Raw genomic sequence first — 55,395 nt, 5'->3', positions numbered from 1 at the left:
GATGGCGTGGAGATACCTAATATTAATCATTTCAGTACACAAGGAGCTTCGGGAGGACCGATGGGAATTATTGATGCTGATTTTATTCGGGAAGTCAATTTTTATACCGGAGCATTTCCTACTAGTCGAGGAAATGCATTGAGTTCTGTACTCGATTTCAAATTGTTAGATGGAGATGCACGAAAATGTAGTGTAAAGGCTACAGTTGGAGCTTCAGAGGTTTCGTTGACTTCAAATGGACATATAGGTGATAAGACAACCTATTTGGTATCTGTTCGCCAGTCATATCTTCAGTTGTTATTCTCTATTCTCGATATGCCGTTTTTGCCCCGGTATACTGATGCTCAGTTCAAGATAAAAACTCGTTTTTCTCGGTATCATGAGTTGACGTTATTGGGATTGGGCGCGATAGATGATATGAGACTCAATAAAGATACTGACCCTGCAGATGAAGGAAAACAATATATATTGAATTATCTGCCTGTAATAAAACAGAATACGTATACATTAGGTGCTGTTTATAAACATTATGGCGGTCGGCATATACAAACGGTTGTCCTCAGCCATAGTTTTATGAATAATAAAAATACGAAATATTTGGATAATGATGAAAGCCGTCCAGAGAATCTGATATTGAGATATCGTTCAGATGAAGTAGAAAGCCATTTCCGTTTCGAAAATTTATCGACATTGAGATTGTTTAAAATTAATGCTGGTGTGAATCTCGATTATGCAATGTATCGTAATCGTACTTTGCAAAAAGCTTTTGCTCATAATCAGGCGACCGAGTATAACTATCGTACGGATATGGGGGTGTTTAAATGGGGGGTGTTTGGTACGGTTTCGTATGAAATGGATAATGGCCGGTTCTCTACCTCTTTGGGAATGAGATTGGATGCAAATAATTATTCTTCGCGAATGAATAATCCGTTGAAGCAATTTTCTCCGCGTTTATCGTTATCTTATAATTTGTGGGGAGACGTGTGGGTCAATGGAAGTATCGGCCGTTATTATCAATTACCAGCCTATACCACGATGGGATATAAAGAAAATAATGTCTTGGTAAATAAATATAATGGGTTGACGTACATTCGTTCTGATCAGGCAGTTGCCGGTTTGGAGTATCGTTTGGGTAGAGATGCCAGAGTCACTGTAGAAGGCTTTTATAAGAAATATGACCATGCACCCTTATCTCTTACCGATAGTATTCCTTTGGCTTGTAAAGGGACGGATTACGGGGCCTCGGGAAATGAAGCTGCAGCTTCGGTTTCGCAGGGTAGAGCATTCGGTATCGAAACGATGGTTCGATGGTTTGGCAGTAAACGTTTTAATATGTTGGCTTCTTATACTTTCTTCCGAAGTCAATTTAAAAGTCCGCTAACCGATCGTTACATTTCTTCTGCTTGGGATAACCGGCATTTGTTGACTTTATCAGGAACTTATAAATTGCCTAAGCATTGGGATGTAGGCTTGAAATTTCGTCTGATGGGAGGTGTGCCCTATACTCCTTATGACGAATATACATCATCGTTGGTAGATGCGTGGGATGCTACATCACGACCTTATTACGACTATGAGCGATATAATACCGGTAGATTGAAGACCTTTACGCAAGTTGACTTTCGTTTAGATAAGGTTTTCTATTTTAAGGGTGTAATGTTGGGGTTTTATATTGACTTACAAAACGTTTTAAATACAAAATATGATAATCCTCCAGTTTTGGTAAGTACGGGAAAAGAGTATACCGATGAGAATGGAGCCAAGCGTTATGAAATGAAATATATTGCCCAGCAAAGTGGTATTATATTACCAACGTTGGGTATTACAGTAGAGTTTTAGTCTATGTCTGTTCCAACTTTTATTTGGAAAGCATTTTATAAATAAGGTCTTTAGAAAGTATGGTAAATAATTTTATACTTAAAAGAAAGTTAATTATTTGAGATAGGGATAAAGTGCCCGTAAAGTTTTCTATTTTTGTTGGTTAAGAAATGTTTTTATATCAAAATCAGATGTATGTGATGAGAAAAAAGGCAATTATAATTTCCGGTTTGATCTGTTGTTCCTTGGTATGGAATGCTTTTTCACAGGTTTCATACCAGTCAAATTTACCAGAGAGTTGGTTTGAAAGAGGAAAACAGATGTTTGAAACCCGTAATTATGTGGGATGTATAGATCAGCTGACACATTTTAAAACTTTATCAAAAGATGTTTATTTGATACAGGAAGCTGATTTTATGCTTGCTGCTTCTGCTTACTATCGGAAAGATCCTCAGGCAGTACAAATGTTACAAAATTTTGTACGGAGGTATCCGGGTGCTGGCCAGATAGCTGAGGTAGAGTTTATGTCCGGGAACTATTATTTCTTTTCAAAAAAATATAGACAAGCCCTGAAATATTATAAAAAATTAAAGATAGAAGACCTTGTTCCTTCCGAACAAGAAAAATTCTTGTTTAGAACAGGTGTTTCTTATTTGAAAAATGGTCAGATAGTAGAGGCTAAACCTTGTTTTGTGGCATTATTAGCGGTTGGAAAAGATTATAAAGATGCTGCACAATTTTATGTGGCATATATACAATATACGGAGGGAAAATATGATGATGCACTCAAAGGATTTTTGCACGTGCAGGATTTTCCTGAATTTAGAACGCCCGCTTCGTATTATATAGCACAAATTCGTTTTTTTAATGGCCAGTATTTACAGGTAATACAGACGGGAGAAAACTTATTGTCAGAGAATCCGGATAATGAATTTAATACGGAATTATATCGTCTGTTGGGTGAAAGTTATTCTCATCAGGGAGATAATAGTAAGACAATTAATTATTTGACTAAATATGTAAATAGCACGAACTCTCCGTTGAGAAGCAGCTTATATACATTGGGTGTTGCTCAATACCGGGAGGGAAAGTATGCCGATGCTATAAAACAGTTGAGCCGGGTCACGGATAAGGAAGATGTATTGGCGCAAAGTGCTTATTTGTATTTGGGACAGAGTTATATTAAAATTGGAGATAAAAAAAATGCAGCTATATCCTTTGATATTGCTTCTCAGTATAATTTTGATCGACAGATACAGGAAACGGCTTTGTACAATTATGCTTTGACTATCCATGAGACTTCATTGTCTCCTTTTGGGGAATCAGTTACTGTTTTCGAAAAGTTTCTGAATATGTTTCCGGCATCGAGATATGCTGATCAGATAAATGATTATCTGGTGGAAGTATATTTCAATACTCGTAATTATCAAGCGGCTTTGACATCCATTAATAAAATAAAACAGCCTGATAATAAAATATTGAAAGCGAAACAGCGCATATATTTTCAGTTGGGAATAGAATATTTTACTAACTCGCAGATAGATAAGGCAATACAGAATTTTACTCAAGCTATTGTTTTGGGTAATTATGATCTTGAAATGAAAGCCCAGTCTTGTTTCTGGAGAGGAGAATGTCGTTATAGAAAAGGAGAATATGATAAAGCAGCTTCGGATTATCGGGCTTATCTCTCGACTACCGGACAAAAAGATAAAGATATATATGCTCTGGCACGGTATGATTTGGCATATGCTAATTTTAAACAACACAAATTTACTCAGGCATTGGATGAATTTCTCCGGTATGTATCCATACCTTCCGCTTCAGGAAATAAAGAAGTGCTGGCTGATGCATATAATCGTATAGGCGATTGTCATTATTATACACGAGAGTTTACTCAAGCTGAAGATGATTATTCTCAGGCGGTTTCTTTAGACCCTGCCGCTGGTGATTATGCTCTGTTCCAAAAGGCATTTATGGCCGGTTTGCAAAAAAAATATGAACAGAAGATTTCCGGTATGGATCGTTTGATGTCTGATTATCCTCGTTCTGAATATGTGGATGATGCTATTTTTGAAAAAGGATTGACATACCTGCAATTAAAAAACTCTGATGCTGCGATACAATCCTTTAATCAGGTAATTAGAGAGTTTCCTCAAAGTCCTATTGCTCGTAAATCCGGGATACAGTTGGGTATGATTTATTTCAATAATAACCAACTCGAACAGTCGATAATGGCGTATAAGACGGTTGTGTCGAATTATCCTGGTAGTGAAGAAGCCCGCATTGCAGTTGATGATTTGAAGTCTGTTTATTTGGAAAAGAATGACATCGGTTCTTATGCTTCATTTGTACAGTCGTTGAATGGGGCTGTTCCTTATCAGGTTTCTGAAATAGACTCGTTGACATATTTAGCTGCAGAACGGTCATTTATGAAAAAGCAGGATAAGTCATCATCAGAAAGTTTGATTAAGTATCTTCAAAGTTTTCCTGAGGGCGCATTTACTACGCAAGCCCATTATTATTTAGGTTTATATTATTTTGATAATAAGCAATATGAATATGCTTGGAAGGAGCTGACGGCAGTGCGTCAGCATAATGATAACCCGTTTGAAGAAGATGCTGTAGCAAAGATGGCTGAGATTAAATACCTAACTCAGGAGTACGCGGAAGCTCTTGATTTATATAAGACTTTAGAAGGAAAAGCAACATCAGGAGATAATCGGTTGGCTGCCAGACTGGGGGCAATGAGGAGTGCACAATACATTAAAAACTACACGGAAATTATTGTTGCTGCTGATAATTTGCTTTCAGACACGAAGTTGTCACCTGAGTTAGTTAATGAAGCACGTTTTGCACGGGCAATGGCGCATTTGCAGAATGGACAGGCTATAAATGCCGTTCCGGATTTGCAGTTATTATCAAAAGACCCTCGTACCGTTTATGGTGCGGAAGCATCTTATCGGCTGGCCCAATATTATTTTGATAATGGAGATTTGAAGAATGCCGAGCATCTTATCAATGAGATGATAGAAACCGGTACGCCTCATCAGTATTGGCTGGCTCGGGAGTTTATTTTATTAGCGGATATAAATATCGGCCGGAAAGACAATTTTCAGGCAAAACAGTATCTGTTAAGTTTGAAAAATAATTACAATGCAAATGATGATATTGCAGAAATGATAGAACAGCGGTTAAAACAAATCGGTCAGTAGGAAAAAATATAGTTATGAAAAAAAGAAAATTATATACGGTCGCGTTATTGTTTATATCTATTGCGGCTTTTGCACAGAAAGAGGAAAACAATGCTCTGAATCGGGAAATGATAATTGAGAAAGACTTTACGCCTATTGTTCGGGATGCTTCTAAAATAAATATATTGCCGGGAGTAGAAACTCCCAGTATTCGGAAAACAAGCATTCTTTATTCTGATTGGACTGTGCCCGTAACTACTCCCTCTGTGTTACAGATATTACCGGCTGCTGTATATGATACAGGTTCTCCCTTTTATCGTAAAAGGGGATATGCCGATTTATCTTTAGGAAATTATTTGAATGCATCGGCTTCAGTAGGTTATCGTATTTTAGATAATGAAAAAAATAGGCTGAATTTTTGGTATCAGCACCTTTCGACTCATGGGAAGGTTAAATATTTAGATACCGATGATAAGGTAAAACAAAAAAGGAATGACAATCTTTTACATGTGGGATATAAACATCGTTTCAACAACTTGATTTGGACACTGAATGGAGATTACCGTTTTAATGCATTTAATTATTATGGGAGGGAATACCTTCCTTTCTTGGGAGATGTTGTTGATGCTCCGATTGTCGATAAAAATGAAATGCAACAAATACAGCAGTTCAGTATAAGTACGGGATTCGGATCTCCAAGAGAACAAGATAGAGAGTTGTATTATTTATTGTCGGTCGGGTATCACAGATATTCTAACCGCTTAGGGTTGTATTATGGAGAAAAAGGAAATAATGAAAATCATATTGATACACGTTTCAAGTTATTGGCTCCGGTGACGGCAAATCAACGTATCGGAATAGATGGAAGTATGGATAATCTGATATTTGATAATCGTAATTCAGCTGATTATAGAAATCTGGACCAGGATAATTTTACGATGATTACTTTGAATCCATATTATAGTTTGGATAAGGACCGGTTAAAATTTCGATTGGGAGCTGTTGCCAATGTTTCTTTCAATGATGGAACAATCGTTCGTTTTGCCCCGGATATTCGTATCGATTGGGAATTTACCGAGCATTTTTTCTTGTATAGTAGTATCTTGGGGGGGAAGGAGTTGAATACTTTTACCTCTTTGTCGAAAGGTAATATATATGTCGACCCGTCTACTTTGCCATATAATTCATATACTCCGGCAGATTGGACTATCGGTCTTAAGTCAAATGTTTTGAATTGTTTTACTTTTGATTTGTTTGGAGGAGTTAAATATACACAAGATGCGCTGTTTGATTATCGTTATTTGGGCATGAAATTCGATGTAGAGAGTGGAGACATTATAAAAACAGTAGATTGGATGACCCGTCCGGTTGTCAATTATGCTAATTTAGATGCTTTTGCGTGGAATGCCGGTGCACGGGTAAAATATAAGTTTGATGATATATTGAATGCCTCTTTAGAATGGAAGCATGAGATTCGGAAGGCCGATATATATGGTGGGAAAAAAAATGTTGTGAAAACGAATCGTCCGACAGATGCATTGAATGCACAAGTTGAAGTGAAAGTTTTACCTCAATTGGCGCTCCATGCCAATTATTTTATGGGATTAGGTCGAGGAACGATACTTTCATTCAATACTTTTGCCGGTACGGGTTTAGAATTGTTGCCATATGTTCCTACGGTAAATGAAACAGGAAAGCTGAGTGATATTCATGATTTGGGAGTAGGAGCGGTTTATCAAATAAATGATGCTGTACATCTGCGTGTGCGATTTGATAATATTCTTAATCGTAAATATGATATTTATTATGGTATGCCGGCTCAGGGATTCCATTTTATGGCTGGTGTTGGAGTCAATTTTTAAAAGGGCACAGTTAGTTTTTGCGTGTTATTTTTATTAAACTATCTTTTAGATTCTCATCTTTCTTTAAGTTCAGTTTGCTTCGTATATGGCTACGTGTACTGGTAACATTGGAAATTGATTTCCCCGTTATGGCACTTATTTCGGGGATATTCTTATCGGCCAATATCAATTCACAAATTTCCAATTCTGAAGGTGTAAGAGATTGTGTATATTTTTTTAGTCGGGAAGTATCACGTTCTTTTTGCCGCATCATTATTTTGATGTTATTTTCTATTTTTTCTCGGGCTTCTTTTCCGAAGAGTTGTAATAGTTCATCGGTTTGAGAAAGGGATAGTTCTTTCTCCTTCATTATTTTTATAAATTGTAAGAGCTGTTCTTTGTTCATATTCAGTAGAGCAAGTACGGTCTCTTGTTCCATTTTGTATTGTATGTTTTCTTTTTGCATTGCCGATACGCCTTTGGCCATACGTTTACTCATGATGGAGACGACAATAAATGCGATGAATAAAGGTGGGCCGAGCTTAATAAGAATGCTGTTGTTACTTATGTATATACAATAGAGATACGTAATTGTGGTAATTGCCGTAATAATAAAGGGCAAAAATCTGATGTAGGTAACTATCGTAACTATTAGCAACATTCCGATCAATGTGATATTTGCAAATATCAAGGATATAGCAAAAGTCGTATTGTTATATGCCATGATAATAATCTCTGTCGATATTTCTAATTGTATCAGCAGAGATAAAGTAGTAATGGCCCACGTTGTTGAAATTTTTTTGAAATAAAATAGACCCAATAAAATGAATATGCTCAGGGCATGTAACCCATTTAATAGAGTGAATAAGTCTTTTTCGTTTTCAAGACCGATACCCGTTATGAAAAATAGTATGATTCCAATCAAATATCCGATAGATATATAAAGAAAAGTATATTTGCGCTGAACTTCTATAATTGATTCTTTTCCTTTTGTATATGTGTCTTTTTGCATAGTCTTCTGAATAGAGTATTTATATGCAAAAATATTAAAATATTTTTATATTAAAAAAAGTAAATTTGTATATTATAGATTATTAGATTTCTTTATTGATATATTTCAGTATTTGTATTTTCGCTTATTGACATAATTCAGTATAAATATTTCTTTTAACCATTATTTAAATCTTGTGAACTTATTGATTTTGCTTAATTTTACACAGTTTTATTGTTGAAATATCGTCTTTATCAAGTAGAGCCAGCTTCCTTTTTGTATTCATGTCATTTATATATAAATAATTTAATTGAACTAAATATATAATTAAAAAAAAACTATATATATAATCGTATTTTGGGGGCAGTATTTATTTTTGTTTGGAATCATTAATATAATATAATGGTCGATAGAAACATGTGTGGGGCTGAAAGACTACGTCTTTTTTCGAGTAAGGAATTGAAGGCGGGGGAATCTTTGTCATTTGTGGATAAAGATTCTCTCCTATTCTTTGTTTTGTCTGGGGAGGTGGTTGTCGTTGCACATAATGCCGATTGTAAGCGTATTAGGTGTAACCAGTTCGCGTTTATTTGTCCTAAATATATATATGCCGGGAAAGTTATTGAAGATGCTCGAATATTGACGATAGATATATTTCCATCTTTGCAGGTTCATGGACTTTATCCTTTGGATTCATTACGAGGGGAGTGTTCTCATATTAAATATCGCTTCCAGATATATGAAATGGGGCATGTTTTTGAGCTGTTTTTGAACTATGTATATTCTTGTCTTGAATATGACATTGTCTGTAATTCTTTTGATGAGTGGAAATTGGGAGAGTTGTTTTTGCTTTTGCAAAAGTGCTATACTCAGATGGAACTGGCAAGTTTATTTTATCCTATAGTAAGTAAGACTTTTGATTTTAAAACTTTTGTTTTATCAAATTATAGGCGTGTAAAATCGGTAAATGAGTTTGCTGCTTTGGCTCATTGTAGTTTATCCACATTCAAAAGACGTTTTATAGAGGAAATGCATGAAGTTCCGGGAAAATGGCTTACAGACAAAAAGATGGTTGATATTTTAGATGAACTAAAAAACGAGAATAAATCTTTTGTAGAATTATCCGAGGATTTTCATTTTTCATCGAGGGCCCATTTTTCGACATTTTGTAAGAAGCATTTTGGAAAAACACCGCAAATGTTACGAGCTGAACTTAGAGCCAATTATAAATATATAAAATAGTATTTTATTTTTCAGAAACAGCAAACTAAAAACTAAATATTAATTCCATTTATATGAAGAGATGTATACTGCTTATTTTTATTATTTGCCATGGTATATTGCAAATAAGTGCACAAAATAGTGTAAATGCTTCCGGAGGGAGTGTATCCGTTTCGTCCGGTTTTGTTAGTTTTTCGGTAGGGCAACCATTTTTTGTATCCCATATAACTTCGGGAGGATCGATTATTCCTGGGATACAGCAAGTATATGAGATTTCTACGGTAGGAGCCGATCTTTTTCCTGTGGTTTCGTTGAATGTCTACCCTAATCCTGTTATTGATTATCTAATCTTGTCTTTAGGAGTTGTATATGATATGGCGGACTATACGGCTATGCTTATCGATATAAAGGGCAACCTTTTACAAAATTATAGAATAACAGAGTCTGAGACTCGCATACAGATGTCATCTTTGCCTGCCGGAAATTATTTTCTGCGGGTTGAAAAAGATGGACGAGTTTTGAAAACATTTAAAATCCTGAAAAAATAAAATTAACATAAACCAATTTAAATGCACGAATGAAAACATCTAAGAAAATCTTGGCTGTATTCTTATGGCTTGCCATCGCTTTTTCGGTAAGGGCGCAAGCTCCCGATTTGATGAGTTATCAGGCTGTCATTAGGAATACATCTAACAATCTGGTTGTCAATAAGACAGTTGGTGTGAAAATCAGTATTCTGAAGGGCGGAGTAAACGGAACGCCGGTCTATGTAGAGATGCATACAGTACAGACTAATGTCAATGGTATGGTTAGTCTGTATATTGGAAACGGGCAGGTATCTCAGGGAGTTTTTTCTGCTATAGACTGGTCTTCGGGGTTGTTTTTTATTAAAACGGAAACCGACCCGAATGGCGGTAGCAATTATGTAATCAGCGGGACCAGTCAGTTGTTGAGTGTCCCTTATGCTTTGTATGCAAAAAGCGCGGGTAACAGTTTTGACGGGGATTATAATAAGTTGACCAATGCTCCGGTTTTGTCGCAAGTAGCAACGACGGGAAGTTATAATGACCTTACGGACTTGCCGGAGAAGCAACAATTGAGTATAAATGGTAATACGATATCTTTGACCGAAGGAGGGTCTGTTCAGCTGCCGGTTAGTTTTGATGGAGATTTTAATAATCTTGTGAATCTTCCCGAATTTAAAACGGTGGCGACGACCGGAAGGTATTCTGACTTGACGGGAATTCCCGAAAAACAAACGCTAAGTATAAAAGATGGGAGTTTGGTAATCTCCGGAGGGGAATATCTTGCCATAGACCCTGAATTTTTTAAATTGCCGGAAGGATTTAGCGGGAAATACTCCGACTTGTCGGGTGTCCCGGGCAAGCAGAAGCTCGCAATAAAAGATGGTAAACTCGTGTTGGAGGGGAAAGAAGACGAATTCGGATTATTGGAGTTGGATGCTGAATTTTCGGCATTGCCGGAAGGTTTCAGTGGTAAGTATGATGAATTGCTCAACAAACCTGTTAAGCAAAAATTAAGTATAAAAGAAAATAAGTTGGTGCTTGAAGGCGGAAATGGGGAGAATGCCGAGACGCTTTTGGAGTTGGGAGAATCGGTGGAATTACCGTCGAATTCGTTTAGCGGAGACTATAACGATTTGCAGAATAAACCTACGGGAAATAGCGAGGGCGATATTTTGTATTGGGCAAATAATTCATGGACGATTTTGCCTATCGGACAAGAGGGACAGGTGCTGAGTGTCGCTAATGGAAAACTGACATGGATAGAACCTTCTTATGCCAATACTTCGGCTTCGACGTATAAAGTCGGGGATATCTATTATAATAGAAGCGGAATGCCTGAGGGGGTGGTTATCGAAGTCTCTTCGGTGGGTCGTTACGGTAAAATCATTTCTTTGAAAGAAATTGAGAATAGAGCTTGGAGTACAGTATATGAATCGGCAAATGTTACGAATGATACCGATGGAGCGGAGAATATGAGCACGATAAAGAGGCTTTCGGATTGGAGAACGAAATATCCGGCATTTGCAAGTGTAGCAGATGAGGGAGAACAGTGGTATCTGCCCGCTAAAAATGAATGGGCGACTGTTTTTGAGAATAAAAATCAGATAAACAGTCAGTTGTCGATGGCAGGAGGACAGCCTCTGAACGGTAATTTTTATTGGTCTTCTACTGAGAGTCTTCGGGAGAACGATGATAATGAACGGGCGTATGCGACCGGAATCGCAATGAACAGTTATACGATAACTCCGAGCGGAAAAGATCCGATACAGGTTCTTGCCGGAGACGTCTTCGAAGATGATAAAAAAGCTGAAGGTCGGGTACGGGGAATACGCAGGTTGTCTTGGTCGGAAACGACCAGCAAACCGATAGCCGGAGAGACTTATGCGGTCGGAGACCTTTATTATAAAGAGGGCGATAAGGAAAGTCCGATAGGTGTGGTGTATGCAGTGACTGATGGAGGGCGGCACGGCAAGGTCATATCGCTTGATGAAACAGACTTGGTATGGAGTACCGAGAATGTGTCGGTGGGTGCTACCGACAATGATGATGGAAGCGTGAATTCTGCCGCAATTGCAAAAATAGAAGAAAATAAAACGAAATATCCTGCCAATGCATGGTGTGTCGCCAAGGGGCAGGGATGGTATATGCCTTCAATAAATGAAATGACCGCTGTTAACGGGGTTTTGTTTTTGTTGAATGTGACATTACAGGAAAAGGGAACTCCGATAGAAGCCGATGGCCGGTATTGGAGCTCTACGGAAGTCGATGCGGATAACAGTTATGTTTTTGTCAATTCGTCACTACCATCTACTTCTAATGTTGCGAAGTCGACATCGGCAAAAGTAAGAGCTGTGTATGTGTTTTGAAATCGAGATTAATTTTAAAGTGAAATAGGATGAGTATTTATTTAGACAAAATGAAGAAAAAAACGGGCTCTGTCTGTGATTTCAGGGGTCGCCCGGTGGGAAAGATCTTTATATTAGTGCTTCTTTTCCTGAGTTTCGGAATACAGTATGTATCGGCGGCACATAATTGGCCGAACGAAGTAGGAGATGGTATTACTACGAGTTGGCATCCGGATGGGGGGTACATTTATTTGAAAATACCGGTTTGGGATGATGGTGGTTCGGATATTTTAACCTATAATGCCGGATTTTCACCAAAATCGGGTTGGCTCGATTTGCAGTTGGGAACATCTACTTATCGTATTTATTGTGATGATGGTAATGGTAAAGGAGATAATCCATCATTGTCTCGTTCTAATGGGGATGAAAAAGCTGAAAAGGTAGGTACTCCAAGAAGTGGCGATGTTCGGTATATAGAGATTAAGTGGTATATAAAAAACTCTCAATTAAATAGAGAGGTGAGCATGTCTTTTAACGGATCGTGGTGGAATGATGGCGTTACGGCTGATCAGGATATTAACGGTTATACGGTAAAAGTTACTACTACGGCAGAAATGCCAAAGTTAACGCTTACCTCTCCTGAATTCTCGCAAAGTGGAGACAAACCACAAGTATCTATAAAATGGAACAGAAGCGGAGGTACGAGCTCAATACAAGGAAAAGGTGATATAAAATTGAGAAAAGATTCATCTACCGGAGAAGTTATTGCAACGCAGTCGGCATCAAGCTCTTCGGGAACTTTTATACTGAATGCTTCAGATATAGATTTAAGCAAGGAAAATAAATATGTGGTTACGCAGGAATTTTCAGTGCAAAATATTTCTCTTTCGTCTACCAGTAATACGGTGACATTGGATGCTTATCCTCAGGCTTCGAAAATAGAGGCTTCTTTTGACGAGTCGAGCCGGCAGATAAATGTTACCTGGTCGGTGCCCGGGACTGCCAGTTCGAATTATGTAAAAGATAATTTTATTTTGGAATATACATATACGTTGAATGGTAAGCCGTCGGAGACGGAAAAAGCGCTTATACCCTATGAATTTGGCAAGACGTCTTATTCGTATGCTATAGATGTACCCGAAAATTCGACGGGTCAGTATAGTTTTTTCCTAATTCGCGAAAAGACAAAAGATAAAGAGGCATGGAACACGACGTATGGGAAAAGTATAGAAAAACTGGAAGTAAACACGATACACCTGACCGTGACCGATGCGCATACGGTACTGTTGGAAAACGGTAAGGCTTTGATTTATTGGAGCACTTCAGGGCAGAATTGGAGTAGCGGCAGTAAGTTCGTTCTTACCCGGCAAAATATCACTTTAAATACGGTTGAGGATATAGAAATGCCGAAGGGAGAGATGTTTAATAAACCGTTGGAGAGTGAATTTACTTCACCGGAGGAATATGGCCGTTATCAAGAATACTTTGCCGGAGATGACCGGGGGGCATATATCGACGATATGTTGCAACTTTGTAATGAGTACCGGTATAAGCTTCAGGTAAAACCGAATACAAATACATATAGTCCTTTGTCGGCCGTTTATACGCCCGAAACGTTTATTCCGAGAGATCAGGGTGATTTAAAATCGGAGATGAGTGCGTCGAAAGGTTATTTTACCGACCGGGTAGAAATTTCGTGGTCGACAGAAGGCCCGGCTTTCGATAACTTCTCAGTTCGTCGTAGATTGTATAATCCAAATTATCAAGATGATAGTTCGTTTGAACAGATAGCTTCTGTATCCGGTGCTGCTACACAGTCGTTCTATTCGGTAGAGGATAAAAATTGTGTACCGGGTGTTATCTATGAATATAAAGTAGTGGGATTATCGAAATGTGCCAATGAAACGATAGAGAGTCTCACTCAGCCACAGGCTATCGGTTTCAGATCTCCGACCGGACAAATCATCGGACGGGTGACATTTGAAGACGGTCAGGCTGTCGAAGGAGTAGACGTACAAGTGAGCAGCCGGGAAGACATCGGCGGGCAGAGCGTGGAATTTGAAGGTACAGCGGATTCTTATTTAGAAACTGATAATATATTGGCTCAGACCGGACTTCCGTATACGATTCAAGCTTATGTGAAGCCGGATATGGATAATGCGACTGGTATTATTTTGAAAAAAGGGAATTATGAAGTCGGTCTTGAGTCTGGAATTCCCTATTTTAAAGTTTCTCAAGATACTAAAGTTGCTACAGTAAAAGCTGATGAGAAGTTAGGAATCGGAAGATTTTCTCATATATCAGCAGTCTATCGACAAGAAAATGGTAAAGATAGTTTGTACTTGTATCTTTGTCGGGCAAATAAAGCCGGAATAGATACGATGTTGGTATATAAATCCGATGCAACCTCTTTATCAGTTTCTGTTCAGGAGGGCAAGGCAGAAATCGGAAAAGGTTTTGCTGGATATATCGATGAAGTACGTGTATGGGATACAGCATTGACAGAGGAGGAAATTTCAGATAATTATAATCGGTTATTGGCAGGCAATGAAAATAAGCTGCAGGCATATTGGCGTTTTAACGAATCTGTTGTTTCTGAGTTTTATGATTTGTCTTATCACGGTACTCAGTACAATGAAAACCATGGAAAGATATATGATGCCCGACTCAATGCAGATGTCGTGCCTGAGCCTGAACAACTGTCTTTCAGGGGAGTTACCGATAAGAGCGGTAATTACCGGATTATAGGTATCCCGTATTCGGGAGATGGTACGGAATATACATTGACACCCTATTATGGGACGCACCAGTTCTCACCGGGAGAAAAAACCATTGTAATCGGACAGTCTTCATCGATGTTCAATATCGACTTTACCGATCAGTCTTCTTTTGATTTGTCTGGTATTGTTTATTATAATAATAGTACGATTCCGGTAGAAGGCGTGATGTTCTATATTGACGGAAAAGTTGCATCGAAGAGTAATGGAGAGATAATTACCAGTGATGAAAAAGGTGTATTCGCAATACAGGTTCCGGTCGGTCAGCATGAAGTGAAAGCTGCCAAACAAAACCATACATTTGTAAATGAAGGTAAATTGCAAAATTCTTATGGAGCCGGTCTTGACTATCAAGATAATATGGCGGATGTCCGTTTTTGGGATGCTACTCGAGTACGTCTTATCGGCCGTATTGCCGGAGGTGCTGTTCAAGATACCATACCTCTTGGACATTCCTTGTCAAAAAATAATCTGGGGGAGAAAATTGCTCTTACTTTGAAATTGAATGATGACAGTAAAGGCAAGATTTTTTATTACAAAGATGATAATACAGAGGAGGAACGTACTGAAGAAGAGGTTACTGTAACACATCTTCATCCCGAACATGTAAATACGGTAAAATCGGATGCTACTTCTATTGTAATTACCCCCGATTTGGAGACTGGAGAGTTTGTTGCCGACCTTATTCCTGAACAATATAAAATTGCCAATATCTCGGTTACAGGATATTCTGATCTAAAAGATGAAAATCTGCTCGACCTTACCAGTGCATTCAATGAGCAAGAGGTTATTTATGCTCCTGAGACGGAAGGTGATGAAATTGTTAAGGAAGATACCGTGAAATATAATGAGATATATAAATATATACATCGAGTACAGCCTACTGTGACTCTTAGCCAGGTAAACGGACAAGGTAAGACTTATTTCGGTAGTCCCAATTATAAGGTTATGAATCTGGCTGGAGATATGGAATTGATATCTCTGTATGATGAGGACTCAGGAAAGTACTTGATGGGCAAACCTGTGTTTGAGAAGGGAAAGACGTATAAAATCAAAGTGGATGCTTATGAGGAATATCCATTCTACCGGGAACCGGCAAGTGGTAGTGGAGATCCGGTAGCATCGTCTTATGATAAGGTCCCAGTTAGGGGTGGTAGTGTCAATATCTCTAATGGTTTTGCTGGAATAACGAAGCAAGCCTATGTGCTTGATAGCGAAGGTTCTGTTACGGTTTCTTGCCAGACTGTAGAGCCAAGTTTGACTAATATCGAGAAAAAGATTGAAGCTAGTTTTGATTATAATAGCAATGTTATTACTGCTACGCCTATTGAAGGATACCATATCGGAGGTGTGATGGCCGGAGGTAAAAGCTTTATTACACAAGGCCCTACTGAGGCATTGATGGTATTACGAGACCCTCCCGGTTCGTTGAGTTATGCTTATGCAGAAGAAGGTACAGTTATTTCTAACAGGTCTACTGTTACTTCAGGAAAAGTAAGTGATACGAATATGCAGGATGATGTATTATTAGGTTTCGAATTGACTACCAGTGTTGGTGTAGGTGTAGAGACGGAAACAATAACGGAGAGCGAGAATTCTTTGGGGGTTGTTGTTTCCACGAAAGCCGATGAGTCCGAGTCGAATTCAACAGTTGAGTCTACCGCATTAAGTACGAGATTCCAGACCAGTGATGACCCTATGTATGTTGGTCGAAATGGAGACTTGATTGTAGCACACTCTACCAATATCAGTTACGGTATAGAAAATCTGTTGAGTATCCGCCCTATAGGACCTAATGCCGGTACTGACATAAAAGTTACTGAAGGTGATTATTGTATATCGTCTAAAGAGGCCCTTTCGGTAGGTAAAAAATTCGGTACGCTTTTGGTATATCCGCAAGCATTTATTGAGGGTACATTGATGTCGAATATTATCAATATAAGAGATAATATTTTACTTGATAAAGGAACTACTGATACATATGCTAAGCAGCTTGCCAATGAAAAGAACGAACCGGTGTATATCTCGAAAATCGATCGGGAGAGTGAAGATTTTGGAAAGACCAATACGGATGCTTCTACGTTTGATGGAGATAGTTATAAAGTTATTTTCCCGGATGGGTATGATACATCAATGGCAAAAGATACAATTGCAGCTTTGAATATTTCAATTGATTCTTGGATACAAATATTGGCCGATAACGAACAGGATAAGATTGAAGCTGTTGCATATAAGAATTTCTCTTTCCAAGCTGGTGCCGGGGTGGAACATTCCGAAGAGTTTATAGTATCAAAAGAAAAGGTTAAATCATCTGTATTTACTGTTGGTGCCGGAGTAGCGACAGAATTAGGAATGAAAGTAAACGGTTTCGGTGTTAAAATGACATTGAATGAGATGACTGAGGAATCATCTGGAAACGAAGAAGGTTCTACAGAAGAACAAGTCAAAAAAATAGGTTTTGTTTTGGCTGAAGAGGGTGATGATGATTACCTTAGTGTAGATGTTCGCAAAGAACAAGGGGTATCTTCCGGTACAAATTTCGTATATTATGTGCAGGGCGGAGCTACGGCTTGTCCATATGAAGGTGAAGAGTGGACTCAATATTATGAGCCTGGACAACATAAGTTGAGTGAAGGAACATTACGTATCGAAGTACCTAAAATAGAGGCAAATGTAACGACTGTTTCGAATGTTCCGTCTGATAAAGCTGCGGTATTTAAATTATTGTTGAGTAATGATTCTGAGGCTCAGGAAGATGTAATTTATACATTAAAGATGGATGATGCATCTAATAAGACAGGAGCAAAGTTTACTATCGATGGTGTACCTTTGAGTACCGGGCGGGATTTTATTGTTCCTTTTGGAGAAATTTTGGAAAAAACACTTGAGGTACGGATGGGCGAGGTATATGATTATGAGGGTCTGAATCTAATTTTGGCTTCTCAATGTCAGTATGATCCGACAAACGGACTTTTTGAAGATATAGCTGATTCTGTTTCTTTATCTGTTCATTTTATTCCTGCCAGTACTGAAGTGAATATTAAGTCTCCGGGGAATAATTGGGTCTTGAATTTAAATTCTCCTCAATTGACTGATGGAACTTATTATTTACCGATAACAGTGGATGGTTTTGATGTGAATTTCCGTAATTTCCACCATATTGCTGTACAGTTCAAACCATCCTCGTCTTCTGATTCTGATTGGCAGAATATCAAAACATTCTATGCTGATGAAGAGTTGTACAATCAAGCACAGGAATCATCGAAAGCGATGATAGAGGGCTCTACCGTAACATGTAATTTTGTAGGTACACTTGACCAGAATTATGATATCCGTGCGGTAAGTTATTGTTCTTTAGGTAATGATTTTGTGACTGCGGAATCTCAAGTGGTAAGTGGAGTTCGGGATTTGGTTTTGCCTAAATTGTTTGGAAACCCAAAACCGGCCAGTGGAATTTTAGGTATTGAAGATGAAATTCGTGTAGACTTCAACGAAGCTCTTGCTGAAGGATATTTTACGAATGCCAACTTTGAAGTGACCGCTGTGAAAAACGGTTCGAATGGAGACCATAATGTATCTGTAGACCTGAATGGGGAGACTGATTATTTGACGACAGAGTTCGATAAAAATATGTCGGGTAAGAGTATGACGATGGAGTTGTGGGTAAAACCTGATGACTTGAATCGTGCAGGGACCCTGTTTACTCAAGGGAATACTCCTGAGATATTTGAAGTAAGCTTTACTGCCGATAAACGTATCGAAGTACAATTAGGTACGGTAAAATATCAATCGGACGCTTTGTCCATGTCTGCCGGACAATGGGCGCATGTTGCCGTTGTATATGATAATGCCGGAAGTAACTTGAAAGCATATTATAATTATGAGTTGGTGATAAATCAAGATAATGTACCGGCTTATAACGGTATTGGAAAAATAGAGTATGGCCGTAATGTGAATGGAACGAACTATTTTGCCGGATGTATGCATGAAGCGCGTTTCTGGGACGAAGCATATACAATTGCAGATATTAAGTCGAGAAGCCTTTCTATATTGTCGGGCATGGAATCTTCATTGGTTGCCTATTTCCCGATGGATGAGGGCAAAGGTACATTGGTAGAAGATAAAGCCCGTGGCAACAATGCAACGATGTATGGTAATTGGAGTACACCTGATGGTAAAGCCGTACAATTTGGCGGTACTACGGGGATGGTTGTTGTCAATAGTTCGGAAATTCCCGTGAAAGATGACAAAGACTTTACGTTGGAATTCTGGTTCCGTACAGATGCATCGACTAAGGCAGATGCCGCATTGGTTAATAATGGAAAAGCTGACGGTAATGAGCGTGGCGAAAAAGGAAATAAGTTCTTTGTAGGATTTGAGAATAGCCAGCTTATATTCCGGACAAATGGTTATAAAGAAGTTGTAAATGGTTCGTATATGGATCAGAAGTGGCATCATTTTGCTGTTTCTGTAAACAGGAACTCTGGTAATGCTCAAATCTTTATGGATGGAGAGTTGAAAAACTATTTCAGGAGTGACAGTGTCGGAGCGATATCGGGAACAGAAATTTATTTGGGTGGATGTTCTTGGGGAGATGCACAAATACCGGATGTAAATCATAAAGATTATTTCTTTTCGGGACAAATCGACGAGTTCCGGATGTGGAACAGTGCTTTGACTCAGTCGATTATCAGCCGTAATACCAATAGGAAGATGGACGGTGATGAAATGGGACTTATAGCTTACTATCCGTTTGAGAAATATATTGTGAATACAGCCAATATTCAGGAGCTTATTTATACTCTTGAAGATCAGACTGACGGGAAACATACAGCCGTAGCAGAAGGGAATGTTGCTGAAACGAATGAAAGAGCTCCACTGAAATCAAAGGGACCGGAACAAAGTGTGAAATATAGCTTTGTAACGAGTGGCAGTGCTATTATTATCAATTTGGAAGAAGCTCCTGAAGTATTGGAGAAAACGATTGTAAATGTGGCATTGAGAGATGTTCGTGACTTGAATGGTAATATTGATCCTACTGTTTACCGTTGGAGTGCGTATATAGACCGTAACCAGTTGAAATGGGGAGAAAGTGAAGTCTCTATCGATAAGATGCAGTATGAAGAATATGAATTCGTTGTTCCTTTGAACAACATAGGTGGTAGTGTCAAGAACTTTACTATCGAAGGTTTACCAAGCTGGCTCATTGCAGACCCGATGAGTGGAGAAATAGACCCGAAAGGAACCCAGAAAATTACGTTCACTATAGATGAAGGAACCAATGTCGGTACATATGAAGAGGTTATTTATGCTCGAGGGGAAAATAATGTTACCGAACCATTGCCTCTTTCTTTGAAAGTAAATGGAGAAAAACCGGAATGGAGTGTAAATCCGGCCGATTATAGATATAATATGTCGGTATTTGGTAAAATGCGTTTCAATACAGTGTTCTCTACCGATAAGGAAGACATGCTGGCTGCATTCCAAAATGGAAAATGTATTGGAGTTGCTAATAATAGTTATGATCGTGATCATGATATGTGGTACACATTCTTAACTGTTTATAACAATGAAAAACAAGCTGATAATATCGAATTCCGTATGTGGGATGCAAGTACAGGTAAGATTTATTTGGCAACGCCGACTCCGGAAAGAACCATAACGTTTATAAACGATGGAGTGGTCGGAACGGCAAAAGAACCGATTGTGTTTGACGGTAAGGAGATATTCTTCCAGAATATTAGTTTAGTTGAGGGATGGAACTGGATTTCATTTAATCTGGCAAATTCTAATCTTTCGGATGTGTCGGCTACATTGATGAATGGAAATTGGACGAAATCAGATATTGTGAAGAGTAGAGATTTCTTTGATTCTTATTCGTCGTCAAAAGGATGGACAGGTTCATTGACTAAAAATGGAGGATTTGATAACGTATCACTCTTTATGTTACATTCTTCCAGTGACCAGTTATTAAGTACAGATGGTTCTGCTGTGGACACTAAGACAACTCCGATAACTGTACAAGGTAATCGCTGGAATTATATCGGTTATCTCCCTTCTGCAAATATTACAGTGAAGGAAGCATTGGCCGGATATGATGCAAAAGAAGGAGATATACTGAAATCTCAAAGCCAATTTGCAATGTATTCAGGTACAGGTTGGATAGGTAATTTGAAATATATGGAACAGAATAAGGGGTATATGCTTATGCGTACGGCTTCAAATGATGTAACCTTTACTTATCCGTCTACATCAGGAACGTTGTCAAATAGAAATACCTTATTGAAACGGTCGATGACTCGTAGTATGGTATCGGATGTAACGTATAGCAATAATGATTATGCCGAGAACATGAGTATCGTTGCTGTTTCTGACCAAATGGAACCGGGAGATAAGATCTTGGCTTACGTAGATGGTTCATTGAGAGGTGTAAGCGATGCTGTGGATATGGGTGAGAAACAGCTGAACTTTATATCTGTCGCTGGTGAAAATAGAGATAGAGATGTCAGCTTCGAATTAGAAAGAAATGGAGATGTGATAGCTCGTGCAAAAACGACATTCTCTTATCAGGCAAATGCTGTTTTGGGTACACTTGCTCAACCGGTAGAACTTGACTTTAGTACTCCGAAAGATAATATTTCAGTTTATCCGAATCCTTTTATTGATAAGTTGAATATACATGTAGTGGCTCAGTCGGGTGATATCATTGAAATTGCCGTGTATGATGTTCTGGGTCGTTTGATAATGAAACGTGCTCAGGAAACTGTGACCGGTAACTTCTTCCATACGACTTGGAATGGAATAGTAGAAGGTAACTCGACTTCTGCTCTGGGTATTTATCTGGTTCATGTAACCCTCAATGGAGAAACTTCGGTATATAAAGTAGAGAAACAATAATTAAAAAAAAGTATGTTTCTACCTCTTCAAAAAAAGAGGTAGAAACTGCTTAATAGTTTGAATATGAAAAATTTAATAAAATATTTTACGTTCTTGTTGTTAGCTGTTTGTATGGGCAGTTGTCAGAAAGATGAGATGTATACGGAATTTCCTGCACCGGTTTGGCAGGTTGATGATGCAAAATATTCGGTAAATATGACTGCCGTAGTAGTGTTACCTAACAATCTGTTACCTTATTTTAACGAAAATGACCAAGTTGCAGCATTTATAAATGATGAATGTCGCGGAGTGGGAATACTTGTCGATAATGCATTTTTTGTGACGATAAAAGGGACTCCCGAGGAGATTTCAAATGTATCGTTCCGGTATTATAGTACGCAAAATAAATATATGTATACGACAGATTCCTTTTTGCCTTTTGAGCAGGATGCTGTATATGGTACGGTCGATGCTCCGGAAGTGCTATCCCTGAATATAGTTCAATAATATGATAAAAATAGTTATGAAAAAGATAAATAAATATATTCTTTCCGGTGCATTATGCACCTTGTGCATATCTAATGGTTTTGCTCGTGCTGAAGGAAATGCAGAGCCGATGGATATTCGTTCGAATTGGTATATTGAAATTGGCGCCGGTGCTCAACTGCTTTTTTCTGCGGATGCATCGAAACTTGATTTTGGAAAACGTATTACTCCATCGCTTTCTCTTACGGGAGGAAAATGGTTTTCGCCTTATTGGGGTACAAGATTTCAGATTCAGGGTTATGGGTTCAATGGAAATAGCACGACAGACGGGATATACTTGAATGACCCTTTGAATGGTGGATTGATTTATGGTCCTAATGACCCGGTCAGAAATGAGAGTGTTATTCGTCCGGATGGGAGCTATCGCCATTATTTGCGTTATATGAATATGCACCTCGATTTTCAGGTAAGTTTGGCAAATTTGGTAGGGGGATATAAACCGGAGAGAAAATGGGATATTATTCCGGCTGTAGGACTTGGCTATGCCCATGCTTTTTCTTATAAAGGGGCTCCGAAAGTAAATGCCGTTTCTACCAATTTTTCTTTGATGGGAAAATATAAATTACCCAAAGGGTTCGATTTGAATCTGGAAGTCCAGAGCTCTTTGTTTCCCGACCAGTTTGATGGGCGTATTACCGGAGGAATGTATGAAAGTAATTGTGCAGTTACTTTGGGGGTAACTTATAATTTTGAAAATAGAGGATTCAATATAGCAGGACGTAAGGCACGTAAGCCCAGACATTCTACAAGGAAATCAAGACGTGTCAGCTATGTACAGATTATCAATCCAGAGGCAGCCATGAGAACTGTGGAAGTGGTTAAAACGGTGAATGATACAGTTTACAAGGAGGTGAAAGTAAGAGAAGAAGTTCCAATGAAAGCAAATGAGCCGCTTATGTTGGGGTCTATTCTTTTCGATATAAATAAGACTGTACCGGTACGTGGACAAGAAATTACGTTTGTGAATATTGTAAAGTTTTTGGATGAAAATCCCAAAGCAAAACTCCATTTGACAGGGTATGCTGACCAGCAAACTGGAACACCGGAGTACAATTTACGTCTTTCGACAAAACGTGGTGCTGCGGTTAAAGATATTTTGGTTGAGAAATATGGTATTGACCGTAAACGAGTAGAAGTTCAGGGAGTAGGTACAGATGCACAACCTTATGAACAGAATGAATGGAACAGGGTAGTTATTGTAACAGCAATACATAAATAAGACGAGATAAAACCCAAAAATAACAATGCCTGAGCAGAATTCTGCTCAGGCATTGTTATTTTTGGGTTTTATTCGTATGATGTGATATTTTTTACACCTTTTATTTCTGTGTTTTTGATTTCGGAATTGAATAAATTGAACAATTCCGGTTCGGATATTTGTACATGAGGAGAAAAATGTGGGGAATCCATATATTCCAAAATAGAATTATATAATTGAGAACCCTCTGGTTTGTCCATGATGTTATCCAGATTGCACGAACATATCAGAAGTTTGCCTTTGCCCATTTGAAACTCGAAAATCAATCCTAATTTATGATTCCTTTCGATATTATCTATAACTTGTACCAGTGGAATGTAATTTTTTAGATTATTTAGAATGATGGGACGGGAATTTTTCAATATAGACCACCATTGCCAATTGGAATGGGACTCGGTGGGAAAATCTAAGAAAAGAGGATGTGATGGGTCCGTAAGTATAGAAAGTGTTCCGGGAGAAACAGTTCGGTTCAGAGATTCGGATATACTTTTGAACATTGAGAAATTCCAATAATCTGGAGAAAACATTCCTCCGACACTTACTTTTTCTATTTCTTTCGAGTCTGGAAGCAGCAAAATTTTTCGGCCTTCTTTTAATAGGTTGAACATTTGCTTGTCTATTTTTCGGCATATGGTAATATTCTGTTTTCGGAGAATATTTCTTTTGGGATATACCCATATTTTATATTTGTTTTGATATGGTGTTCCTTCGATAGAAATTGATAGAGTCAGATTAGTTGATTTTTTTACTGACTTTAGAGACACTTCGAATTCTCCTATATGATTCAGTTTTCCATTTTGCAATTGAGTATACCACTGTTGTTTCGCAATGGTATCTCCGGAGTCATTTGATAAATATGCGTTTATAGTTTGTTTTCCTACTGTTTTTTCTGCATAGTTACTTATTTTTATGGTAGATAGGAAAACTTCATCGTTGTTCCAACAATATTTATCAAATAAAGCTAAAGGTACGACCCGATTGCAAAATTGGGAAAATTCAAAAGGTTCTATGATACCTTTACTTTCCATGAAGGCATCCAGTAATCCTACCAATGCAGTCCCTTGTCCAGGAAAGTCTTGTAGGTCAAGCATTTGGAATCCTCCGAATTCAGGGGTCCGTAAAGCCATTTCTATGTCTTCTCGGTAACATATAGCTGCAAATTTTCCGGATGCAAAGTGTAAATCTTCAATTTGTTTAAGTAAATTATTTTGAGCTAATCGTTGTTTGAATATCTCTAAATTTGCAGGACGTAATATTCCGGTATATTTGTTTATTTCTTTGAAATCCGGCAATATCTGGAATTGTCCGGTCTCATGTCCGATAATCGGGACTGTACACCCCGATAAAGCTTGCGTGTATGTGCGTCGGGTAGAGGGATACATCCCGTTGATATATCCACCGTCAAATTCATCTGCAAAGGAGAAAGAGGCACGGACATTTCGTGCGTATGTTGAATCTGTAGACTGTCGCGTGCGGCATGTTACAAAGAAATCTTCTTTACCGATTCTGCCTTTATTCCCTAAAAAATTGTTTGAACCGCTGGAATATAATATTCGAGAATCTTGTTGTTGCAGATTTTCTACGATATGGGCTATGACGATGCTGTCTCCTGATAATTCATTTCCTAAAGCCATCATTACAAAAGACGGATGATTCCCATAACTCTTTAAGATTTCTTGTGAAGTCTCTTTTATATAAGAGAGTAATGGTTCGTTTCCGGTATTGACACTACCCCATATAGGGAGTTCCGGCTGAAGATATATGCCTTCTATATCTGCAGCTTCGAATGCAGCTTCAGGAGGAGTCCAAGTGTGGAAGCGATAATGATTGATACCGTATGATTTGGCTATTTTGAAAATCTTTCGCCATTCTTCGGCTTCCGTGGCCGGATACCCAGTCAGCGGGAAGACGCAAGCGTCATGCTTTCCGCGTAAAAAAGTCTTTATACCGTTAATGGTAAATTGATTTTTATTGGTTTTAAATTCCCGTAAACCAAAATTTGTTATGGAGGTATCTTGCTCTGTCCCTGTAGATAGTATTGCCGTCAGACGATAAAGCTCCGGATCGAATTCGCTCCACGAAAGGGCATCTTTTCCCAGATAATAAGATAATTCGATGTTATTTATACCTTTATGTAAGGTAATAGGGTATGTTTGCTTCTTTGCGTTGTGCTTATTTTTTGTATTCCAGGTTTCGGCATGTAGAGAAATTTTGGCCTTTTCATTGTGGGTTGAAAATATTTTTACCTTTGCCGAAATGCGTTTTTTTTGATAATTGGGGGAAATCTGTATGTCAGTTATATGATTTATCGGTTTTGCTTCAATATAAATTTTCCCAATGATGCCATTCCAGTTGGTTTGAGTATGTTCTGTCCATGCATGAGAACCTTTTGTTTCTTGAGGGAATGCTTGCTGGTCGTTGTTGACCATGATGGTTAATGTATGTTTCCCCGGTTTTAGGTTGGGGGGCAATTGGAAAATTTGGGGAGTAAGAATGTTTCTGCTACTGCCTATGAATAGGCTGTCTATCCAAACATTTGTCTCTTTTGTCCGCTCCAGAAAGAGAGTTACGTGTTTATTCGAAAAAAATTCGGGAATATAGATTTCTTTCTTATACCAGGCTGCACCGGAATAAGTATATATTCTTGAAAGATGAGCTGTAGTAAAGATTGTATTTTTATTTCCCTTTTTGTTTTCGTCTGTGGTTCCCGGTAGAATGACCGTTTCGGAGAAATTTTTTAAATACCATTTGTTTTTTATACCGATAGCAGCACTATCAAGGGAAAATTGCCATTCTCCAGACAGATAAATTCTATTTTGCTTTTGAGCAGAAACCTTGGAGAATAGAAAAAATAATAATGGTATTATGATTAATAGGATTATCCGACTTGTTTTCATGTTTTTGTTGTTATACAATACAAAGATTGTTAGTTGTTATCTGCTGATAGTCGTGCTATTTCATTTTCAGAAACAATTCCTTTCCAATATATTAAACGGGCAACAAGCCCATTGAATCTGGCCATAGTCGTATTTCCGGCTGAGAGGAATAGTTCTCCTCCATTTTGGAAAACAGTACGACCAGACTTTTGTGCGATTAGTTTTCCATTAAGATATACTTTGACCTCTTTTTTGTGTAAATCATTGACAGACGCATCTCCCTCAAAGGAAAAAGCGATATCGTTCCATGTGTTTATTTTTAGTCGAGGCATATCCTGCATAAGAACGTTATCGAGGTATTGCTCCGTGAGAATTATGCCGGGAGGAATTTTATTGGGTTGAGAACCGAAGTATGAGCGTTCTCCAAATACGACATCCAAGTTTCCGTTTTTGGTGGTATATATACTCCATCTATTGGGTATGGACAATATTTCCATATCACGCCATCCGGTATTTTTGAGTAATACTCTTATCCAAACGGTAAAATTATTGTTATCATTTAATGGAGGAATTCCTGAATCAGAAAAGAAGCGAAGACTTCCGTTACTGATGTCAACGGCTCGTATGGAATCATTTCCGAAAGGTAATTTTTCAAATTTCAGTATTCCGGCGTCGTTCCAACCTTCGCTACTGATTAAAGACCGATAGGTTTCCCCTGCGTTATTTTTTAGATAGATTTCTTTTTTTTCAAAAACTTTTCCTTCGTTTATTGGGGAATTATCAGATAGAGATGAAAAATTCCAGTCACCTATTCGCCTGGCTTTTTGAGTATATTTTTTTAAGGGCAGTAATCGTGGTGAGTCAAAAGGTGGAGGGGTAGGATAAGATGGAATGGGCTTAGGGGCTTTCTTCATTTGTCTTATCTTTCCATTTGCTAATATTTGAGTTATTGTATCGAACGGGGTAGGATTGCTTACGGCTATTGTTCCGTCAGGTAAAAATGATACCGGGTCGATGCAAAGATAGTCTTCGCATGTGGCATCGAACTTCTCATTTTTGTATGAATACCACCAATTGTTGTCGGGGCCGTCAAAAACAGAGACGTGTCCTCCCCAGAAAATTCCCGGATTTTTGTCTTGTGTCCATGGTCCCATAGGGTGGTTGGCGTAAGCGACTGTGACCCAATACTGGAATCTTTGATATGAATCTCTTCCCGGAACGTGTACTGAGTAAAAAAGATAGTATTTCCCGTTTCGTTCTTTTATCCATTGGCCTTCTTTCCAACTGTCTACCCAAAATTTATTTTGGCTTGGACTATCATCAATAGCAACTTTTTCCTCTCCAACCCAGTGTATGTCCCCTTTCTCTATTCCGCTTAAATCAACTTCTTGTACACAGATTTTATGGCCTATTTTGTAAACATATACTTTTCCGTCTTTATCTTCGAATAAATTTGCATCGCATCCGCCACCTTTAAGTTGAGTGAAGTGTTTGTAGGGACCGGTGATAGAGTCGGCAACTCCGATAAAGCAGTCAGAATTACCGTGCTTTAGATTTCCGGCACAGACAACGATATAAAATTTGTTGTGGATTTTTCTAATTTCAGGGGCCCAGAACAGGTCTTTGTAAGGGCAGTCGGTCGGGAGGTCTTCTGATTTTATAATCCATCCTTCTGCTTTCCAATCTTTAAAGTTGGCAGTGGAGTAAAGTCTTACACCTGGCGACATTCCATTATTTCGTTTTATAGGATCATATTGAGAGCCTGGGGGAATCATAGTGTGTGTGAGATAATATCGATTACCCTCTTTAATAATATGAGGATCTCGTACTAAGTCGGTGTACCATCCTGCAGCTTTGTCAAAGTGGATGGGATTTTGATATTCGAATATTACCGAGGAAGTATCTTTTTTTTGTTTGTTACATCCGAAGTGTAGCAACAAAGTACTAATAATAAAAATATAAGAAAGTCTATTCATTAGATGAAAGTTTTATAAGGTGCGGTATTTGAAGTCATCAATTTGTATTTTTCCATTTCCGTCTCCAATAACAGCGATTTTTAAAGAACCGAAATTTTCGAGAATATTTGTATGGTAACCGCTGACGTCAAATGCATCAGGATATGAAGTCCATGTTTCTCCGTCTTTGCTATAACTGATGTAGACGTTGTAGTTTAGTATGGTTAATTTGAAATAAGATGTATCGGGTATGGGGATTTTGTCTCCAAATGGCTGTCTGTTTTTGTGTATTCCACTTATTATTCCGTTTTTCAGAATCATGCCGGCATAATAATTTTTATCGTAATACAAGACGAGTCCAGTTTCAATATTTTGGTCAGGAATAATTTTGAACTGAACTTCAAAATTTTTATCACACATCGGTAACATGAGACCGTTTATGTTACCTTGCTTACACATTATAGTCAAACATTTATTTTGTAACTTGCAATTATTATAAGCATCAGCGTTTGTAAAAGTCCATTGTTTGTTGAGAGTACCGGATGAGAAATCATCATTTTTCGGACGGGTATTTTCTGTAAAAAAATAGTCTTTGGCTTTTTTCGTGTTTTTTATTCCGGATTTTATCCAGCCGTCTTGAGTCCAGACTACAGGTTCAAGTAAAGTCTTGCGTCCCATAGGGAGATGTCCGTTTTCATATCCATGGTATATAGCATACCATTGCCCTTTAGGACCTTCGAATATTGTTGCATGGCCTTTTGAACGCCATGTTTCAAATGGAGAAAAGGTTTTGATTAAAGGATTATATGGGCTATCTTCGAATGGGCCGAAGGGTGATTTTGAGCGAGCAACAGAGGCCATATGGCTTGTTGCCGGTCCTCCGGTTCCCCCTTGTGCCGATATGATATAATAGTACCCACTGCGGTATAGTATTTTAGGACTTTCGAGGCAGAAGCACTCTACGCCATAATTGTTGCTGAATTTCCATCCATCATATACTTTTGTTTCTTTACCTGATATAGATAATCCGTCAGAGGACAATTGTACTACTCGACCGTTATCGATATAGAGATAGCGATTACCATTTTTGTCGACTAAATGTCCTGGGTCTATTCCGCTTACGCCCTTTATTATTTGGGGATTACTCCAAGGGCCGGCTGGGTTTGTAGCGGTCATGACATAAATATGACCACCTGCAGGAAAGTAAAGGTAGAACGTGCCATTGTGCTTTATTAACTCAGGTGCCCAAACGGCACCGGCGACAGGTGTTTTTAGTGCATAATCGAGTCGTTTCCAGTGTAGTAAATCATTTGATTGCCATATCATAAGACTGGGAAATCCTCCAAAGGAAGTTGTCATATAATAATTGTCTCCATCTTTTACTATGGTCGGGTCCGGAAAGTCTCCGTCTAATAAAATAGAAATACCATTTGGAATTTTTTTTGCATTTATTGGGGTTGTAAGGATAATGCTTTGTATGCTGAATAATGAAATAATTATCAGCCATGTTTTATAATTTAGAATGCTATTTTTCATATCACTTTTTTTAGTTCCATTGCATATGGGTATTCAGATTCTCTATCGGTTTTATAATAAATTTGTCTTTTTTATCTGTTTGGACATCTGTTTCTCTCATGTGTTCAATCAGAATGTCCCGAGTGGTATACTTGCTATCAAATACGTTTTTATTGATTTTTACGTCCCGACATCCATCTAAAAGAAATGTGGCTTGTTGCCAAGTATAAGGCTTATAATCGAATGTTTTGATAATTTTGTTACCAGTAAAGTGCAGAGCTCTTGTCGATACGGCACGTATTAGTGGTGCATCGAATACTTTAAATGTGTTATCATATATTTTTATATTTTTATGATAGGGTTCTGCATCGGCATCTTGTGGTATGTGCGATGGGGTAATTGTAATGACTGCTTCTCCCCATTCGGCTCTGGAGCCATGTTTATTCCCGGAAGTCAAACAATTGTCAAAAACGTTATTTCGGATATGTACATTATTGTTGGCTCCGGATTCGAACCAATAATTAAAATCTCCTTCGATAAGTATTGCAGTTCCTGCAGTACGAAAATAATTATCTTCTATGATAACCTCTTTGGGGGTAGTTACTAATATACCTCTTGCCCTGTGGCGTTTTAATATTTGACAATTTCTGATTTCGAGCCTTGGAGTCCACGTTTTACATTCGAGAAAATCTCCGCTTTTGGTATTTGCCGGTAGTTCTCTGTCGAAAGTAATCGTATAACCGATGTGATGGTCATTTTGGTAGATTTTGGTTTTGGATTTGACCGTACGTGTTTCCCCACGTTGTGCCAGTGTCGGGTCGATAAACCAATATTCATCACCAATGGCAATAGAGTTTCCAGAACCTTTTCCTTGCGAGGCTACTTCTATTGTATTTTTATCATTGACTCTTGTAATTTTTATGCTTGTACCGTGTACATTAATGAAATCGTCACCTTGTCCGGTGTGGACACAATTGAGGATTTTTATGGTTCCTTTACATTCAGAAAAATGGGAGGCATCGGCAATACTACTGAAATACCGTCCTTTAGCATCGTTTACTTTCACTGAAGCATTGTCCATTGTAATATTTTCTGAGCGATATCCACTGAATCCGTTACTTAAAGTATGATATAGCGTAATATTTTTTAGCAATATATCTTTACTCCTGCCTATGGAGATACCTTGTGCAAAGTAACGAACGTGAAAGAGGGAAACCATTGTTCCTTTTGGAGGAATTATTTTAGGTTTCCCATGGAAACGGAGAATACCTTCTTGGGTTTCTTCTGCAATCTGTTCGAAAATCGATCCTAATGTACTGTCCCATGTGTTGTAGGCTATTTCTTTTGATTTTTTATCGTACATAGTAGAATACATCGTTAAAATAGGCAATTTCCAGTTTTCTCCTAAAAAGAGAACTTTTCCGTTTTCTATGGTATAAGGATAATTTTTTTTATCGACTTTTAAATCCAGATATTTATCTGTAGCTTCTATTATTTCTCCTTGAGATATCATGGGACGGTCCCAATCGACCGAAAAATTTTGTAATGTAACATTTGTGCAAGAATTGATGGCTGCTACTTGCATTTTTCCATGATATATAAATTCAGAACCGCCACCATCAAAAGTAATATCTTTCAGATTTTGTAATAAGAAACCAATTGTTGTTTCTCTTTTCATAATATCTATTTCATCATTGATACTTTTATCCGGATAAAAGTCATACCTCCCTTGTGGAAAATAAAGTGTCGTTCCCGGTTGTTGCCGGCATATTTCCAAGGCCTTTTTCAGATATGGTCTTGTATCTTCTCCGGTGTTTGGTTTTAATCCGAAATCTGTTATCGATATGCGGTTATGAGCATTTGCCAAAAGGATACCGCTCATCCATAATAAAAATAGGAAATGAACTTTATTTCTCATGTTATATATAATATTTGATGTTTTATTATTTATCTTTAGGCCCCATATAGGTGATCGTTTTACTGCCTACTGTGGGGGTGGATTTTATGACTGCACCTTCTTCATTGAAAGTAACCGGGTCGATGTTCAGTAATCCCTGGCAAATACCACCGGCCTCACCTCTATATGAGAACCACTCTTTCCCATCCGGACCTTCGAATATGGCGATATGTCCTCCTAAGAAAACTTGAGGTTCTTTTTTATAAGGTCCCCAAATGTTATCGGCTGTTGCTGTTCCTACCCAGTAACCTTCTTCCAAATCATGAACGAATTCCGGATCTGTTTTTTTTCGATAAGGAGAGCCGGTGTAGAGAATATATTTGCCGTCTTTTTTCGTCATCCAGGGACCCTCCATATAGTCCGGGTCAAAATTTTTGCCAACATCACTGTTATCGGCTGATACAATCATTTTCCGTTCACCGATAAGTCGTATGTTATTATCTTCTATACCAGTAAGGTCAACTTCTTGTATATACATTTCTCCGAAAGGCATGATTGCATATGTTTTTCCATTTTCATCTTCAAATAGATTTGTATCACAACCAGCGCCTTCAAGGTAAGTAATATGTTCATAAGGACCTGTGATATTATTCGATACACCAACAAAAGCTTTAGTGCCCATCTGACCGTCCGGGTTATAAGCTTCTTTAATCCAGTTATCGGCGTAGAAAATAAGGTAAAATTTATTTTTGATTTTATGTATTTCGGGTGCCCAGAAACGGTGTTTATATGGGCAATTTACTACTAATTCGCTGGATTTTACCAGCCATTTTTCAAATATCCAGTTTTTGAGGTCTTTAGAAGAATATAGTCGTATCCCTGGGGAGGAGTTCATATCGGGTTTGCTCTCATCTTTACTGGTATGGTGTGTAAATGGATAATGAGTATAGACCAGATAATATGTATCGCCTTCTCTGATTATGCAAGGGTCACGTAATTCGGTTATCATTCTTTCTGTACTCCCGTCGAAATAAGGGTAAGAGAAAGTTGAAGGATTGTTAAATGTAAATGCTTTCTCTATCAACTCAGGTGGTTCAGGGTCGTTATTGTCCTGCCCATTATTGGTATTAGGGTCAGTAATATCAGGGTCAGATTTACATGAGCAGACAGAGAATCCTATAATTATAAGAATGGTCAGGGTACAAATTATTTTATCTGTTAATATTATTCTCATATCTTTTTATTTTATAAGAGTTTCTTTTGTTTCTGTATATTGAATTGTTTTCGGACCGGTTGTCGGTTCAAATCGGGAGATGGTCCCGTCTTCATTAAAAGGTATCGGGTCTATGCATAAAAGTCCTTGGGATTTTCCTCCAGCTTCGCCTCTATAAGAAAACCACTCTTTCCCGTCAGGGCCTTTAAATACAGCGATATGCCCTCCTAAGAATATTTGAGGTTCTTTTTTATAAGGTCCCCAAATGCTGTCAGCGATAGCTACACCTACCCAATATCCATATTCTAAATCAGGTGTAAAATTTTTATTGTTTTTAGGTTTACGATAAGGTGAACCGGTAAAAAGTATGTATTTTCCATTACGTTTTATCATCCAGGGAGCTTCCATATAATCAGGATTAAACGTTTTGTCAACATCACTATTATCTTGAGCAACAATCATTTTTCGTTCACCGATAAGTTTTATATCTCCTTGTTCTATACCACTTAGGTCTACTTCTTGTATATATTCGTTTCCAAATGGCATGATTGCATATATTTTGCCATCGTCGTCTCCAAAGAGATTGGTATCGCATCCGGCTCCTTTTAACCAAGAGATATGTTCATAGGGTCCGTCTACTTTATCTGATACACCGACAAAAGCCACGTATCCTTTTTCTCCAGCAGCGTTGTATTTGTCTTCTATCCAATTATCAGCATAAAAAATGAGATAAAACTTGTTTTTTATTTTGTGTATTTCGGGAGCCCAAAAACGATGTTTATATGGACAATCTTCCGGTAATTCGCTGGATTTTACCAGCCATTTTTCAAATGTCCAGTTTTTAAGGTCTTTAGAAGAATATAATCGTATCCCCGGAGAAGAATTCATATCTGGTTTACTCTCATCTTTACTGGTGTGATGAGTGAAAGGGAAATGTGTAAATACCAGATAATATGTATCACCTTCTCTGATTATGCAGGGGTCACGCAACTCGGTTATCGTATCGGTAGTTTTCCCGTTATCATATATGTATGAGAATGTAGAAGGGTTTTCGTATGAGAAAGTTTTTTCTATTGTCTTTGTTGATACTTTGGGTTTGCAGGAAAAAAATGTACTGAGAATGATTGTCTCTGCAAAGAATAACCAAAAATATGAATGGAAAGTTTTCATAATATTTGTGTTTATTTTTGAATATTGATATTAGTGGAATTTTCTATATTGAAGGGTTCGGCAGTTGTATGTATGGCTGGATATGCCGTGGAATGATTTATTTTATTGTGGCGGAATATTAATCCGTCCACAGATGAAACTTTTAGTATTCTTGGGTCGAATACGTTAAATGTATTATTCTCAATGATTATGTTGTGGTTGAAACGTGGAGAGTTTCTTTTGTCTTTGGAACCTGCAGCTATTTGTATTGCAGCATCGCCCCATACTCCGTAATTGCAATTATCGAAAATGTTATTTTTGATTTCAAGATTACTTACTCCACCTTGCTCGAACCAGTATTCAGTATCTCCCCCGGTCATGATTGCGGCTCCCGGAGTGTGAAACTTGTTCCCTTCTACGATAATTTTTGTTCTTGAGCCTAATAAAACCCCTCGGGCCCTATTGTTTTGACAGATACAATTTTTTAATATAACTTCCGGATATATAGCAGAGCCTACAACATCTTTTTCTTTAAGTGCAGAGGGTAGATTTTCTTTAAATTCAACTTGATAAAACTCTTTATTATAGCGTTTTACAGATTCGACATTGTTTATGGAGTATGTTTCTACTGTCTGCGCATTGACCAGTTCTACCTTTTGCCCTTTTTTGAATATGTCCATTCCGTATTGTTCATAATGGACTAATCGGAGAAGTAAAGATGTGGATGAAAGTATTTTTTCTATTCTCATGTAAATCCCATGAATATTTGTAGCGTCATCCATCTGATTTTCGAATAGACAGTCGGTAAGAATAATTTTTCCTTCACAGTTCGCAAAATGTGTGGCATCGGCAGTACAACTTACTGTTCTGTCTTGTGCTGCGGAAACTTTCATTTTGTTTACTGTAATATTCTTGCTTCTTTGTGCTATGACTCCCATCCCTCCACAATGATATAAAGTAATATTTGCAATATTGATATCTTGGGTATTATCTATAGTTATAGCTGGACATAATCTGTGGTTAGGTGCAAATACCATGGTATTTCCAGGTGTTCCTTTGACATCTTTTAGGTGAATACGTACTTGTCTCTGACCAATATTTTCGGCTTTTAGTACTGGTCCGGTATAGTAATCGTGCACTTGGTAAGCTGTCTCTTTTTTGAGGGTATTATATTCTAACAGGCTTCCATAGGGATATTCAATCTTTTTGCCATCTGTGAAAATAAGTCGTTCATTTTCTATTTTAAAAGGATATTTTTCTGGAAAATAAACCTCAATTTCATCTTTGTGAACAGCTTTGATGATGCCTTCACTGTGGAATGTCCGGGAGAAATCTATTGAAAAATTGTTTAAAATAATATTTTTACAATTTTTTATTACAAAAGGACAGATGTAACCATGGAAAATAAATGTCGCTCCACCCCCGTCGATTTCGAAATTTTTCATGTTGTCAATGGAAAATGTAATTCTTTTTTCTCCATCGGTATTGTTACTGATATAAACAGTCTTTTCTGTCGCGAGTTTTGGATAGAAATCATATTTTCCTTTCGGAAAAATCAATTTGTTTATTTTTTTTTCTGAACAATAGTTTATTGCATTTCTTACAGCGAGGGTTGCGTCCTTTCCATTATTTGGTTCGATGCCGAAATGAGTTATTGAAATTTCTTTGTTGGGAAAGACATCGGGCAAATATAGAAATAGGCATCCACAAGTCAGTATATATATAATAATATGTCTATTCATGTCCAATTTTTATAAGTCGGTTTCTAACATATCGCAATTCTTAGTCTCGATTAGACTACTTTTTTCTCCAGTCTTTTTAGGATTGGTAATCTGGTTATTTTTAATTGTTCCTCCTAATGTTGAGCCTACATAGATGCAAGGAATGTAGCAGTCAGATATATTATTATTTTCTATTGTAATGTTTTTGTGCAGCCCTGCCGGTGGTGTATTTCCGGTAAATCCGAATCCGGTAACACATATAGCTTCCGGATGTCCGTTTCCGATAATAGTATTGTCCTTGACTACGACATTGTCTGAACATCCGGATTCGAGCCACCATGCTTCTGGAGTGATAAGAACAGCATGCATGTTGTTGCATTCTAATGTGTTTCCGGAAACTTCTCCATCACTGGCTTTTATCAAAATACCTCGTGAGCGGTTATAGCCAAAATAACAATTCTTTACGGAAAAGCCGCTTCCGACACGGTTTCTGTCACCAATGATACTTCCTAAAGGGAAATTAACGTCTTTATCGACAGTTAAGTTTATGATTTTATTGTTTGGTTGTGTCAAGTTCTTTTTATTTCCCTCGTTCTGATTTAGTCGCTTGATACCGTCTATTTCTTTTGGGGATATTGTTCCACCATCTTCAATTTTTACTATTTTTACATTAGGTAATCGATTACCGTCAATGGTCATAATTTCGAGTTCATTTCCTACTTCGAGGTCGAACGAGTGAGGTACAATAACACGGATGGTCTTGTTTTTCCCACCGGCTGTCATATAATATTTGCCACATATGTTGATACCGTCGTCTCCTTGGTATCGGGCAAAACACTCTGTAAGTTGAGGACCTACATATGCAAATTTGCTATGGAAAGCGTCGGCATCGTTTGAGCGTATTCTTTGGGGGCGTTTATACAAGTCTGTTTCGGGAGGTCTCCGGTCTATTTTACACCTAATGTAATTATTCTTTGTTCCGTTTGTTTCAAAAAAACCAAAACAATTACCTGAGTATAAAGTAATATCTTCAAGGCATAAGTTCGTGCATTCATCACTATAAATTGCATGAGGCATATTTCCGTTGGGTGTATAGTCATTATTTGTTACCAGAATGTCTCCTATTTCCTCTTTGTCGATGTTCGGGTTGTATTTATAGTTTTTTCCTTTACTGACACGATAAGTACGGTCTCCAATTTTTTCAAAAGGCGTCCATCCGTAGTAAGTTTCCCGTTTGAGGTTATGAGTGTGCGCATCAAATATCTCAATTCGTTCAACAAGATTATCAGGATAGTTATCATCTAATTTAAATTCGATATAAGATTTATCCGGTGCGAGTTTAGTAATGACTCCTTGTGTGAAACATAAGGGGTCATAGTCAATGGTCATACCTTTTAAGGATATATTTTTACAGTTTTCGAATGTGATTGCGCGAGTAGTCTCTGTACAAATCATTTCTACGTCATCCGCTATAATAGAAATGTCAGATAAATCTTTTAAATATAAGTGTTGTTGGTTTTGGGGTGTTATACGATATATTCCGGGAGGAATAGTTATTGTTTTATTGCCTTTAGCAATTTCTTTATTGATAAATCCTTGTAAATCAAAATCTTTGCCTCTGTTTTTTTCTCCATGAAACTGGCATTGGATAAATAGTATAAGAGTGCTTATGATAAGAATATTTTTGAGTATTATACTTACACTGTTGTGACGATATGTGGTGCCCATATTATATTATTTTTTGTTTGTAAGATAAGAAACTTATTTTGTTTTTTGGGAAATAGCCTCCATGAATATATAAGGGAGTAAAATGCTATATTTCATGGAGGTAATTCGCTATTTCGGGATCAACTATTACCGGAATATCTTATCGGTATAAGTTGACAGAGCTTATTTGAAGACGAGATTTGGCCTGATTCGATACAATGAAACCGATGGTAACATTTTGGTTCGAGTCGAGGCTGAATTCTACGCCTTGCTCTATTTCTCCAACATCTTCATTCCAGAGATAACTTCCCAATACGTCCGGATTATTTTCTATGTTGTTTATGTCCGGTAATTCGGAACCTTTATATACTACCAGATAACAAGTATTTGTTCCAGTAAATTTGTATGGAGTAAAGGCTATTTTGTACGCACCTTGAGGTAGTTGTAATGATTGATAGATTTTAGCATTGGTTAAGTCGGCAGAAGATGAGTAGAAGTCCATGACACCTCCGTTTTCGAGATAATATCCACCTTTTCCATTTGAAGCTAATACGTTAGGAGTATAACTCCAATCCTGAAGAATACCTACTTTACCTGTAGGCCTGTCACTACGTTTAAATGGTCCCGGATTTAGGATATAGGTTTCTGTAATGTCTTCCCATAGATGTACTACACTGGAGTATTCGATAACTTCTCCTGTAACGCTTGTGGCTGATAATTTTACATTATAAGCTCCTAAAGAAGGATATGTATGGGGCTTGGGATTTTCTTCGTCAGAGGTTGTCCCGTCCCCAAAGTCCCATTTATAATTAACGCCAAATGCTGTTGTATTGGTAAATGTAACTATTGTACCGTTCTTTTCGGAAGAGTATGTAAATCCGGGCCGAGCAATCAGAAAATCGGTATCGAAATCAATGACCAGATAACTTAATGCCTCGTTGATTTTAATATTAGAGTTAATAATTTTTACAGCTGTGGCATATCGTTTGTGTAGGTTATCCAATAAGAACTGCAAATCTATAGCCAAATCGAAAGTTGCTTTTTCTTCTCCGCTTTTTATTTGTACAGAGGATGGAACCGAAAATTTATCCTGCGGTAAGATTTCTGAAGTTAGGCCACTTTCTTCATCTGTTAATTCTCCTCCTGCTATAAGTTCTTGAACGATTTGGTTTTCTATAATTATATCGACATTTACATTTCCTTTATTATTTACACCGGCACGGTAGATACCCAGGGGGACAATAACTTTTTTGTTTTCCATATCCAGTCGATAACGATATGGTGCGTTGTTTTGTGAAATTTCATTTACTCTATATATACCCGATTTAGCTCCGGGCATATATAGTATCTGATCAGAATATTCTGCGTCGGCAATTTCCTTATATTCACAAGATGTAGTTACTAATGACGCAATACATGATATAAGGAGTATCTTTATGCCGTTTTTTATATTGTTTTTCATAATCGTGTATTTTATTATTAATAGATGTTTTTACCAAAGAGGGTTTTGTTGCCAGTCTACACCTTCGGTAGATAACATAGTTTGGGGGATAGGATAAAAATACATTTTCTTTTCGAAAACTCTTTTTTCTACTTCGATTTTTTCGTATTTCATACTGATTAACCCCGGTGTTATTTCTACTCCGTATAGAGGTTCGTTCAAGTCTCTTTCAGCTGTCATCCAACGTCGTACATCCCACATGCGATGATCTTCAAAGGCCAATTCAACTCTTCTTTCATTTCGTATTTTTTCTCTCATTTCAGTTTGGCTTAAAGTTGAAGGGAAAGGTGGCATATTTACGCCATTTCGCCCTCTTGTCTTACTGGCATAAATAGCAATATCTGCATTTCCCGGGTCATACTCATTTAGTGCTTCTGCATAGTTTAGATACATTTCTGAAATACGGAAAAATATCCAAGTATGAATGCTTGTTCGGCCTTGGGCCAAGTCTAAGTCTTCATCAATGAATTTGTGTAAATAGTAACCTGTTGTTGTGGCATTCGCTACGCCTTTTCCGTTTTTCCCTCCGGCCCAGCATTCGAGGTGTGTGTCTTTGAATGCGGCTTCATTAGTGTATATTGTCATTGCCAATCGAGGGTCTCGGTTAAAATACGGTTCTGATTTATGCCTGTTGTTATTCCAGTCAAATGTGGACCCGTCTGTCATCTCATAAGCATCTACAAGATTTTGGGAAGGTGTAATGCCTCCTTCTCCATTAGGATAGCCAATGGGAAAATTTAGTCTTTCAAAATCATTCTTTGCCCAACTTCTTCGTACCATAATCAATTCTGGGTCTTCGAATGTTTTTCCTAATGATGCGTAATTTGACCCTAAATTATAACCGGCTTCACCAGACAAATCTATTACGGCTTTTGCTGCGTCAGCTGCAGCCTTCCATCTTTCTTTGCGAACTTCCGGGTTGTCTCCGTTAGGTAAAGAAATTAATTCCGGATGAGCATAACCTCCCGTCCACACTTGGTTATTCCATAAATCACTTGCAGCATATAATAATACTCGACTTTTTAAGGCTAATGCAGCTCCTTTTGTTACACGACCCAAATTATCTTCATCGTATGTTACGGGGAGTCCGTTTTCGTCATCCGATAGGTCATCACATTCGTCAACAATAAATTTGATACAATCTTCTAATGAATTTCGTTGAATGGTACCAAAATCTGTATCCAGATTGAGCGCTTCTGTGAAGATAGGGACACCTCCATAGCGTTTTATAAGTTCAAAGTAATAAAAAGCCCGTAAGAACCTGGCTTCACGGGACCAGTTTGCTATTTCTGCTGTACGGGTTTTGTAAATGGCCTGAGAGTTTTCACTTGGGTCATTTTTATATGCGTCCAGATTGACAGGTTTTTTATTCGGATCCAGGTATACATTTACTTTACGTATTGCTTTGAAATATTGGGTCCACACGTCATCTGGATTATTGAATGCATTCCACGAACCCGAATTGAATGTTTCGGCACCTCCTTTATATGTATATTCTGCCTCGTCGCATGCTGATGCTCGCATTGCGTTTCCCAATGCAAAGAATCCTTCTTCGAGATCAGTATATAATGATATTGCTTGGTATCGCGTATATTCATATTCTTTTTCGACCTGTTCTTTTGTCAAAGTTGTGCGTAACTCTCTGTCCAAGCTGTCATAACAGCTACACAAAAGGAATGCTGCCAGACTTGAAATTACGATGTTATATAACTTGTTTTTCATCTTTCCGTTCTTTAAAGGTTAAAATTGAACTTTTGCTCCAAAACTGATTGTTCTTAAGGCCGGATATCCAGACATAATTTCCGGGTCAAGATCTTTTATATGATCGATAGAGAAAAGATTAGTACCGTTGACGAAAATTCTTAAATCAGCAGTTGTCTTGGCAGTTGAAATAAGATTTTTAAAGGTATAGCCTAATTCGATATTCCGAAGTTTTAAGAAATTTCCATTTTTCAGCCAAAATGTTGACCCTTGGTAGTTATTTTGGTCGTCGGATGCTGATAACCGAGGATAAGTTGCTGTAGCTGCAGTTTCTGGAGTCCATCGGTTCAAGGCTACTTTAGAGACATTTCCCCGTCCTTGGAATGCTCTGTAATAAGGCGCATCTAAATATACATCCCTATTCAACGCACTTTGAAAAAATGCTGTAAAGTCAAATCCATAGAATGTACAGCCTAAATTAAGACCTAACGTTATTTCTGGTATTGATGTTTTACCGATAGGATACCAGTCGTTACTATCTATAATATTATCACCATTTTGGTCTTTATATTTAATGTCTCCTGCTTGTACATTTTGCCATGTAGGTTTTGCTACATCCGGGTTTTGAATATCTTCTTTGGTATAAAAACCTAAGGCTTCCAGATAATAGGGTTGATTAATTTGCCGACCTGTGCGATAGAAATAATCTTCTGTCTGTATTGATTCTGAGTTATATAATATTTTATTTTTGGCCATCCATCCATCTAATTGGGCAAAATATTGTATTTTTTTGCCAATATTATCAGACCATCGGATAGAGGCTTCAAAACCTTGATTTTTAGTTTTTCCTAAGTTCATATATGGCATATCGGCTCCTATATAAGATGGGATGTTTCGGCTGGGAATACATAATATGTCAAAACGTCGATTATAAAAATAGTCGAAAGATATATCTAGTTTTCCTAAAAGATTGGTCTCGAATCCGATATTAAATTTTCTTTCTTTTTCCCAACTGATATCAGGATTAGCCAGGCGACCTTGCATCAAACCTCGTATTGTGTGATTTTTGCTTGTCGTACCTAAAAAATAATCTGATGTATAGATGTATTCTTGATCGTACATGAAGCGGTCGCCGCCGATTTCATCATTGCCGGTAAGCCCATAAGATGTTCTTAATTTCAGATATTTGATGATATTGTTATTTTTTAAAAAATCTTCTTGGGAAACAATCCAGCCTAAAGAACCTGCAGGGAAGAAACTATTATGTTTTAAAAAGTTTTCAGAAGCTTGAGTTCCAAAGGAAAACTCAGCGATATAACGATTGTTGTTGGTATAGGTAAAACGTCCGCCAAATCCGATATGTCTATAAGGCTGCACAGCTCCTACATATCGTTCTTCATATTCGTACATAGCCATGGCATTGAGTTGGTGTTTCCCGAAAGTTCTATCATAGTTTAAGAAAGCTTGTAAAGTTGTATTTCTCCATTGGTCTGATTGACTTTCGTCACCGGTTAATGTTTCGTCCTGTCCTCCTGCCAATTCATATATGGGTTCTTCGTCGGCACCTTTGGTTATGGAAAATCTTTCAAAGTCTTTCGTTTTATTTGAATATCCTATATAGTAACTGTTAAATGCGATGGCTGCCGATGCACTCAATCCTGGTGTTATCATATCTAATTTCTCGGTTAGTCGGAGAGCTGAATTTAGGTTCCGTGCATTGTATGACCAATATCCGGTTTCAGCAATCATTCCCAACGGGTTATTGAACTTAGTATTTCCGCCATAGGTGCCATTCGGATTCTTTACTGGGAAAGAATTCGGGTTGATATAATCGAGTGTGTTGAATAAAGAGCTTGTATTTTGTCCTCCTGGGTTCACATTATCTTCAACAGATAACCCTAATGTGACATGTGCGGAGAAGTTTTTTGTTACATTGATATCCATGTTGGTCCGGACATTGTATTTTTGGTAAGTTTCATTTTTAGTGTCTTCCGACAAGTCTGTTGTTCTTTTCAAAAGTCCGTTGTTACCCAACATATTCAACATAACATAGTATTTTACAATTTTATTACCACCTCTGAAGTTTAAGTCAAAATTGTACAACGGAGCTGCTTTTCGTAAAACTTGATCGTACCAGTCAATATCCGGATGATACAAGGGATCGCTTCCGGTAAGATAGGCTTGAAGGTCTTCTTCCTTATAAGTCGGTGTTTTTACTCCGTTATTTGCTTCTGCTTCATTATAAAGACGTGCAAAATCATAAGCTCTTAGATATTCAGGAAGGCGGGTTGCTTGTTGAAATCCCACTTGAGTACTAAAACTTATTTTAAGAGGAGATTCTATGCCTCTTTTTGTTGTGACTAATAACACCCCATTGGCTCCTCTTAAGCCATAGATTGCTGTTGCAGAGGCATCTTTTAAAAATGTTACAGTCTCGATTTCCTCTGGTACTAAATGGTTAATAGTACTTTGATATCCATCAATTAAAATTAATGGTGCATTGTTTCCGGTAAAAGTGGCTATCCCCCGACCGGCATAACTTGTGCCGAAAGAGCCGGGTTCTTCAGACCCTTGCATTACTGTAAATCCGGGCAAACGACCGATAAGAGTATTCCATATATTAGGAGTGAATGTTTTTTCTAATTCTGCTCCTGAAACAGTTGAGATTGCACTTGATACCTGATAGTCGGGTTGTGAAGCAAAGGCTATTGCTCTGTTTTGTAGGTATTTAGTTTTGATACTATCTCCTGATGTTTGGCCTGAGAGATAGAGAGAACTACCCAAAATACAGGCCGTTAATATCATATTTCTATATATATATGTCATGGTGTTTGTTGTTTATGGTTAAAATTATATAAATGAAAATTATTCATACCCAGGGTTTTGAATCAGATATAATTTATCCATTTCGCTTTGAGGGAATGGATGTCTATACATGCGGGTTTTAAAAGACCGAACTTCAAAAACATAAGGTTTATATGTATATTCGTCCGATACACCTGCAATTTTGTATATTTTTATTCCATACATATTTCCCTGCATTACACCTTCTTGTTCTGCAATTTCCCAACGACGGATATCCCATAGTCTGTGACCTTCAAATGCCAGCTCTATACTACGTTCGTTGCGAATACGTTCCCGAAATTCTGCTTGACTTAAGTTTCGGGGGAAAGGAGGCATTCCAGAACGAGCTCTGATTTCGTCGACAGCGTCATAGGCTTCTGTCGGAGGAGTACTATGACATTCATTTAATGCTTCCGCATAGTTTAAATAAAGTTCTCCTAATCGTAATATGATTCCGTTGGGTACAACAGATTGTTTTGAGGATACACTGTAAGGTACCGGCTTATGTACCAAAGCTCCACCAATACAGTTATTTCTTCCATCTTTGTCGTTAGGGTCGTTGGGGTCTTTGGATGTAAAATCTAAAACTAGTAAGTCGTTGTTGTCCCATTTTTGTCCTTGGTAAGCTACAGACTGAGCAAAACGAGGATCGAGTTCTTTCAATTTTGCCATTAAATCATTTCCTCCATTATCGTCCCATGTTTGCTGCGTTCCATTTTTTGTCTCATATTTTTTAAGAAAATTGTAGGTTAGAGAACTTCCTGGCCCAAAGCCTGAGGCTCCGGTGTTAGGTATACGTGGTCCCCAAGGGAAATGCCATGGGCCCATAGCTTCTTTTGATTTTTCTGCCAGTATGATTTCACTATTATCAGGAGTTTCCCATACATATTGATAATTTTTGTCTACCCCTTTATCTTTGATTAGGGAGAAGCCACTGTTAATAGCCTCTTGTATAGCCAATCGACTGGCTTCTGCTGCAGCTTCCCAGCGTTTATCATCTTTATTCCCATAGCAGATTAGTGCGTTATTTCCTCCAAAATCCATATATGGAGTAGCTGTATTAAATGTCGGGCTGGCTGCATATAATAAGATTCTGGATTTCAGTGCTAAAGCAGCTGCTTTTGATGCTCTTCCTCGTAAATTTGAGGGGTATTCCGATGCGGAAGGCAAATCTGTATAAGCATCATCACAGTCTTGAACCATAAATTTTACAACATCATCGATTGTCCCTCTGGGTACGTAGAAATTATCGTCTAAATCAAATCTGTGCCGCAATATAGGAACTCCTCCGTATTTGATAAATAATTGCCAATAATTATAGGCTCGAAGAAATTTAGCTTCGCCTCGTACCTGTTTCTTATAATTGGGATCATCAAAAGGTGCATTATCTATAAGGTCGATAATTGTATTTGTTCTGCGTATTGCTTTCCAATGTGTTGTCCAACGAGAGTCTCTGTTGTCGGAGGCAGTCAATGAAGCGGTGTTCCAGCCTTGTGCCCAATACCAGGTATTGGCTGCTTCACATTCGTCTGTCGCTGCACCCGAAAAACAGTCACGTTTATCTCGTGCATCCCACATCGGCAAGTCGCTGAGTAGTCCCCAATAATAGGTTCCTGCCACGAAAGTCTCGAGTTGAAGTTTTGAGGAGAAAATAGTATCTTCTGTAACATCTACACCCGGGGCTTTTTCCAAATAATCACTACAAGATGAGAACGATACAAGTAGAATGATGTATAATGGTATATATCTTAGTCTTTTCATTTTTTTCTGTTTTTTAGAAGTTGACATTCAGGCCCATATTTACAGTTTTGACAATAGGATAAGGTTCGTAATTACCATCATTGTAAGTAGGTATTTCAGGGTCTTCGCCAGGGAATAGGTCACACCAGGTTACTAAATTGGTTCCATTGACATAGATACGAGCAGAGTCGAGACCAATCTTTTTTAATATTTTCCCTGAAAAAGTATATCCTATTTCTACATTTTTAAGTCGGAGATAACTGGCGTCGCGTATCCAAAGTGAAGAAGCTTGATAATTATGTTCCTGTGAGGCATTTGCTGATAAATGAGGAAATTTGATTTCATCTCCGTTTGCATAGCGTTCAGGAGTCCAACTATAGTCTTTCAGATAGTCGACTGCAGAACCGTCTTCTTGGAATCCGCGATTGCTTTTTTTGGAAGCACGGAATGATACGTGCGATGAGCCTTGGAATAATATTGAGAAATCAAAGCCTTTGATATCTCCACCTAATGAGATACCGTATGATATTTCCGGGAAATCGGAATATCCGATAGGTACTTGGTCGTATGTATTGATGATACCGTCACCGTTTACATCTTTATATTTGACATCTCCGGGTTGTATTTTATTGTTGTTGTACATTGATTCCGGACGGTTTATATCATTGACTTCTTCCCAAGTATTGTAAAATCCCTCAGCAATGTAACCGAAGTATTGATTTAAACGATGGCCTGTTCTTTTTTGATAAGCATATAGTTTATTGGATTCATCCATAAATATAATTTCGTTTCGAGCAAAAGTAAATATCCCTCTTAACCAATAGTTGAAAGGTCCTATATGGTCTCGGAATGTAATCTCTCCATCAAAACCCTTATTTTCCATTTTTCCCATATTATAAGCTGGAAGGTTTGCTCCTACAATGTCGGGTATAGTACCCCGATTGGCTAAGATGTCATCCCGTTTTTCTTGGAAGTAGTCCGCTGTTAATTTTATCCGGTCATTCCAAAGACTGAGGTCGATTCCTATGTTCATTTTTTTAGCCCTTTCCCATGTCAAATCAGGATTCCCGATTTTTCCTTCTGAAGAAGTGGTGTATAAAGTATAGTTTTGCCCGACGGTACCGAACCAATATGCACAATTGTCGTTGTTGTTACCACTTGCCGAATTGAAGACATAAGCAGTTGGACGATAAAGAAAACGTTCTCCACCGATTTTATCATTTCCAACTTCACCATATGACCCTCTGATTTTAATAAATGATACTGCATTGTTTTTAGGAAAGAAATTTTCTTCAGACAATACCCATCCTAAAGAGAATGCTGGGAAGAATCCGAAGCGTTTGCCTGCCCGAAAGTTTTCGGTACCATTATAGCCCATATTGAATTCTGCTAAGTATCGGCTGGCATAATCATAAGTGATACGTCCGACGATACCTTGGTAAGCATTAGGAATGAGGTAGGCAAGTCCTGGGTCATAATATTTACTTTGATTATATAAGATAAGTCCGCCTACAGAATGTTTGCCAAATGTTCTGGCATAATCAAATCCGGCTTCGATATATACTTTACGATTTTTCCCAAATATCTCATTGGTTTCAAAATTGCCGTCTTGCCCTTGAGGGATGAAGATCGGATTGTTTTTGTCTCCGATTAGTTTATATGTAACCATATTTTTTACATATCTTATCGTGTGAGTATTGTAATTTTGGTACGAAATCGTTGCGTGAGTAGATAATCCTTTTGTCAGGAAATCAAGTTTGTAGTTGAAACGTACAGAACCATTTAATTGATTTCTATATTCGTGTAAATGGCCATGCCCGATTACTAACCCTTTGAGTGGGTTTTCTATAAAACCGTATTCTCCATCAAGATTTTCAATAATTTTTCCGTCAACTACGCCAGGACCAGATGTAGGTGGATGTGCAAAGGCATTAGCCAATATATAAGGGGTACTATCACTCGGACCTTTTCTATCTTCTAATTGGTCTGATATATTTAAATTTACGCTGAACCGGTCGGTTACTTGAAAGTCAAAATTAGTGCGGAAATTATACCTATTATATCGAACTTGGGTATTGAATCCGTCTATCATGTCGGTATTATTGTATAGCCCCTGTTGAGTAAAGGCTCCTACTGAAGCAAAATATTTTACTTTCTCAGTACCACCGGTGATATTGATATTGTGTTGAGTTTGAAGACTGTGTTTCCTGAAAATAAGGCCTATCCAATCTGTATCGGAATGGAATAGCGGATCAGAATGGTCTTTATATAATTGTATATCTTCTTCTGAATATTTAGGAGTATAGTTACCGGTAAGATAACCATCATACGAAATAGCTTCATTGAAAGAGCGTGCATAATCGTATGCATTCATTTGTTTGCGAAGATTAGCAAAAGAGGAAAGAGCAAAGTTTGTCGAAAAACTTACTTTAGGCTTGGCAACTCGACCTCTTTTTGTCGTTATGAGGATGACTCCATTTGCTCCTCGTACTCCATATACGGCTGTTGCTGAAGCATCTTTCAATATGGATACATTTTCTATTTCATTTGGATCTATATTATTGTAATTGGGAGTTTCAATACCATCGACCATTACAAGGGGTGCTTGCAAATCTACATTATCATCAGTGGCAAATGAGCCGATACCTCTGATGCGGATGGTGGATTGGTCATTACCAGGTTCTCCACTTTTTTGTACGGCCAATAAACCGGGCATGCGTCCTACTAAAGCATTGCTGATATTGGCTTGTGAAGATTGTACTAATTCCTTAGTTTGTACCATTGAAACAGCTCCAGTAACTGTCGCTTTTTTCTGTTTGCCATAACCGACTACCACAACTTCGTCAATATTTACAGATTCTTCTTCCATTGTCACCGTAAGATTGGTTTTGTTGGCGATAGGTACAGTTTGCTGTTTCATGCCGATAAATGTAAAGACAAGGTTAGAAACGTTAGATGGAACAGTAAGTGTAAATTTTCCATCAATATCGGTAACTGTACCGACTTTGGTTCCTTTAACGGCGACTGATACTCCGGTGATAGGAATACCAGACTTGTCTAAAACTACACCGCTAATTTTTTTTCCAGATTGTGTGTTTTCCTGAGTTGATAACTGATTCTGTATTCCAGAAAAATCATCAGCAATGGCGATATCTGTAAAAAATGGCGCCATCACAAGTACCATTGTCAACAGAATATGCATGAGCTTACTCCTTGCATGGGACAAATGAACAGTTGTATCAATTTGCATAATTAAAATAGATTTAAATGTGTATTAGATTCTAAAAGAATTTTTGTGTTTTTTAATATGTCTTCTATAACATTGAGAAGAACTGTTTTTCATGGTGACATAATTGTACCGGTTTTATTTGTTCATTTACATATTTTGATTTTTGTCGGGATTATGATTTCGATATATGCAAATGTAAAGATGTATTATTTCAGTGACCGTTTAGTATGTAACAAAAAGCATACAAATATAACGGTGTTATGATTTGTGAATAATAATTTGTATATTTAGATTATATAAAATGTGATATTGAGTATGGATTTTTCAGGATTATTGTTTTAACATATATTTAGAGGAGGTGTTATAATTGAGTCTTTATCCGATACATTTGGATTATAGTAAGGGATATGACTTTTTTAATTTTGTAGCAGAAGTTTTCGTTCGTTAGGAATGTTTAGACTAGCTGATTTTTTATTTTAAAATTTAAATGCAAATGAAGAACATGAAGTTTATTGCCTTGTTTTTGATTTTGATGATTCCTTGGGGTACTATGGCGGGAAAGCGTCAAATAAATATGGCTGATTTGGGTGTTACGCCACAGACTCCAGACTGTACTCCCGCTATAGTAAAATGTTTACAGGAATGTAAGGATGATAAAAATATTACCATGCTGTTCGAAAAGGGAACATATCATTTTTTTCCAGATTTTGGAAAAGATAAGTACTGTTTTGTCAGTAATAATGATGAAGGTCTAAAAAGAACTATTTTTTTACTGGAACAAGTACAAAATATGACGATAGATGGTCAAGGGTCAAATTTTATTTTTCATGGTTTCTCAAATCCTTTTGTTATATATGATTCGAAAAATGTTACATTTAAAAATTTTTCAATTGATTATGTTCGTCCTTTTCATAGTGAAGCTATTATAATACAAAATAATCCCGATGGGATAGATGTGATGATACCAAAAAGTTTTCCATATAAAATAAATAATGGAACGTTGGTATTTACAGATGGGAGGAGTAAAGAAGAACGACAAACAACGGTGAGCCGGGAGATTGTATATCCTTATGGAAGTTTATTGGAATTCGATACCAATAAACGTGAAACTGCATTTATGGCTCGTGATTATTATTTGGGAAATACTCCGTTAGTTGCAAAAGATTTAGGGAATAGAAAAGTCCGGTTATTTTTGAAAGATTTGAGAGGGACAGTAGGCAATACACTTGTTTTTGCTTCTGCAAATAGAAATTATCCAGGATTTACAGTTTCTGATAGTGAGAATTTACGATTTGAAAATATAACTATATTTCATTCAGGTGGTATGGGCATTGTCGGGCAACGTACTCATAATGTAACAGTAGAATCGTGTAAAGTGACCCCTTCAAACGGTCGTATGATTAGTTGTACTGCTGATGCTACACATTTTTCGAATTGTACAGGGAAAATAGAATTAAGTCATTGTATTTTTGAAAATCAAATGGATGATGCGACCAATATACATGGAATATATGTACAAATTGCACGTCAGATAGCTCCCAATGAGGTACTTGTACAGTTAAAACATACACAACAATTGGGCTTTGACTTTCTTCAAAAAGGGGTTCCTGTAGAATTTGTTCAAGGCTTGAGTCTGATAACAAAGGGAAATGCCGTTGTTCTGGAGGCAGAACGTATCAATAAAGATTTTACACGAGTTAAGTTGTCAGAACCATTACCTGAGGGTATTAAGGTTGGGGACGCTATTGGCGAATTAAGGAAGTTTCCTGCAATACATATACATGATAACTATATAGGGAAAAATAGAGCACGGGGTATGTTGCTGAATTGTAGGGGTAAAACAATTGTTGAAAATAATATATTTCACTCTCCAGGAGCTGCAATTTTGTTTGAAGGAGATGCCAACTTTTGGTTTGAACAAGGTGGTGTCAACGACTGTACCATACGGAACAATGTGTTTGATAACTGTCTGTTTGGTGTGTGGGGTGAGGCTATTATCGATGTGCAAGCCGGAATAAAAGAGCAGAGAGATGTCAGTCGATATAATAAAAATATAAAAGTTTATAATAATACATTCCGAGTATTTGATGATGTATATTTGTTGCATGCGTATGGTGTGGAGAATATGGAATGGAAAAATAATAAACGAGTAATGACCAATGATTATCCTTCGGTCAGACAACGGGATTCTCTATATAAGATTGAATATTGTGACGATATAAAAATTTCTGAACCATAAAGTAAAAAAGACAATTATGAAAATCCGAAAATTGAAATGTATTATAACTTTATTTATAATATCAATTGGAATGTTAGATTTTGCTTCGGCAAAAAACGTATTTGAAGGGAAGCCATATATAAATCCGCCTTATGTAACGGCAATATATCCTAATACCGATTTCGTATTTGCTATTCCTACTTCAGGAGAGCGCCCTATGACGTGGACTGTGTCTGGATTGCCCGAAGGTTTGTCTTATAATGATAGTGTTGGGATAATTCGGGGGAAAGTTATGGAAAGCGGAGAATATATTGTCCATATTACGGCACAAAACTTAAAAGGAAAAGATTCAAACACTTTGACTATCAAAGTAGGTAATGATTTGGCATTGACTCCGGTGATGGGGTGGAACAGTTGGAATACATTTGGACGTAATATTAATGAGCAGTTGATACTGGAAGTTGCAGATGCAATGGTTTCTTCCGGTATGCGTGATTTAGGATATAATTATGTTTGTATTGATGATTTTTGGCAGGAAGAGAAACGGGGGGAAGACGGTCGGATTAAAGTAAATAAAGAGAAATTTCCTAATGGACTCCGTTATGTAGCCGATTACTTGCATGAGAGGGGCTTGCATTTGGGCGTTTATTCGGATGCATCTGATAAAACATGCGGAGGTGTGTGTGGCAGTTATGGTTATGAAGAATCAGACGCAAAGGATATGGCTTCATGGGGAGTAGACCTTTTGAAATATGATTATTGTGGAGCTCCTTCTGACCGAGCAACAGCGATAAAAAGATATACAGCTATGAGTAAGGCCTTGAAAAAGACAAATCGTTCTGTGGTTTTTTCGATTTGTGAATGGGGAGGGCGTGAACCTTGGCTATGGGCTAAATCTGTTGGTGGTCACTATTGGCGAACGACAGGAGATATTATGGATAATTGGACTCGGCCGGAATTTAACGGCATTATAGATATTGTGGCATTGAATGGACGTTTGGCAAAATATGCAGGGCCAGGAGGGTGGAATGATCCGGATATGCTTGTCGTTGGGATATCGGGGCGGAGTAAAAATATAAATTATGGAGCCGAGAGTTATGGTTGTACGAATGATGAGTATCGTACACATATGAGTCTTTGGTGTATGATGGCTTCACCTTTATTGTGTGGAAATGATATACGTAATATGTCTCAGGAGACAAAAGATATTTTGTTAAATCCAGAGATTATAGCTATAAATCAGGACAGATTGGGAGAACAAGGACGAATTATTCACCGCGATAGTCAATGTGTTATATGGAAGAAAAATCTTTCGGAAGGTATAGCTATAGCAGTGTGTAATTTAGCCGATAGTCGGTCTACTATGAAATTGGATTTTGATATGCTGGGGATTCCGGTAAGAGGGTTATTGCGTGATGTATGGAGCCATAAGAATTTGAACCCCCAAAAAATATTGGATTTAGATATTGCTCCACATGGTTGTGAAGTATTTGTGGTCAAATAATAGTGTTTGTGAGAAATTTGAAAAACAGAAAAAGCCTTTCAATACTTTGAAAGGCTTTTTCTGTTTGTTGTCTCACCAGGATTCGAACCTAGACAGGCAGAACCAAAAACTGCAGTGCTACCATTACACCATGAGACAATCCTTTGTTGCTTGGGGTGTTCCCAAAATCGATGCAAATATAGCAGAATATTTAATTACTGCCAAATTTTAAGCAGTTATTTTGCAATCAATAGGAAATAATTTTTTTTGCCACGTTGTACAATAAGGTATTTGCTATTTAATAAATAACTGACATCTATTTCTTTATCAAATTCGATGAGTTTTTCTTTATTGATGGAAACACCTCCTCCTTGTGTAGTTTTTTTCATTTCTCCTTTTGATGGGAATATTCCAGCTTTCTCGGTAAAAAGTTCAACCGCTTTTATTCCTTTTTTTAATTCTTCCTTGGAGATTTCAAATTGAGGAACACCTTCAAAAACTGCAAGTAAAGTGTCTTCATCTAATTTTTTCAATTGTTCTGATGTGGAGTTGCCAAATAATATGCTTGAAGCTTCTACTGCAGCTTCATAATCGGCTTCGGAATGAACCATTATTGTTATTTCTTTAGCCAGCCGTTTTTGGAGCGGACGTAAATGAGGTGCAGCATTCTGTTCCGTAACAAGAGCTTCTATCTCTTCTCGGCTGAGAGATGTAAATATTTTGATATAGCGCTCGGCATCAGCGTCACTTACATTGACCCAGAATTGATAAAATTTATAGGGAGATGTATAACGAGGGTCTAACCATATATTGCCTGACTCTGTTTTTCCGAATTTTCCACCATCAGCTTTTGTTATTAATGGGCATGTCAAGGCAAATGCTTCTCCTCCAGTAGTTCGGCGTATAAGTTCAGTCCCCGTTGTTATGTTTCCCCATTGGTCGGAACCTCCCATTTGTAATTTGCAGTTTTTGGTTTTGTTCAAGTATAGGAAATCATATCCTTGTACAAGCTGGTATGAGAATTCAGTAAAAGATAACCCGTTACTATTTTCTCCGTTCAGACGTTTTTTTACCGAATCTTTGGCCATCATATAATTGACGGTAATATATTTACCAACATCACGGATAAAGTCAAGAAATGTAAAATTTTTCATCCAATCATAGTTGTTGACCAATTCTGCAGCATTGGGTGCATCAGATTCGAAATCCAAAAATTTGGATAGTTGTTTCTTGATTGCTTCCTGATTGTGGCGTAGAGTTTTTTCATCGAGGAGATTCCGTTCTTGTGATTTCATCGAAGGGTCTCCAATCATTCCGGTTGCGCCTCCGACGAGAGCTATGGGCTTATGTCCTGCCCGTTGAAAATGTTTCAATATCATTACGCTTACAAGATGCCCGATATGTAGTGAGTCGGCAGTCGGATCGATACCGACATAGGCTGTAGTCATTTCTTTTTGCAATTGTTCTTCAGTACCGGGCATTATATCATGGATCATGCCTCTCCATTTAAGCTCTTCTACGAAATTCATCTTCTCATATTTTTATAATAATTTCTACTTATCTTCTGTGATGGACAAAGGTAAATAATTTTGTACAGAAACACTAAGAGCCTGTTTAAATTTTATCTGTTTCAAAGATTTTTCTTTATTTGCATTGAAAAATCTGCCGAAAGTTTTTGCAGATTTGTTCTTTTAATATTTCTGGTTTAATTTTCCATATGTTGGATATTTGAGTATAGACATCTTGAATCGTGACTTTTGAATCGTCTGTTTCTACTAATATGTGATTTGAAGTCATGACCTCCGGTAGCTTTTGAGGACAATGCATATTAACGGATATATGCAATCCATGTTTTAATAAAGATTCTGCCAATTGAGGTTTCCCTCGGAATCCATGAATGATCCAAGGTTGGGAGGGTTTTAGTTTATTATGTAAGTCGATGATTTCATTCCAAGCTTTTACACAATGTATGATAACAGGCTTCTTTAATGTTTCGGAAAGTCCTATTTGTAGCCGGAAAAGTTGTATTTGCTTTTCTATTGAAGTGGTTGCTAACGTATCGATACCACACTCTCCTATGGCGATAATTTCGGGTCGGTTTAGAAGTCCTTCCATTTCTTTAATTATTTGCGGCCAGATTGTAGTTTCCGGAATATACCATGGATGTACACCTAAGGAATAGAATTTATTTTCTTTAATGTCCGGAACCTGAGATTCTTTTTTGAATAGGATGTTTACTATTTCTTGTACTTTAGGATCGTTACTTTCTTTATGTGTATGTATATTATAATATTTCATAACTCATTTTGCCTTTAAGGTACAGGATCATATCCGCTGCCTCCCCAAGGATGACAGCGTAATATACGTTTTATAGCTAAACAAGTGCCTTTAAGTGGGCCATATTTTTTTATAGCTTGTATGGCATATTCCGAACAAGTTGGAACAAATCGACAGGTTGGTGGTTTTAACGGAGATATACAGGCCCGATAAAAATAAATAGGAATTAGTAGTATCCAAGAAAAGATCTTTTTCATTAAACTTTATCCGTTTTCGTGTCAGTATCTGTCAAATTGATTTCTTTATTGAGGCGAACCAGCGATTCTTTCATTTTTTTTTCTATGACAGAGTAATCGTTAAGTTCATTACTAATATATAGAAAAGCAATATTTAGTGTGCGATTATTGGGTAGATTATGTAAGAGAGAGTTTTTGTTGAGACGATAGGCTTCTCGTGTTCGACGGCGAAGCAAGTTTCGCTTGACAGCTCGTTTGAATCTTTTTTTGGGAATGCTGATTAAGATAGAAGCTTTGGAACTGAAGTTCGAATCAGAAAACTTATAAACAATTCGGAATGGATATATGACGAAAGATTCACCGGAAGTAAATAATTTGTCAATATCGTTTTTACTACGTAATCGTTCGTTTTTTTTTAGACTGAAATTCCCCATTTTTTATATAATGAAATTCTCCCGAAAGCTTTGGTGCAAATATACGAAATATCTGTCGCAATGCTTTCGGGAGAATTAACTTTAAGAACAAATTTATAGTTTCAATAGTATTTTTGAAACCTATTTTAGTGTAACCTATTTATTTTTTGAGGCCTTGCTGATTTCTTTGAAATAAAGTTCAAGGGCTGCTGTCATAGATGGAGCTTCTGGACGTGGAGCTTCGACGTCGAGCCTTAATCCAGCGTCACGGACAGCTTTGGCCGTCGTTGGGCCAAAACATCCGATTTTGATTTCCTTTTGATCAAAAT

30 protein-coding genes are annotated in these 55,395 nt (G+C 37.6%); 11 read left to right on the top strand and 19 right to left on the bottom strand.

The features are described 5' to 3' along the window. The 3 genes from BN2628_RS10705 to BN2628_RS10695 form a co-directional block, all read left to right on the top strand. On the top strand, positions 1–1,839 hold a 1,839-nt coding region (locus tag BN2628_RS10705), incomplete at its 5' end, for a TonB-dependent receptor plug domain-containing protein (RefSeq protein WP_074024140.1). A gap of 179 nt (positions 1,840–2,018) precedes the next feature. Further along, positions 2,019–5,030: a tetratricopeptide repeat protein gene (locus BN2628_RS10700; protein ID WP_052431654.1), complete on the top strand. Its 3,012-nt coding sequence runs from the start codon at positions 2,019–2,021 to the stop codon at positions 5,028–5,030. 14 nt (positions 5,031–5,044) lie between these two features. Beyond that, positions 5,045–6,871, top strand: a complete 1,827-nt coding sequence (locus BN2628_RS10695; protein ID WP_044230921.1) for a porin family protein — start codon at positions 5,045–5,047, stop codon at positions 6,869–6,871. A gap of 10 nt (positions 6,872–6,881) precedes the next feature. Here BN2628_RS10695 and BN2628_RS10690 read toward each other — a convergent pair whose 3' ends face one another. Next, a complete protein-coding gene (locus BN2628_RS10690; RefSeq protein WP_044230922.1) occupies positions 6,882–7,862 on the bottom strand; it encodes a helix-turn-helix transcriptional regulator in 981 nt (326 codons plus the stop codon). Between the two features lie 381 nt (positions 7,863–8,243). Here BN2628_RS10690 and BN2628_RS10685 point away from each other — a divergent pair, with 381 nt between their 5' ends. The 6 genes from BN2628_RS10685 to BN2628_RS10660 all read left to right on the top strand — a co-directional run bounded on the left by BN2628_RS10685 (position 8,244) and on the right by BN2628_RS10660 (position 23,352). Continuing rightward, on the top strand, positions 8,244–9,083 hold the full coding sequence (locus BN2628_RS10685; protein ID WP_044230923.1) for a helix-turn-helix domain-containing protein: 840 nt from the start codon (positions 8,244–8,246) through the stop codon (positions 9,081–9,083). A gap of 53 nt (positions 9,084–9,136) precedes the next feature. After that, on the top strand, positions 9,137–9,610 hold the full coding sequence (locus BN2628_RS10680; protein ID WP_044230924.1) for a T9SS type A sorting domain-containing protein: 474 nt from the start codon (positions 9,137–9,139) through the stop codon (positions 9,608–9,610). A 29-nt stretch (positions 9,611–9,639) separates the two neighbouring features. Next, on the top strand, positions 9,640–11,955 hold the full coding sequence (locus tag BN2628_RS10675) for an Lcl C-terminal domain-containing protein (protein WP_052431653.1): 2,316 nt from the start codon (positions 9,640–9,642) through the stop codon (positions 11,953–11,955). Positions 11,956–11,984: 29 nt separating this feature from the next. After that, positions 11,985–21,608 (top strand): LamG-like jellyroll fold domain-containing protein, encoded by a 9,624-nt coding sequence (locus tag BN2628_RS10670; RefSeq protein WP_055097217.1) that lies wholly within the window; start codon positions 11,985–11,987, stop codon positions 21,606–21,608. 63 nt (positions 21,609–21,671) lie between these two features. Further along, positions 21,672–22,094, top strand: coding sequence for a hypothetical protein (locus BN2628_RS10665; RefSeq protein WP_154668465.1), 423 nt, complete (start codon positions 21,672–21,674; stop codon positions 22,092–22,094). 16 nt (positions 22,095–22,110) lie between these two features. Further along, the gene (locus BN2628_RS10660; RefSeq protein WP_257606469.1) at positions 22,111–23,352 is read left to right on the top strand and encodes an OmpA family protein; all 1,242 of its coding nucleotides are present in this window, start codon (positions 22,111–22,113) and stop codon (positions 23,350–23,352) included. A gap of 68 nt (positions 23,353–23,420) precedes the next feature. Here the strand turns inward: BN2628_RS10660 and BN2628_RS10655 are convergent, their stop codons facing one another. From BN2628_RS10655 to BN2628_RS10590, 13 genes are all read right to left on the bottom strand, one after another. Continuing rightward, a complete protein-coding gene (locus BN2628_RS10655; protein ID WP_044230313.1) occupies positions 23,421–26,288 on the bottom strand; it encodes a sugar-binding domain-containing protein in 2,868 nt (955 codons plus the stop codon). A gap of 29 nt (positions 26,289–26,317) precedes the next feature. Next, positions 26,318–28,243 (bottom strand): family 43 glycosylhydrolase, encoded by a 1,926-nt coding sequence (locus BN2628_RS10650; RefSeq protein WP_055097214.1) that lies wholly within the window; start codon positions 28,241–28,243, stop codon positions 26,318–26,320. A gap of 12 nt (positions 28,244–28,255) precedes the next feature. After that, the gene (locus tag BN2628_RS10645; protein ID WP_021931661.1) at positions 28,256–29,758 is read right to left on the bottom strand and encodes a family 43 glycosylhydrolase; all 1,503 of its coding nucleotides are present in this window, start codon (positions 29,756–29,758) and stop codon (positions 28,256–28,258) included. A gap of 10 nt (positions 29,759–29,768) precedes the next feature. Next, the gene (locus tag BN2628_RS10640; protein WP_154668464.1) at positions 29,769–31,655 is read right to left on the bottom strand and encodes a hypothetical protein; all 1,887 of its coding nucleotides are present in this window, start codon (positions 31,653–31,655) and stop codon (positions 29,769–29,771) included. Between the two features lie 25 nt (positions 31,656–31,680). Further along, the gene (locus BN2628_RS10635; protein ID WP_055097212.1) at positions 31,681–32,868 is read right to left on the bottom strand and encodes a glycoside hydrolase family 43 protein; all 1,188 of its coding nucleotides are present in this window, start codon (positions 32,866–32,868) and stop codon (positions 31,681–31,683) included. A 6-nt stretch (positions 32,869–32,874) separates the two neighbouring features. Beyond that, positions 32,875–34,017 (bottom strand): glycoside hydrolase family 43 protein, encoded by a 1,143-nt coding sequence (locus BN2628_RS10630; RefSeq protein ID WP_074024138.1) that lies wholly within the window; start codon positions 34,015–34,017, stop codon positions 32,875–32,877. Between the two features lie 11 nt (positions 34,018–34,028). After that, the gene (locus BN2628_RS10620; RefSeq protein WP_082430168.1) at positions 34,029–35,738 is read right to left on the bottom strand and encodes an alpha-1,3-galactosidase-related protein; all 1,710 of its coding nucleotides are present in this window, start codon (positions 35,736–35,738) and stop codon (positions 34,029–34,031) included. Positions 35,739–35,747: 9 nt separating this feature from the next. Continuing rightward, positions 35,748–37,445, bottom strand: coding sequence for a right-handed parallel beta-helix repeat-containing protein (locus tag BN2628_RS10615; RefSeq protein ID WP_055097206.1), 1,698 nt, complete (start codon positions 37,443–37,445; stop codon positions 35,748–35,750). A 139-nt stretch (positions 37,446–37,584) separates the two neighbouring features. Beyond that, positions 37,585–38,886, bottom strand: coding sequence for a DUF5013 domain-containing protein (locus tag BN2628_RS10610; protein ID WP_055097204.1), 1,302 nt, complete (start codon positions 38,884–38,886; stop codon positions 37,585–37,587). A gap of 30 nt (positions 38,887–38,916) precedes the next feature. Continuing rightward, complete coding sequence (locus BN2628_RS10605; RefSeq protein WP_055097202.1) at positions 38,917–40,647, bottom strand: RagB/SusD family nutrient uptake outer membrane protein; 1,731 nt, start codon at positions 40,645–40,647, stop codon at positions 38,917–38,919. Between the two features lie 18 nt (positions 40,648–40,665). Further along, complete coding sequence (locus BN2628_RS10600; protein WP_257606468.1) at positions 40,666–43,431, bottom strand: SusC/RagA family TonB-linked outer membrane protein; 2,766 nt, start codon at positions 43,429–43,431, stop codon at positions 40,666–40,668. A gap of 60 nt (positions 43,432–43,491) precedes the next feature. After that, a complete protein-coding gene (locus BN2628_RS10595; protein WP_055100245.1) occupies positions 43,492–45,231 on the bottom strand; it encodes a RagB/SusD family nutrient uptake outer membrane protein in 1,740 nt (579 codons plus the stop codon). Between the two features lie 13 nt (positions 45,232–45,244). After that, positions 45,245–48,460, bottom strand: coding sequence for a SusC/RagA family TonB-linked outer membrane protein (locus BN2628_RS10590; protein ID WP_257606467.1), 3,216 nt, complete (start codon positions 48,458–48,460; stop codon positions 45,245–45,247). 472 nt (positions 48,461–48,932) lie between these two features. Between BN2628_RS10590 and BN2628_RS10580 the strand changes: the two genes are divergently transcribed. After that, positions 48,933–50,678 carry a right-handed parallel beta-helix repeat-containing protein gene (locus tag BN2628_RS10580; protein ID WP_021931651.1) on the top strand — a complete coding sequence of 582 codons (1,746 nt, stop codon included), beginning with the start codon at positions 48,933–48,935 and terminating at the stop codon, positions 50,676–50,678. A gap of 70 nt (positions 50,679–50,748) precedes the next feature. Then, a complete protein-coding gene (locus BN2628_RS10575; RefSeq protein WP_411267751.1) occupies positions 50,749–52,161 on the top strand; it encodes a putative Ig domain-containing protein in 1,413 nt (470 codons plus the stop codon). A gap of 215 nt (positions 52,162–52,376) precedes the next feature. Here the strand turns inward: BN2628_RS10575 and tyrS are convergent, their stop codons facing one another. From tyrS to BN2628_RS10545, 5 genes are all read right to left on the bottom strand, one after another. Continuing rightward, positions 52,377–53,669: a tyrosine--tRNA ligase gene (gene tyrS / locus BN2628_RS10565; RefSeq protein ID WP_044230331.1), complete on the bottom strand. Its 1,293-nt coding sequence runs from the start codon at positions 53,667–53,669 to the stop codon at positions 52,377–52,379. Positions 53,670–53,784: 115 nt separating this feature from the next. Next, entirely contained in the window at positions 53,785–54,438 is a 654-nt protein-coding gene (locus BN2628_RS10560) for a TatD family hydrolase (RefSeq protein WP_044230332.1), read from the bottom strand. 14 nt (positions 54,439–54,452) lie between these two features. Then, a complete protein-coding gene (gene yidD / locus BN2628_RS10555) occupies positions 54,453–54,674 on the bottom strand; it encodes a membrane protein insertion efficiency factor YidD (protein ID WP_044230334.1) in 222 nt (73 codons plus the stop codon). Continuing rightward, positions 54,674–55,087: a ribonuclease P protein component gene (rnpA, locus tag BN2628_RS10550; protein ID WP_044230336.1), complete on the bottom strand. Its 414-nt coding sequence runs from the start codon at positions 55,085–55,087 to the stop codon at positions 54,674–54,676. The genes yidD and rnpA overlap by 1 nt, the downstream gene beginning before the upstream one ends. A gap of 135 nt (positions 55,088–55,222) precedes the next feature. Then, the coding region (locus BN2628_RS10545) for a uroporphyrinogen-III synthase (protein ID WP_257606533.1) at positions 55,223–55,395 on the bottom strand (173 nt) is incomplete at its 5' end.

This window comes from Gabonia massiliensis (genome assembly GCF_001403595.1).
Taxonomy (GTDB): Bacteria; Bacteroidota; Bacteroidia; order Bacteroidales; family Coprobacteraceae; genus Coprobacter; species Coprobacter secundus.
The sequence above is the reverse complement of the archived record's forward strand: the minus strand, read 5'-3'. Positions and strand labels throughout refer to the sequence as shown.

What these genes read in the sequence shown, in the direction of transcription:
- BN2628_RS10700 (WP_052431654.1), top strand. Translation starts at nt 2,019, where the DNA reads ATGAGAAAAAAGGCAATTATAATTTCCGGTTTGATCTGTTGTTCCTTG.
- BN2628_RS10695 (WP_044230921.1), top strand. Translation starts at nt 5,045, where the DNA reads ATGAAAAAAAGAAAATTATATACGGTCGCGTTATTGTTTATATCTATT.
- BN2628_RS10690 (WP_044230922.1), bottom strand. Translation starts at nt 7,862, where the DNA reads ATGCAAAAAGACACATATACAAAAGGAAAAGAATCAATTATAGAAGTT.
- BN2628_RS10685 (WP_044230923.1), top strand. Translation starts at nt 8,244, where the DNA reads ATGGTCGATAGAAACATGTGTGGGGCTGAAAGACTACGTCTTTTTTCG.
- BN2628_RS10680 (WP_044230924.1), top strand. Translation starts at nt 9,137, where the DNA reads ATGAAGAGATGTATACTGCTTATTTTTATTATTTGCCATGGTATATTG.
- BN2628_RS10675 (WP_052431653.1), top strand. Translation starts at nt 9,640, where the DNA reads ATGAAAACATCTAAGAAAATCTTGGCTGTATTCTTATGGCTTGCCATC.
- BN2628_RS10670 (WP_055097217.1), top strand. Translation starts at nt 11,985, where the DNA reads ATGAGTATTTATTTAGACAAAATGAAGAAAAAAACGGGCTCTGTCTGT.
- BN2628_RS10665 (WP_154668465.1), top strand. Translation starts at nt 21,672, where the DNA reads ATGAAAAATTTAATAAAATATTTTACGTTCTTGTTGTTAGCTGTTTGT.
- BN2628_RS10660 (WP_257606469.1), top strand. Translation starts at nt 22,111, where the DNA reads ATGAAAAAGATAAATAAATATATTCTTTCCGGTGCATTATGCACCTTG.
- BN2628_RS10655 (WP_044230313.1), bottom strand. Translation starts at nt 26,288, where the DNA reads ATGAAAACAAGTCGGATAATCCTATTAATCATAATACCATTATTATTT.
- BN2628_RS10650 (WP_055097214.1), bottom strand. Translation starts at nt 28,243, where the DNA reads ATGAATAGACTTTCTTATATTTTTATTATTAGTACTTTGTTGCTACAC.
- BN2628_RS10645 (WP_021931661.1), bottom strand. Translation starts at nt 29,758, where the DNA reads ATGAAAAATAGCATTCTAAATTATAAAACATGGCTGATAATTATTTCA.
- BN2628_RS10640 (WP_154668464.1), bottom strand. Translation starts at nt 31,655, where the DNA reads ATGAGAAATAAAGTTCATTTCCTATTTTTATTATGGATGAGCGGTATC.
- BN2628_RS10635 (WP_055097212.1), bottom strand. Translation starts at nt 32,868, where the DNA reads ATGAGAATAATATTAACAGATAAAATAATTTGTACCCTGACCATTCTT.
- BN2628_RS10630 (WP_074024138.1), bottom strand. Translation starts at nt 34,017, where the DNA reads ATGAAAACTTTCCATTCATATTTTTGGTTATTCTTTGCAGAGACAATC.
- BN2628_RS10620 (WP_082430168.1), bottom strand. Translation starts at nt 35,738, where the DNA reads ATGAATAGACATATTATTATATATATACTGACTTGTGGATGCCTATTT.
- BN2628_RS10615 (WP_055097206.1), bottom strand. Translation starts at nt 37,445, where the DNA reads ATGGGCACCACATATCGTCACAACAGTGTAAGTATAATACTCAAAAAT.
- BN2628_RS10610 (WP_055097204.1), bottom strand. Translation starts at nt 38,886, where the DNA reads ATGAAAAACAATATAAAAAACGGCATAAAGATACTCCTTATATCATGT.
- BN2628_RS10605 (WP_055097202.1), bottom strand. Translation starts at nt 40,647, where the DNA reads ATGAAAAACAAGTTATATAACATCGTAATTTCAAGTCTGGCAGCATTC.
- BN2628_RS10600 (WP_257606468.1), bottom strand. Translation starts at nt 43,431, where the DNA reads ATGATATTAACGGCCTGTATTTTGGGTAGTTCTCTCTATCTCTCAGGC.
- BN2628_RS10595 (WP_055100245.1), bottom strand. Translation starts at nt 45,231, where the DNA reads ATGAAAAGACTAAGATATATACCATTATACATCATTCTACTTGTATCG.
- BN2628_RS10590 (WP_257606467.1), bottom strand. Translation starts at nt 48,460, where the DNA reads ATGCAAATTGATACAACTGTTCATTTGTCCCATGCAAGGAGTAAGCTC.
- BN2628_RS10580 (WP_021931651.1), top strand. Translation starts at nt 48,933, where the DNA reads ATGAAGAACATGAAGTTTATTGCCTTGTTTTTGATTTTGATGATTCCT.
- BN2628_RS10575 (WP_411267751.1), top strand. Translation starts at nt 50,749, where the DNA reads ATGTTAGATTTTGCTTCGGCAAAAAACGTATTTGAAGGGAAGCCATAT.
- tyrS (WP_044230331.1), bottom strand. Translation starts at nt 53,669, where the DNA reads ATGAATTTCGTAGAAGAGCTTAAATGGAGAGGCATGATCCATGATATA.
- BN2628_RS10560 (WP_044230332.1), bottom strand. Translation starts at nt 54,438, where the DNA reads ATGAAATATTATAATATACATACACATAAAGAAAGTAACGATCCTAAA.
- yidD (WP_044230334.1), bottom strand. Translation starts at nt 54,674, where the DNA reads ATGAAAAAGATCTTTTCTTGGATACTACTAATTCCTATTTATTTTTAT.
- rnpA (WP_044230336.1), bottom strand. Translation starts at nt 55,087, where the DNA reads ATGGGGAATTTCAGTCTAAAAAAAAACGAACGATTACGTAGTAAAAAC.